The 57,671-nt window shown below is 67.5% G+C and carries 50 protein-coding genes and 1 tRNA gene (2 of these 51 only partly in view); 22 read left to right on the forward strand and 29 right to left on the reverse strand.

Annotation, left to right across the window (positions count from 1 at the left end):
• From otsB to HUN07_RS14785, 3 genes are all read left to right on the forward strand, one after another.
• Positions 1-3,152: the 3' portion of a trehalose-phosphatase gene (otsB, locus tag HUN07_RS14775; protein WP_174910543.1), read on the forward strand. It extends 544 nt beyond the left edge of the window; 3,152 of the gene's 3,696 nt are visible here — the last part of the coding sequence; the start codon falls outside the window, past its left edge; it ends in the stop codon at positions 3,150-3,152.
• Between the two features lie 132 nt (positions 3,153-3,284).
• A complete protein-coding gene (locus HUN07_RS14780; RefSeq protein ID WP_174910546.1) occupies positions 3,285-4,127 on the forward strand; it encodes a DoxX family protein in 843 nt (280 codons plus the stop codon).
• Positions 4,128-4,175: 48 nt separating this feature from the next.
• Entirely contained in the window at positions 4,176-4,454 is a 279-nt protein-coding gene (locus HUN07_RS14785; RefSeq protein ID WP_174910548.1) for a DUF7218 family protein, read from the forward strand.
• Between the two features lie 25 nt (positions 4,455-4,479).
• Here the strand turns inward: HUN07_RS14785 and HUN07_RS14790 are convergent, their stop codons facing one another.
• Together HUN07_RS14790 and HUN07_RS14795 are read right to left on the reverse strand one after the other, a co-directional pair.
• Positions 4,480-4,638 carry a hypothetical protein gene (locus HUN07_RS14790; RefSeq protein WP_174910551.1) on the reverse strand — a complete coding sequence of 53 codons (159 nt, stop codon included), beginning with the start codon at positions 4,636-4,638 and terminating at the stop codon, positions 4,480-4,482.
• Positions 4,635-6,086: an NAD-dependent succinate-semialdehyde dehydrogenase gene (locus tag HUN07_RS14795; RefSeq protein ID WP_174910554.1), complete on the reverse strand. Its 1,452-nt coding sequence runs from the start codon at positions 6,084-6,086 to the stop codon at positions 4,635-4,637. The genes HUN07_RS14790 and HUN07_RS14795 overlap by 4 nt, the downstream gene beginning before the upstream one ends.
• Positions 6,087-6,318: 232 nt before the next feature.
• On the opposite strand from HUN07_RS14795, the gene HUN07_RS14800 reads away from it, so the two are divergent.
• Both HUN07_RS14800 and HUN07_RS14805 read left to right on the forward strand, forming a co-directional pair.
• A complete protein-coding gene (locus HUN07_RS14800) occupies positions 6,319-8,544 on the forward strand; it encodes a HelD family protein (RefSeq protein ID WP_174914745.1) in 2,226 nt (741 codons plus the stop codon).
• 119 nt (positions 8,545-8,663) lie between these two features.
• A complete protein-coding gene (locus tag HUN07_RS14805) occupies positions 8,664-9,092 on the forward strand; it encodes a DUF732 domain-containing protein (RefSeq protein ID WP_174910557.1) in 429 nt (142 codons plus the stop codon).
• A gap of 10 nt (positions 9,093-9,102) precedes the next feature.
• Here HUN07_RS14805 and HUN07_RS14810 read toward each other — a convergent pair whose 3' ends face one another.
• The 3 genes from HUN07_RS14810 to uvrB form a co-directional block, all read right to left on the reverse strand.
• A complete protein-coding gene (locus tag HUN07_RS14810) occupies positions 9,103-9,555 on the reverse strand; it encodes a universal stress protein (RefSeq protein WP_114722840.1) in 453 nt (150 codons plus the stop codon).
• 200 nt (positions 9,556-9,755) lie between these two features.
• A complete protein-coding gene (locus tag HUN07_RS14815) occupies positions 9,756-10,628 on the reverse strand; it encodes an SCO6745 family protein (protein WP_174910560.1) in 873 nt (290 codons plus the stop codon).
• 21 nt (positions 10,629-10,649) lie between these two features.
• A complete protein-coding gene (uvrB, locus tag HUN07_RS14820; protein WP_174910562.1) occupies positions 10,650-12,806 on the reverse strand; it encodes an excinuclease ABC subunit UvrB in 2,157 nt (718 codons plus the stop codon).
• Between the two features lie 191 nt (positions 12,807-12,997).
• Between uvrB and HUN07_RS14825 the strand changes: the two genes are divergently transcribed.
• Positions 12,998-13,504: a DUF402 domain-containing protein gene (locus HUN07_RS14825; RefSeq protein WP_254622999.1), complete on the forward strand. Its 507-nt coding sequence runs from the start codon at positions 12,998-13,000 to the stop codon at positions 13,502-13,504.
• Between the two features lie 10 nt (positions 13,505-13,514).
• Here HUN07_RS14825 and coaE read toward each other — a convergent pair whose 3' ends face one another.
• A complete protein-coding gene (coaE, locus tag HUN07_RS14830; RefSeq protein WP_217487222.1) occupies positions 13,515-14,738 on the reverse strand; it encodes a dephospho-CoA kinase in 1,224 nt (407 codons plus the stop codon).
• 129 nt (positions 14,739-14,867) lie between these two features.
• Here coaE and HUN07_RS14835 point away from each other — a divergent pair, with 129 nt between their 5' ends.
• Complete coding sequence (locus HUN07_RS14835) at positions 14,868-15,080, forward strand: hypothetical protein (protein ID WP_114722835.1); 213 nt, start codon at positions 14,868-14,870, stop codon at positions 15,078-15,080.
• A gap of 163 nt (positions 15,081-15,243) precedes the next feature.
• Here HUN07_RS14835 and rpsA read toward each other — a convergent pair whose 3' ends face one another.
• A complete protein-coding gene (gene rpsA / locus HUN07_RS14840; protein ID WP_013416161.1) occupies positions 15,244-16,716 on the reverse strand; it encodes a 30S ribosomal protein S1 in 1,473 nt (490 codons plus the stop codon).
• A gap of 289 nt (positions 16,717-17,005) precedes the next feature.
• Here rpsA and HUN07_RS14845 point away from each other — a divergent pair, with 289 nt between their 5' ends.
• Complete coding sequence (locus HUN07_RS14845; RefSeq protein WP_174910567.1) at positions 17,006-17,854, forward strand: class I SAM-dependent methyltransferase; 849 nt, start codon at positions 17,006-17,008, stop codon at positions 17,852-17,854.
• 9 nt (positions 17,855-17,863) lie between these two features.
• Here HUN07_RS14845 and HUN07_RS14850 read toward each other — a convergent pair whose 3' ends face one another.
• The 4 genes from HUN07_RS14850 to HUN07_RS14865 form a co-directional block, all read right to left on the reverse strand.
• Entirely contained in the window at positions 17,864-18,616 is a 753-nt protein-coding gene (locus HUN07_RS14850) for an amino acid ABC transporter ATP-binding protein (protein WP_174914748.1), read from the reverse strand.
• Positions 18,617-18,633: 17 nt separating this feature from the next.
• Positions 18,634-19,620 carry an amino acid ABC transporter permease gene (locus HUN07_RS14855; protein WP_254622517.1) on the reverse strand — a complete coding sequence of 329 codons (987 nt, stop codon included), beginning with the start codon at positions 19,618-19,620 and terminating at the stop codon, positions 18,634-18,636.
• Positions 19,621-19,640: 20 nt separating this feature from the next.
• Complete coding sequence (locus HUN07_RS14860; RefSeq protein ID WP_254623000.1) at positions 19,641-20,480, reverse strand: ABC transporter substrate-binding protein; 840 nt, start codon at positions 20,478-20,480, stop codon at positions 19,641-19,643.
• Between the two features lie 165 nt (positions 20,481-20,645).
• Positions 20,646-21,743, reverse strand: coding sequence for an isocitrate/isopropylmalate dehydrogenase family protein (locus tag HUN07_RS14865; RefSeq protein ID WP_174910575.1), 1,098 nt, complete (start codon positions 21,741-21,743; stop codon positions 20,646-20,648).
• Between the two features lie 19 nt (positions 21,744-21,762).
• Here HUN07_RS14865 and HUN07_RS14870 point away from each other — a divergent pair, with 19 nt between their 5' ends.
• Both HUN07_RS14870 and trxA read left to right on the forward strand, forming a co-directional pair.
• The gene (locus HUN07_RS14870; RefSeq protein WP_174910577.1) at positions 21,763-22,290 is read left to right on the forward strand and encodes a 2'-5' RNA ligase family protein; all 528 of its coding nucleotides are present in this window, start codon (positions 21,763-21,765) and stop codon (positions 22,288-22,290) included.
• A 123-nt stretch (positions 22,291-22,413) separates the two neighbouring features.
• Entirely contained in the window at positions 22,414-22,785 is a 372-nt protein-coding gene (gene trxA, locus HUN07_RS14875) for a thioredoxin (RefSeq protein ID WP_114722830.1), read from the forward strand.
• Positions 22,786-22,829: 44 nt separating this feature from the next.
• On the opposite strand, the gene polA is transcribed toward trxA, so the two are convergent.
• Both polA and HUN07_RS14885 read right to left on the reverse strand, forming a co-directional pair.
• Positions 22,830-25,568, reverse strand: a complete 2,739-nt coding sequence (gene polA / locus HUN07_RS14880) for a DNA polymerase I (protein ID WP_174910580.1) — start codon at positions 25,566-25,568, stop codon at positions 22,830-22,832.
• A gap of 81 nt (positions 25,569-25,649) precedes the next feature.
• Positions 25,650-26,270, reverse strand: a complete 621-nt coding sequence (locus HUN07_RS14885; RefSeq protein WP_114722828.1) for an ANTAR domain-containing response regulator — start codon at positions 26,268-26,270, stop codon at positions 25,650-25,652.
• Between the two features lie 109 nt (positions 26,271-26,379).
• Here HUN07_RS14885 and HUN07_RS14890 point away from each other — a divergent pair.
• Positions 26,380-26,456, forward strand: a tRNA-Leu gene (locus HUN07_RS14890).
• A gap of 162 nt (positions 26,457-26,618) precedes the next feature.
• Here the strand turns inward: HUN07_RS14890 and HUN07_RS14895 are convergent.
• Positions 26,619-27,542, reverse strand: a complete 924-nt coding sequence (locus HUN07_RS14895) for an AraC family transcriptional regulator (RefSeq protein WP_174910583.1) — start codon at positions 27,540-27,542, stop codon at positions 26,619-26,621.
• Between the two features lie 152 nt (positions 27,543-27,694).
• Here HUN07_RS14895 and HUN07_RS14900 point away from each other — a divergent pair, with 152 nt between their 5' ends.
• Positions 27,695-28,777 (forward strand): aldo/keto reductase, encoded by a 1,083-nt coding sequence (locus HUN07_RS14900; RefSeq protein WP_174910586.1) that lies wholly within the window; start codon positions 27,695-27,697, stop codon positions 28,775-28,777.
• A gap of 52 nt (positions 28,778-28,829) precedes the next feature.
• Here HUN07_RS14900 and HUN07_RS14905 read toward each other — a convergent pair whose 3' ends face one another.
• A complete protein-coding gene (locus tag HUN07_RS14905; protein ID WP_254622518.1) occupies positions 28,830-29,645 on the reverse strand; it encodes an alpha/beta fold hydrolase in 816 nt (271 codons plus the stop codon).
• Positions 29,646-30,077: 432 nt separating this feature from the next.
• Between HUN07_RS14905 and HUN07_RS14910 the strand changes: the two genes are divergently transcribed.
• From HUN07_RS14910 to HUN07_RS14930, 6 genes are all read left to right on the forward strand, one after another.
• Entirely contained in the window at positions 30,078-30,530 is a 453-nt protein-coding gene (locus HUN07_RS14910) for a Zn-ribbon domain-containing OB-fold protein (RefSeq protein WP_174910589.1), read from the forward strand.
• Entirely contained in the window at positions 30,527-31,723 is a 1,197-nt protein-coding gene (locus HUN07_RS14915; RefSeq protein ID WP_114722823.1) for a lipid-transfer protein, read from the forward strand. Before HUN07_RS14910 ends, HUN07_RS14915 begins: the two co-directional genes overlap by 4 nt.
• A 256-nt stretch (positions 31,724-31,979) precedes the next feature.
• The gene (locus tag HUN07_RS27000; protein ID WP_254622519.1) at positions 31,980-32,309 is read left to right on the forward strand and encodes a helix-turn-helix domain-containing protein; all 330 of its coding nucleotides are present in this window, start codon (positions 31,980-31,982) and stop codon (positions 32,307-32,309) included.
• Positions 32,306-33,148: an IS3 family transposase gene (locus HUN07_RS27005; protein ID WP_254622520.1), complete on the forward strand. Its 843-nt coding sequence runs from the start codon at positions 32,306-32,308 to the stop codon at positions 33,146-33,148. Before HUN07_RS27000 ends, HUN07_RS27005 begins: the two co-directional genes overlap by 4 nt.
• An 82-nt stretch (positions 33,149-33,230) precedes the next feature.
• A complete protein-coding gene (locus tag HUN07_RS14925) occupies positions 33,231-33,890 on the forward strand; it encodes a cysteine hydrolase family protein (protein WP_174910592.1) in 660 nt (219 codons plus the stop codon).
• 433 nt (positions 33,891-34,323) lie between these two features.
• A complete protein-coding gene (locus HUN07_RS14930; RefSeq protein ID WP_174910595.1) occupies positions 34,324-34,653 on the forward strand; it encodes a transglycosylase family protein in 330 nt (109 codons plus the stop codon).
• A gap of 100 nt (positions 34,654-34,753) precedes the next feature.
• Here HUN07_RS14930 and HUN07_RS14935 read toward each other — a convergent pair whose 3' ends face one another.
• The 13 genes from HUN07_RS14935 to HUN07_RS14995 all read right to left on the reverse strand — a co-directional run bounded on the left by HUN07_RS14935 (position 34,754) and on the right by HUN07_RS14995 (position 54,179).
• Positions 34,754-36,385, reverse strand: a complete 1,632-nt coding sequence (locus HUN07_RS14935) for an ABC-F family ATP-binding cassette domain-containing protein (RefSeq protein WP_174910598.1) — start codon at positions 36,383-36,385, stop codon at positions 34,754-34,756.
• A gap of 428 nt (positions 36,386-36,813) precedes the next feature.
• Positions 36,814-38,667, reverse strand: a complete 1,854-nt coding sequence (locus HUN07_RS14940) for an ABC transporter ATP-binding protein/permease (protein WP_174910600.1) — start codon at positions 38,665-38,667, stop codon at positions 36,814-36,816.
• A gap of 93 nt (positions 38,668-38,760) precedes the next feature.
• On the reverse strand, positions 38,761-39,663 hold the full coding sequence (locus tag HUN07_RS14945; protein WP_174910602.1) for an acyl-CoA thioesterase II: 903 nt from the start codon (positions 39,661-39,663) through the stop codon (positions 38,761-38,763).
• A 9-nt stretch (positions 39,664-39,672) separates the two neighbouring features.
• Positions 39,673-41,091: a pyruvate kinase gene (gene pyk / locus HUN07_RS14950; protein ID WP_174910605.1), complete on the reverse strand. Its 1,419-nt coding sequence runs from the start codon at positions 41,089-41,091 to the stop codon at positions 39,673-39,675.
• Positions 41,092-41,163: 72 nt separating this feature from the next.
• A complete protein-coding gene (locus tag HUN07_RS14955; RefSeq protein ID WP_174910608.1) occupies positions 41,164-42,669 on the reverse strand; it encodes a glutamate synthase subunit beta in 1,506 nt (501 codons plus the stop codon).
• Complete coding sequence (gene gltB / locus HUN07_RS14960) at positions 42,662-47,245, reverse strand: glutamate synthase large subunit (RefSeq protein ID WP_174910611.1); 4,584 nt, start codon at positions 47,243-47,245, stop codon at positions 42,662-42,664. Before gltB ends, HUN07_RS14955 begins: the two co-directional genes overlap by 8 nt.
• A gap of 268 nt (positions 47,246-47,513) precedes the next feature.
• Positions 47,514-47,783, reverse strand: a complete 270-nt coding sequence (locus tag HUN07_RS14965) for a hypothetical protein (RefSeq protein WP_441346773.1) — start codon at positions 47,781-47,783, stop codon at positions 47,514-47,516.
• A complete protein-coding gene (gene lgt / locus HUN07_RS14970) occupies positions 47,780-48,775 on the reverse strand; it encodes a prolipoprotein diacylglyceryl transferase (protein WP_254622521.1) in 996 nt (331 codons plus the stop codon). Before lgt ends, HUN07_RS14965 begins: the two co-directional genes overlap by 4 nt.
• A gap of 5 nt (positions 48,776-48,780) precedes the next feature.
• Positions 48,781-49,584: a tryptophan synthase subunit alpha gene (gene trpA / locus HUN07_RS14975; protein WP_114722815.1), complete on the reverse strand. Its 804-nt coding sequence runs from the start codon at positions 49,582-49,584 to the stop codon at positions 48,781-48,783.
• Positions 49,581-50,900, reverse strand: a complete 1,320-nt coding sequence (gene trpB / locus HUN07_RS14980; protein ID WP_114722814.1) for a tryptophan synthase subunit beta — start codon at positions 50,898-50,900, stop codon at positions 49,581-49,583. Before trpB ends, trpA begins: the two co-directional genes overlap by 4 nt.
• Before the next feature lie 61 nt (positions 50,901-50,961).
• On the reverse strand, positions 50,962-51,771 hold the full coding sequence (trpC, locus tag HUN07_RS14985; RefSeq protein ID WP_174910614.1) for an indole-3-glycerol phosphate synthase TrpC: 810 nt from the start codon (positions 51,769-51,771) through the stop codon (positions 50,962-50,964).
• A gap of 79 nt (positions 51,772-51,850) precedes the next feature.
• Positions 51,851-52,585 carry a TIGR02234 family membrane protein gene (locus HUN07_RS14990; protein ID WP_174910617.1) on the reverse strand — a complete coding sequence of 245 codons (735 nt, stop codon included), beginning with the start codon at positions 52,583-52,585 and terminating at the stop codon, positions 51,851-51,853.
• Complete coding sequence (locus HUN07_RS14995; protein ID WP_174910620.1) at positions 52,578-54,179, reverse strand: anthranilate synthase component I; 1,602 nt, start codon at positions 54,177-54,179, stop codon at positions 52,578-52,580. The genes HUN07_RS14990 and HUN07_RS14995 overlap by 8 nt, the downstream gene beginning before the upstream one ends.
• 58 nt (positions 54,180-54,237) lie before the next feature.
• On the opposite strand from HUN07_RS14995, the gene HUN07_RS15000 reads away from it, so the two are divergent.
• Complete coding sequence (locus HUN07_RS15000) at positions 54,238-54,696, forward strand: peroxiredoxin (RefSeq protein WP_174910623.1); 459 nt, start codon at positions 54,238-54,240, stop codon at positions 54,694-54,696.
• Between the two features lie 6 nt (positions 54,697-54,702).
• Here the strand turns inward: HUN07_RS15000 and HUN07_RS15005 are convergent, their stop codons facing one another.
• Positions 54,703-55,470: a dioxygenase family protein gene (locus HUN07_RS15005; RefSeq protein WP_114722881.1), complete on the reverse strand. Its 768-nt coding sequence runs from the start codon at positions 55,468-55,470 to the stop codon at positions 54,703-54,705.
• Between the two features lie 150 nt (positions 55,471-55,620).
• Between HUN07_RS15005 and HUN07_RS15010 the strand changes: the two genes are divergently transcribed.
• The 3 genes from HUN07_RS15010 to HUN07_RS15020 form a co-directional block, all read left to right on the forward strand.
• Positions 55,621-56,115 carry a MarR family winged helix-turn-helix transcriptional regulator gene (locus HUN07_RS15010; protein ID WP_114722880.1) on the forward strand — a complete coding sequence of 165 codons (495 nt, stop codon included), beginning with the start codon at positions 55,621-55,623 and terminating at the stop codon, positions 56,113-56,115.
• A 25-nt stretch (positions 56,116-56,140) separates the two neighbouring features.
• Positions 56,141-56,929, forward strand: a complete 789-nt coding sequence (locus HUN07_RS15015; RefSeq protein WP_174910625.1) for a helix-turn-helix transcriptional regulator — start codon at positions 56,141-56,143, stop codon at positions 56,927-56,929.
• Between the two features lie 73 nt (positions 56,930-57,002).
• Positions 57,003-57,671, forward strand: the 5' portion of a protein-coding gene (locus tag HUN07_RS15020; protein WP_174910628.1) for a transglutaminase-like domain-containing protein. Its footprint extends 69 nt past the window's final position; the window shows 669 of its 738 coding nt (coding positions 1-669); the start codon lies at positions 57,003-57,005; the stop codon falls past the right edge of the window.

Below are 57,671 nucleotides of genomic sequence, written 5' to 3' on the forward strand. Positions count from 1 at the left end.
TGCGGACCCGGCGCCCAGCCGTATTTCTCGACTTCGACGGCACCCTGGCACCCATCGTGAATGATCCCGCGGCGGCTGTCCCGGTCGCGGGGATGACGACGGAACTCACCAGGTTGGCACGCTATTGCCCGCTTGCAGTGATCAGCGGCCGCGACCTGTCCGACATCCAGGCGCGGGTCGGTGTGCCGGGAATCTGGTACGCGGGCAGCCACGGGTTCGAGCTCACCGGACCAGATGGACAGTACTACCGGAACGAGGCGGCCTCGGCAGCTGTCGCCGACCTCGAGCGGGTCGCCGAAGCTCTGCGCAAACGCATCGGTGCCGTTCCCGGAATTCTTGTGGAACACAAACGTTTCGGTGTGGCGGTGCACCACCGAAACGTCGAGTCCGACCGGGTAGAAGAGGTCGTCGCCGCGGTACACGAGGTCGCGGCCAGCGAAAGCCGCCTCCGAATCTCGAACGGACGCATGGTGACCGAGCTCCAGCCCGATGTCGACTGGGACAAGGGGCAGGCCCTCCTCTGGGTGCTCGAGCACATCGAGGGCGCAACGGAGCTGCTACCGGTGTTCGTCGGCGACGACCTCACCGACGAAGACGCATTCGACGCCGTAGCCGATACCGGGGTCGGGATCGTGGTCCGCCACGGCGAGCACGGGGATCGGCGGTCGGCGGCGCAGTTCTCGGTGGACAGCCCGGAGGAGGTACGCGAACTACTGCAACGACTGGCGGACCTGCTGGGCAGCGATCCATCGACGACGCCGCCACCAGGAGACCCGTGGACGGTGTTCTTCGAGGGGTACGACCCATCCACCGAGAAGCTGCGCGAGGTCATGTGCGCCGTCGGCAACGGATACTTCGCGACCCGAGGGTGTGCACCCGAAACCGCCGCCGGCGTCGTGCACTATCCGGGCACCTACGCTGCGGGAGTCTTCAACCGTCTGCGGGACGACATCGGGGGAAACCTGATCGAGAACGAGAGCATGGTGAACCTGCCGAACTGGCTCCCCGTGACGTTCCGGATCGAGGATGGGCAGTGGTTCGACATCGACACATCCGACCTGCTCGAGTATCGCCAGTACCTCGATCTGCGCCGTGCGGTTCTGACCCGGAGGTTCCGATTCCGGGACGAGGCCGGCCGGGTCACGTCCGTCGTCCAGCGGCGATTCGTCGCCATGCACTTCCCGCACGCGTGTGCGCTCGAGACGACGATCGTGCCCGAGAACTGGTCCGGCCGAATCGAATTCCGATCGGCTCTGGACGGAGCAGTCCAGAACACCCTCGTCGAGCGCTATCGGCGTCTCGACGGCAAGCACCTGACACCGATGCACGCCACCGCCGTCTCGGACGACACGGTGCTGTTGGTGGTGCAGACCAATAAATCGCGGATACCGGTGGCGATGGCGGCCAGGAGCACGGTGTGGCGCGATCACGAGCGCGTCGAGTCCGTGTCGCGCCGCCTCGACGTCGACGGTCGAATCGGGCACGACATCGCCGTCGAAGCCGCATCGGGTGAGCCGGTGACGCTGGAGAAGATGGTGACGGTCTTCACCGGCCACGATCATGCGACGTCCGAACCGGGGGACGCCGCCATCCGCTGGCTCGACCGTCTCCCCCGATTCGACGCAGTGCTCGACGGCCACGTCATGGCCTGGGCGCACCTGTGGGACAGCGTGGGTATCGAGCTCGAGGGCCACGGTCACGCTCTGCGGATCGTCCGGCTTCACCTTCTCCAGATGCTGCAGACAGTCTCCCCCAACACTGCAGACCTGGACGCCGGCGTGCCTGCGCGCGGGCTCCATGGAGAGGCGTACCGGGGTCACATCTTCTGGGATGAACTTTTCGTTTTTCCGGTGCTCAACCTGCGCCTACCGACTTTGACCCGGTCGCTGCTCCGCTACCGCCACCGGCGTCTGAGGGAGGCAAGGAGGGCGGCGATCGAGGCAGGCCGAACAGGCGCCATGTTCCCGTGGCAGTCGGGCAGCGACGGCCGTGAGGAGAGTCAGCAGCTACACCTCAACCCGATCTCCGGTCGCTGGATCCCAGACCCGAGCCGACGCCAGCACCACGTCGGAATCGCCATTGCCTACAACGTGTGGCAGTACTACCAAGTCACCGGCGACCTGGAGTTTCTCATCGCTTTCGGCGCCGAGATGCTGATGGAGATCGCCCGCTTCTACGCCGGGCTCGCGTCGTACGACGGGGCACGCGGCCGGTACACGATCCGCGGCGTCATCGGCCCCGACGAGTTCCACTCCGGCTACCCGGGGGCGCCCTTCGACGGTGTGGACAACAACGCGTACACCAACGTCATGTCGGTCTGGGTACTTCTGCGAGCTATCGAGGCACTCGAGTTGCTCCCGTTGCAGATCCGGTCGGATCTGATGCAAGCCCTGGGACTGCACACACAGGAGATCGCCCGTTGGAAGGAGGTCAGTCGCAGAATGTTCGTCCCCTTCCACGACGGAGTCATCAGCCAGTTCGAGGGGTACGGCCAGCTGGCCGAACTGGATTGGGAACGCTACCGCCGGCGCTACCCTGACATCCAGCGCCTCGACCGCATCCTCGAGGCGGAGGGCGACGACGTCAACTGCTATCGCGCTTCCAAGCAGGCCGACGTCCTCATGCTGTTCTACCTGCTGTCCGCCGACGAGCTACGCGAGCTGCTCGAAGGACTTGGATACGAGTTCCCCGGCGAGAACATCCCCCGGACCATCGACTACTACCTGACGCGCACGACGCACGGCTCGACGCTGAGCAGCGTCGTCCACTCGTGGGTGTTGGCTCGAGCGAATCGGAGCCAGGCAATGGAGTTCTTCGACCGAGTACTCAAATCGGATATCGCGGACATCCAGGGTGGTACTACGTCGGAGGGTATCCACCTCGCCGCGATGGCCGGCAGTGTCGATCTGGTCCAACGCTGCTTCTCCGGGCTGGAGACCCGCGGTGATCGACTCGTGTTCTCCCCGCTCTGGCCCGAATCCCTCGGCACACTGGAGTTTCCCGTCTTCTACCGCGGGCACCGTCTGCTGGTGCAAATCAGTGGGCGACGGGTGCAGGTCAGCGCTGGGGCCGGCACCCAGCCTGCGATCGAGATCGAGTGCCGCGGCCGGGTGGCGGAACTTCATCCAGGATCCACTGTCACATTGAGTTGAGCCCGCACGCTGGAGAACCCGGTAAACAGGTGCTCGGCGACAACCGAACCCGCCCGGCGGCCGCCGACTTTCCATGCCGGATGGGAGCAGTCTGGATACGGTGGAAGTCGAACCTAGGTTGGGAGGCCGTCCATGATCGTTCGCCGAATTGCCCGCCCGTTACTGTCCACCGTGTTCATCGCCGGTGGAATCGATTCCCTGCGAAGCCCGGCACCGAAAGCGCAGGCCGCCGGCCCGTTTCTGGAGAAGAGTGTCGAGACGTTGCCGGCCGCGGTGACCCAGCGGGTCCCGTCCGACCCTGAAACCCTCGTGAAGATCAACGCCGCGGTCCAGATCGGTGCCGGCGCGATGCTGGCGCTCGGCAAGGCGCCACGTGCGTCGTCGCTCGTCCTCGCCGGAACACTGGTCCCGACGACGCTCGCCGGACACGACTTCTGGAACGTCGACGATCCGCAGCAGCGCGCGATGCAACGCATGCAGTTCTTCAAGAACATGACGATGCTCGGTGGGCTACTGATCGCGGCCGTCGACACCGAGGGCAAACCGTCGCTCGGGTGGCGCGGACGTCGGGCGGCCCGAAAGGCGCAGGCCAAGGTCGCTGACGCCGTCTCGACCAACGGCGAGACCGACCACGCCCTGGCCGTCGTGTCGGACCGAGCGCGGACCGCGGCAGAACAGGCCGGCGAACGCAGCGGTGAACTGCTCGACGCCGCCCGTCAGCGCGGCGCGGTGCTTGCACACCTCGCCAGGGAGCGTGGCACCGAACTCACCGAGGTCGCCCGTGAACGGGGGCCCGTGCTCGCCGAGTTGGCCAAGGAGCGCGGCACCGAGTTCGCCCAGCTTGCCCGCGAGCGCGGCACCGAGTGGGCCGCGACGGCCAGCGAGCAGGGTGAGGTTCTGAGCCGGCGGGCACGGAAGCAGGCCGAGCGGGCACTTGCCACCGCGCGGGCGAAGGCCGCCGAACTCCAGGACTGACCCAGCACACCGGCTCGGAAACTCACACCGTCAAGCGAGGTGATGACGATGCCCACGAATCGCGCGAACGATTCGGACCCGCATCTGAAGGACCCGGAGCTGTACGAAAAGCTCAGGGACGAATGCGAATCCAAGGAGAAGGCAGCGCGGATCTCCAACGCCAGCGCGAACGAGGGCAGGTCCTCGGTGGGCCACAAAGGTGGCAAGGCCGAGAACTACGAGGACCGCACCGTCGACGAGTTGCGGGAGCGTGCCAAGGAACTCGGAATCACCGGATACTCGTCGATGAACAAGTCCGAACTGATCTCCGAGCTCCGCAACCACTGACGCCCGCAAGTACCGGGAAGCGAACTCACGTCGGATGGGCGGTGAGAAGGTCGTCGCGCAGGTCCTTGTCCAACGTGACACGGACGAGCGCCGACGCCGGCGGCGCCGCCTGACCGCCCGGCGCGAGCTCGCCCAGCCGCGCCACATCCGCGGGTTCGACGGCCTCCCGATCCGAGCCGGTCACCCGCGCGGGCCATTCTCCGCCGGCGCCGTGCGGATCAGCTTCCGATTTGCGAACTCGAACAATCCGAGGTCGCCCAACTCCCGCCCGAATCCGGAACTCTTGACGCCGCCGAACGGCAGTTCCGGTTCGGTCGAAGTGGGGCGGTTGATCCACACCATGCCGCTGCCGATCCGGTCCGCGACCGCGCGGGCGCGATCAGGATCCGATCCGAAGACGGCGCCACCGAGCCCGTATCGGGTCGAGTTGGCGAGTTCCACGGCCTCGTCCTCGTCGGCCACGCGATAGACCACTGCGACCGGACCGAACAACTCCTCCTCGAAGGCACGCATTCCGCGCGTCACATCTGTGAGCACCGTCGCCTCGACGAAGGCTCCCTGTCCGTCCGGTCCACGGTTCTCGGGGCGGCCGCCACCCGCCGCGACGGTGGCCCCCTTGTCCAGGGCGTCGTCGATCTGCTCGAGCAGTGTCTGTGCCGCGTCCTCCGACGACAGCGGCGCCAGCGTGGTCCCCGGGTCCGACGGATCCCCGACCACGAGGTCATCGAAACGCCGGGCCAGTCCGGCCACGAAATCGTCGCAGATCGCGTCCGGGACGATGAACCGCTTCGCCGAGACACAGCTCTGACCGGCGTTGAGGATCCGGGCGGCCGCCGCGGCGTCCAAGGTGCCGCCGAGGTCGTCGGCGTCGAGGACGACGAACGGGTCGCTGCCACCGAGTTCGAGGACACACTTCTTGAGGTGCCGTCCGGCGATCTCCCCCAGCGACGCCCCCGCAGCCTCGCTGCCAGTGAGCGAAGCACCCTGCACCGCCGGGTGCGCGATCACACGTTCCACGTCCGAGACGTTCAGGTAGAGGTTGGTGTAGACGCCCTCGGGTGCACCGGCGTCGGAGAACAACCGCTCGAGTTCGTGAGCGGTCTGCGCGCACGAACTGGCGTGCTTGAGCAGCACCACGTTGCCGAGGAGCAGATTGGGGGCCGCGAACCGCGCGACCTGGTAGAGCGGAAAGTTCCAGGGCTCGATTCCGAGGAGCACCCCGATCGGCTCGTTCACCACCTCCGCCGTGCCGTCCGCGACGTCGATGCTGCGCGACCGGAGGAAGCCCGGACCACGCTGCGCGTAGTAGCCGACGATGTCCGCCGCGATGTCCACCTCGGCACGGCTTTCTTCGATCAGTTTGCCCATCTCCCGGGTGACGAGTCCGGCCAGTTCGTCCTTTCGTTCGCGCATCAGCTCGGCGGCACGGGTCAGGACCTGCGCTCGTCGTTCGACCGGCAGCGCGCGCCACCCGTCGAAGGCGTCGGCCGCCCGGTCGACGACCGCGTCCACCTGTTCACCGGCCAGATACGGGTACTCGGCAATCGTCCGGCCGGTGTACGGGTCGACGGTGTGGAACGGCCCTGCACCGGGCCCGGATGTGCCGGTGTGCTGCGTGCTCGTCGAGGTCATGGCCTCTCCTTCTGTTCGACAGCTACGACAGCAGTACCCCCGAACACGGTCCGCTAAGCCTCGAGCACAGACGGGCGCGACACCGGCCCGATCTCACCTGGGATTCTGCGGCGGACGAGCGGGCGCACTAGACTGCTTGGGCGCTTTTCTGCCGTTCCCGAACCTAGGAGACCTCTTGTCGGACGAGGCCCGTGTGCACCCCGAACTCGAACACGAGCAGGGGTACGTGACGATGCTCTACGAACGTCTCGACGGTCTCCGCGAATACGCGTCGAACCGCCTCGGCCGGGTTCTCCTCGAGACCGGCGGGACACCGCAGGCTCGCAGCGAACGCGAATCGTTCACCCAGATGTACACCGAGGACATCGCCCGCTACGACGCCGCCGAGAACGGTCTGTGTTTCGGTCGCATCGACGTCGACGACGAGCCGCGGTATGTGGGTCGCGTCGGCATCCTCGACGAGGCCGACGACTACGAGACCCTGCTGCTCGACTGGCGTGCTCCCCTCGCGCGTCCCTTCTATCTCGCCACTCCGGCGGCGCCCGAGGGGGTGACGCGGCGACGACACATCCGCAGCCGCAGCCGGACCGTCACCTCCATCAACGACGAGTACCTCGACCTCGCCGCCGCCGAGGCGAACGGTGACGGCGCGGGGGCCGGTGGTGTCGCCGGCGAGAGCGCGCTGTTGTCCGCGCTCAACGCCGCGCGGACCGGCCAGATGCACGACATCGTCGAGACCATCCAGAGCGAGCAGGACGCCATCATCCGGTCGACCCACAAGAGTGTGCTCGTGGTTCAGGGTGGTCCGGGAACCGGCAAGACCGCGGTGGCGCTGCACCGGGCCGCGTACCTGCTCTACACCTATCGGCAGCAACTCGAGAAGGCCGGTGTCCTCATCATCGGTCCCAACGCCACGTTCCTCGACTACATCAGCCAGGTGCTGCCGTCGCTCGGCGAAACCGGCGTACTGCTCTCGACGATCGGCGACCTGTACCCCGGCGTCCGGGCCACCCGAGAGGATTCGCTCGATGCGGGCACGCTCAAGGGCTCGCTCGCGATGATCGACGTGCTGAAGAAGGCGGTTCGCGACCGCCAGGAGGTTCCGACGGCGCCGATCGAACTACGCTTCGATACCTACCCGATCACGCTGGACCGCAAGATCGTCACCCGCGCCCGCGGACGGGCCCGGTCGTCGAGGCGCCCGCACAACCTGGCGCGTCCGATCTTCGTGTCCGCGGCCATCGAGGCACTCGCCGATCAGCTCGGGGCCACCCTCGGCGCCAACATCGTCGACGGCGGCAACCTGCTCAGTCGCGACGACATCGCCGACATGCGGGACGAGATGCGTGAGGACCCGTCGATCATGTCGGCGCTCGACGGACTGTGGCCCGACCTGACGCCGCAACAGGTGCTGACGGACCTGCTCCGCTCCCCCGAGCGGTTGGCGTCGGCGGCACCCGAGCTCACCGAAGACGAGCGGGCGGTCCTCCTCCGCACCGAGGGCATCGGGTTCAGCGACGCAGACGCTCCGCTTCTCGACGAGCTGGCCGAACTGCTCGGTGTCGACGACGCCGCGGAACGCGAACGCGCGCAGCGACGCTGGCGGGCGCAGATCGCCGATGCACAGGGTGCGCTGGACATCCTCACCGGCTCCGCGCCGCAGGACCTCGAGGATGATCTGGACCCCGAGATCCTCATGGCCTACGACCTCATCGACGCCAGCCAGCTCGCGGAACGCCAGGATCGCGGCCATCACCAGACCACGGCCGAGCGCGCCGCCGGCGACCGGACCTGGACGTACGGACACGTCATCGTCGACGAGGCGCAGGAATTGTCGGAGATGGCGTGGCGAATGCTCATGCGGCGCATCCCGAATCGGTGGATGACCCTCGTCGGAGACACCGCACAGACCGGCGATCCGGCGGGCAGCTCGTCGTGGCAGGACGTCCTGGGCCCCTATGTGGCGCAGCGCTGGAAACTGACCGAACTCACCGTCAACTACCGCACGCCCGCCGAGATCATGGAACTGGCCCACCGGGTACTCGAGGAGATCGACCCGAGCCAGACCGTGCCGCGGTCGGTGCGCGAATCGGGGTTCGCCCCGTGGGCCGAAGAGGTTGACGAATCCGATCTCGTCGATGCGGTGCGACGCCGTGTCGCCGAGGAGACCGGACCCGGACTGACGGCGGTCCTCGCCGGACACCGCTTGGTCGAGGAGCTCGCCGACCTGCGGTCGGATTCGGTCAGCGTCCTCACGGTCAAGGACGCGAAGGGGCTCGAGTTCGACGCGGTCCTCATCGTCGAGCCCGAGGATCTGCTGGACGAATCGCCGCGCGGACTGAACGACCTCTACGTCGCACTGACGCGTGCGACGCAACGACTCGGCATCGTGCACGCACGGCCTCTGCCGGCCGTCCTGGGCCCCCTCGACGCGTCGATCGTCATCTCCGGAAGCTGATCGTCGAACCGGCTCTCCCCGACGGAACCGAAGCGGTACGGTGCCTAGGGCGCCGAGCCGCTCGGCGCCGTCGATGCAACGGCGGATCCCATCAGACGGCCCAGTAGACGGGAAGAATCGTGTCCACTCCGACCTCGCTCCGACGCGGTCTGCGCTCGGTGATGGCAGGTGTGATCGGAGCCGTCGGGATCGTATCCTCGGTCACCGCATGTGGGGCGCCGGCAGCCTCCGACAGCGCAGCGGCGGCAACGGAAACGGTCACGACCACACCGGCGTCGGAACCCGCGACGACCGCTTCCGACGCCCGCACGGCCCGCTATGCGCGAGCGGTCCTCGCTGGCGGGTTTCCGCCGGTGGTCCCGGATCCGACGCTGTTCGCCGTCGGCGAGGGGGTGTGCCGGCAGCTGGCCGCCGGCACACCCGACTCGGTGGTCCTCGAACAGCTCCGCCCGGTGAGCGACTATGCCGCCAGCCTCTCCGGCGGTGCGCTGACCGGCGAGAGCGCCGCGCAACTGCTGCTGAGCGCCGCTCGCACCGACTTCTGCTGAACGCGGCCGATCAGCGCACGGTGTGCACGATCAGGACGTCCGACGTCGACTTGCGTGCGGCGTCGGACGGCACCGATCCGAGCAGGCGACCGGTGATGGTGTTGAGTCCGCGGTTGCCGACCACGAGAAGGTCTGCCTCGACCTCGTCGACGAGCGCGAGCAACGAGTCGACCGGCGCACCGACGACCGCGCGTTCGACGATCTTCTTCGCGCCGGCCGCGACGGCCCGCTCGCGCGCGGTTCGCAGAATCTCGTAGGTGGGCGCCGATCCAGTCACCTGGTAGGCGTCCTCACGCAACGTGTCCTGCGCCGCCTCCGTGTCCTTCGGATCGGCCGGGTAGTACGCGCACGCGATCACCAACTCCGCATCGGCAGCGCCCGCGAGAGCCGCAGCCTTGTCGACAGCACGAAACGACGAATCCGATCCATCGGTTCCGACGACGACGGTCCGGTAGGCGGTCATTCATTCCTCCATGTGTGCAGTTGATCGAGGACGGTGGCTGCAGTGCCCTGTTCGACCGAGATCACCGTTCGCTGCGCTGACACTAGCCGTATCGACGCAGAACCAGGTGGAATTGCGGCACAACATGCTTCATCCCACGGTGGACGATCCACCCCTGGAACTCATTTCACCACGGGCGCCGTCGACCACGCACCATCCGGTCAGCGCGGCTCGCCGTAGCGCGGACCGAACAGGGTGTCAGGGAAGAGCCCGGACTCTCGGACGGTTCGTCGCCACGGCGCCGCGAGCTCGGCCAGCCGTGCCGCGCCGTCCTCGCCCAGGTGGGTCCACGGCGCCGAGGCCAGTTCGTCGGTGAGGTCCTCGACCACCTCACGTAGTTCTCGCCCGTCCTCCGTCAATCCGCCACGCTCGTCGAGCAGTTCGCGATCGCGCAGGCTCGACGCGGCGGCGTCCCACTGGCCTTGCGACCATCCGCGCCGGTTCTGGGCGAACTTCTTCTGGAATCCGATGCCGGTGGCGGTATGCGTGATCAGCGCGTCGAGGCCCCCGAGTCCGGCGGTCTGCAGTGCCGCCACGTGGCCGTCGCCGCGGTACTCGCGTAGCAACGTCAGTGCGTGCCACAGGACGAGGTGGGGCGTGTCGGGCCATTCGAGGGCCGCGTAGCCCGCGTACAGGGGCCGTCCGTCGACGCCCGGGATCCCCTGCGCCGCAATGGCTGCCAGCTGGGCCGCCTCCGACATCTCCGGCGATGCGGTGACCGCTTCTCCGAAGATCCTCCGGTAGGCGGCATCGACGCCGCGGTACCGCGCGTCGGTGATCTCCTCCGGTGCGGCGAGGGTCCAGGCCCGGGGGACGGCGTCACCGATGAGTTCGGGGTTGAAGTTGTAGAAGGTCGCGGCCACGACTCCGGCACCCACCGCCCCCATCGGTGCCGCGCGGCCCGCGAAGTAGGTCATTCGGCCGGATTCGAGCCCGACTCCGACGAGTTCCTGCTCCACCTCGGGGGTGAAGTAGGCGAGCGAGTGCAGCAGTTCGAGTGAGCGGGCGGTGCGTCCGGCGGCATGTGCGTCCATGACCGAGAACGTTAGTGGGCGTTATTTCAGGCCGGCCGCGTCCATCCCCCGCAGTTCCTTCTTGAGGTCGGCAATCTCGTCGCGCAGACGTCCCGCGAGTTCGAACTGCAGGTCCCGCGCCGCATTCATCATCTGGTCCGTCAATTCCTTGACCAGGTCGGCCAGCTCGGCCCGCGGCATCGACTTCACGTCTCGGCCCTCGTACACCCCGGCGCTGACCGCGCGGCCCGCCTCACCCTGAGCGCGTCGGCCACGGCTGACGTTGCGGCCCGAACCACCGATCTCGACCTCGGTGTCCTCGGCCTCCTCGTAGACCTGGTCGAGGATGTCCGCGATCTTCTTGCGGAGCGGCTGCGGGTCGACGCCCTTCTCGAGGTTGTAGGCGACCTGCTTCTCGCGGCGGCGTTCGGTCTCCTCGATGGCCCGCTGCATCGAATCGGTGATCTTGTCCGCATACATGTGCACCTGGCCGGACACGTTGCGCGCGGCACGGCCGATGGTCTGGATGAGGCTCGTGGTGCTGCGCAGGAACCCTTCCTTGTCGGCGTCGAGGATCGCGACGAGCGAGACCTCGGGCAGATCGAGACCCTCACGTAGGAGGTTGATGCCGACCAGGACGTCGTACTCTCCGAGCCGCAGTTGCCGCAGCAACTCGACCCGCCGCAACGTGTCGATGTCCGAGTGCAGGTACCGCACCCGGATGCCGAGCTCGAGCAGATAGTCGGTCAGGTCCTCGGCCATCTTCTTGGTCAGCGTCGTGACCAGCACCCGCTCGTCCCGCTCGGTGCGTTCCCGGATCTCGTGGACGAGGTCGTCGATCTGTCCCTTCGTCGGCTTCACGACCACCTCGGGATCAACAAGGCCGGTGGGCCGGATCACCTGTTCGACGAATTCGCCGCCCGCTCGACCCAGCTCGTACGGTCCGGGGGTGGCCGACAGGTACACCGTCTGGCCGATCCGATCCGCAAACTCCTCCCAGGTGAGGGGCCGGTTGTCGACGGCGGACGGGAGGCGGAAGCCGAACTCGACCAGGTTGCGCTTGCGGGACATGTCGCCCTCGTACATCGCGCCGATCTGCGGGACCGTCACATGCGACTCGTCGATGACGAGGAGGAAGTCCTCCGGGAAGTAGTCGATCAGTGTCGCGGGCGCGGAGCCCGCGGGCCGGTTGTCGATGTGCCGCGAGTAGTTCTCGATGCCGGAGCAAAATCCGACCTGCTTGATCATCTCCAGGTCGTACTGGGTCCGCATCCGGAGCCGCTGCGCCTCGAGCAGCTTGCCGCGGTTCTCCAGGTCCGCGAGCCGCTCCTCGAGCTCGGCCTCGATGCTCTGGACGGCATGCTCCATCCGCTCCGGACCGGCCACGTAGTGCGTTGCCGGGAAGATGCGCACGGTGTCGACCTGCCGCACGACGTCACCGGTGAGTGGGTGCAGGTAGTAGAGCGCCTCCACGTCGTCGCCGAAGAACTCGATCCGCACCGCCAGTTCCTCGTAGGACGGGATGATCTCGACGGTGTCGCCCCGCACCCGGAAGGATCCGCGGGTGAACGCCATGTCGTTGCGGTTGTACTGGACATCGACCAACAGGCGCAGCAGGGCGTCGCGGTCGACCTCGACGCCGACCTCGAGCTCGATCGACCGATCGAGGTACGACTGCGGGGTGCCGAGGCCGTAGATACACGACACCGACGCCACCACCACGACGTCGCGCCGGGACAGCAGGCTGGACGTGGCGGAGTGGCGCAGCCGTTCGACGTCGTCGTTGATGGACGAGTCCTTCTCGATGTAGGTGTCCGTCTGCGCGATGTACGCCTCGGGCTGGTAGTAGTCGTAGTACGAGACGAAGTACTCGACCGCGTTGTTGGGCAGCATTTCCCGCAGTTCGTTGGCGAGCTGCGCCGCTAGCGTCTTGTTGGGCGCCATCAGCAGGGTGGGGCGCTGCAGCTTCTCGATCAACCACGCCGTGGTGGCCGACTTGCCGGTGCCTGTGGCGCCGAGCAGCACCACATCCTTCTCCCCCGCGCGCAGTCTGCGCTCGAGTTCCGCGATGGCCTCCGGCTGGTCACCGGCCGGCTCGTACTCGCTGACTACCTCGAACCTCGCGTCGGATCGTTCTATCTCGCTGACCGGCCGAAACTCGGAATGCGCGACGACGGGGTGCTCGGATGCAAACGCCATGCGTCCAGGGTATGCGCCGCTTCCGACAAGTTCTGATAACGCCTCGGCGCTCCCCCACCGATCGCCGCTGCCGGACCACCCGATTGCCTGTAATTTCTTGCTGTATGGAGAACGTCGAACAGAGCACGGCCCGAGCCCACTCGGCCGCCCCCGCCGCACCGTCAGGTCCCGTGTTCGTACCGGCGCTCGACATGGTTCCCGCACACCGCCCGAAGATCGAGCACTTCAACATCGCCGAGCGCACCAACACCGACCCCAAGGGATTCGTCCGCCCCGTCGAGCACTACCGACTCGAGCCCTGGGGGCTCTACATGGCGCGGACGGCGGATCACCCCACCTTCCACTACCTGGAGTCATGGCTGATTCCGGATCTGGGGATCAGGGCGTCGATCTTCCATTTCCACCCATATCACCAGCGTGATCAGGACCGCTACATCGACATCGGCGATTTCACGTCCGGCCCGGACGTGTGGAAGTCGGAGGACCACTATCTGGACCTCGTCGTCCGCACCGGCCGGGAAACCGAACTCCTCGACGTCGACGAATTGATCTCGGCCACCGCGCACGGTCTGATCTCGACCGGCACCGCCGACCGCGCCGTCCAGAAGGCCATGCGCGCGGTCGACGGGATCGCCGCCCACGGGCACGACATGGACGCGTGGCTGGCGTCGAAGGGGATGCCGGTCTCGTGGCGCTGACGCGGCCCGGTCAGCCCCGTTCCGACCAACCGCTCCGCTCGGCCCACTCGCAGGCCCGCTGGTAGCCGAGATCGAACCACGGCGCGAGCGCCGCGGCATAGGTCACGGTGGCCTCGCCCGTGTGCGCGTCGGCGGCGGCCCAGCGGACCGCAACCCTCTTGGCCTCGAGGAATTCGGCCCGAGCAGCGGCGTCGGCGCGCAGCCAGTCGCGCAGCAGGAGCGCGAAGCGCTGGCCCGGCCAGCCGTCGACGCGCAGGCTGATCTCCACGGGCCTGCCGGGATCGGCGCCGCCGTGGGTGCGCTTGTCCCACAGCGCCGGGTCGGCCTCGCCGCCGACGCCGTACGCCGGCTTCGGCTCGTCGCGATTCGCATCGACGATGGGCGGAAAACCGGCCGCAGCGAGTGGTTCGGCCAGCGCATCCGCGGTGGCGAGATCGGGAACGGTGATCTGCACGTCGATCAGATCGCGCGCATCCAGACCCGGGACCGCGGTGGAGCCCACATGGTCGATGCGCACCGCACGATCGCCGCACACCGCTCGCAGTCGCGCGACCAGGCGCTCGCCCTGCGCCGCCCACTCCGGATCGGCTGGCCGCACGATCGGCGGCACCGCCACCACCGTCCGCGTGCGCACGTTCGCCTCGAACGGCGCCAGACGGTCCGCGTACAGCGCGCGAACCTGCGCGTCGATCAGTTCCGGGGCGCCGCTGTTGTCGAGCCAGACATCGGCGGCCGCACGACGCTGATCGTCGGTCGCCTGCGCCGCGATCCGGGCGCGCGCATCCGCCTCCGGCATGCCGCGCAACTCGACGAGCCGGCGCACGCGCTCGACCTCGTCGACGTACACGATGACGACCAGGTTGAACGCCGGTCCCATCCGCCCCTCGACGAGCAGCGGGATGTCCTGCACGACGATGCCGTCGGCGGGCGCGCCGTCGACGAGTTCCGCGGTGCGGGCACCGATACGAGGATGCAGGATCGAGTTCAAGAGCAGTCGCGACTCGTCACTGCCGAACGCCCGCTCAGCCAACACCGGGCGGTTCAGCGAGCCGTCCGGGTGCAGGACGCCGTCGCCGAAGGCGTCGACGAGGGCCGCGAGCCCCGGGGTTCCCGGTTCGACGACCTCCCGCGCGATCAGGTCCGCGTCGACGATCACCGCACCCAACTCCGCGAGGACCTTCGACACGGTCGATTTACCGGCTCCGATGCCTCCGGTGAGGCCCACTCTCAACACGCCGACCAGTGTCGCACTAAACACGCCGAAGATCATCAAGCGGCCAAATGTCGTGGTTCCACGACCTGGTCGGATAGCCTTCAATCAGCCGTCCGACCAGCCGATTCGCGATCCGAGTAGGAGAAGCTCATGCGCAGCAATCCCACCCGTCCCGGTCGGCACCGTCTTGGCATGGACAACGGCGTCCACGCCATCCTCATCCCCGAGGTGGCCACTGCACTCGCGGAACACCGCCGCAACTGGTTCACCAGTGTGCTCACGCCCGCCCGCCACAGCTTCGCCTCGATCCGGAAGCGCACGGCGACCATGCCGACCCGATGGGTGCCTGCCGCGGCGAACTGACCGCCCGCGTACGACACACACTGTGGCCCGATCCGACTCGGATCGGGCCACAGTCGTATGCCCGGACGCACCCAGCGCGGGAACACCGCATACACGAAAGACCCCGGCCCTGTGGGGCCGGGGTCTTTCGGTAGATCAAGCCTGAGTGATCAGGCCGCTGTCATCAGGCGTTGCCCGACAGCTTCTCGCGCAGCGCGGCGAGCTGTGCATCGCTGGCCAGCGAGCCACCAGCGGACTCGGTGGACGCAGCAGCACCCTCGTCGGAGCCCGACTCGGAGGAGTAGTTGGTGCCGGAAGCGCCGGCAGCAGCCTCGGCAGCCTCGTCGGCAGCCATCTTCTCCATCTGAGCGGTGTGCATCTTGTGGCGACGCTCAGCCTCGGCGTAGCGGGACTCCCACTCCTCACGCTGCTTGTCGAAGCCCTCGAGCCATTCGTTGGTCTCGGGATCGAAGCCCTCGGGGAAGATGTAATTGCCCTGCTCGTCGTACGAGTCGGCCATGCCGTACTTGGACGGATCGAACTCGGCGTTGTAATCCTCGTTCGCCTGCTTCAGCGACAGCGAGATGCGGCGACGCTCCAGGTCGATGTCGATGACCTTGACGAGCGCATCGTCGCCGACGCCGACAACCTGGTCCGGAACCTCCACGTGGCGCTCGGCCAGCTCGGAGATGTGCACCAGGCCCTCGATGCCCTCCTCGACGCGAACGAACGCGCCGAACGGAACCAGCTTGGTGACCTTGCCGGGCACGATCTGGCCGATGGCGTGGGTGCGGGCGAACTGACGCCACGGATCTTCCTGGGTCGCCTTCAGCGACAGGGAGACGCGCTCGCGGTCCAGGTCGACGTCGAGAACCTCGACGGTGACCTCGTTGCCGACCTCGACAACCTCGGACGGGTGGTCGATGTGCTTCCAGGACAGCTCGGAGACGTGAACCAGGCCGTCGACGCCACCCAGGTCCACGAAGGCACCGAAGTTGACGATGGAGGACACGACGCCCTTGCGGACCTGGCCCTTCTGGAGCTGGTGCAGGAACTCGCTGCGGACCTCGGACTGGGTCTGCTCGAGCCATGCGCGACGCGACAGGACCACGTTGTTGCGGTTCTTGTCGAGCTCGATGATCTTGGCCTCGATCTCCTTGCCGACGTACGGCTGCAGATCGCGGACACGACGCATCTCGACGAGCGACGCGGGCAGGAAGCCACGGAGACCGATGTCGAGGATGAGGCCACCCTTGACGACCTCGATGACGGTGCCCTTGACGGCCTCGTCCTTCTCCTTGAGCTCCTCGATGGTGCCCCAGGCACGCTCGTACTGAGCGCGCTTCTTCGACAGGATCAGTCGACCTTCCTTGTCCTCCTTGGTGAGGACCAGGGCTTCGACCTCATCGCCCACGGAGACGACCTCATTGGGGTCGACGTCGTGCTTGATGGAGAGCTCGCGGGAAGGGATGACACCTTCGGTCTTGTAACCGATGTCGAGCAGGACCTCGTCGCGGTCGACCTTGACGATGGTGCCTTCGACGATGTCGCCATCGTTGAAGTACTTGATCGTTGCGTCGATGGCGGCGAGGAAGTCCTCGGCGGAGCCGATGTCGTTGACGGCTACCTGCGGCGAGGTCACGGTGTTGGAGGGCATGTGTTGAGTTGCTCCGGACGGGTTGATAGTCGGTTGATGGTGTTCTGTCAGACAGGTGGACCGGCATGCCGTAGATTCCGGCGAGCGCCGAAATCGACCCGACTTCCAGTCCCCCACGAGGCTCCTGCGCCAACCCGTCCCGTCAATCCTGCAACCGGCCGGGCGTGCGCCGAAGACACTCGCGAGCAACAGGGTACGCGACCTCGAGCTAGCTGGGCAAACTCTCACATCACCCGGCCGATTCACCTGGCGGTTCGGCGCGGAGAGCCGGTCTCTACCCTTGATACCCATGTCCGACGATCGCCATGCCGCCGCAATTTCCACTCTCGGTACCAGCGGAGTGAGCCGCACCCGGATCGGCACCGAGGCCAGTGAACGCGCGAGCCGCGCGTGGTGGGACGCCGACGCCGACGACTACCACCGCACCCACGGCGAGTTCCTCGGTGTCGACTCCGCTGCCGGTGAGTTCATGTGGTGTCCGGAGGGCCTGCACGAAGGCGATGTGCACCTGCTCGGCGACGTGGCCGGCAAGCGGATCCTCGAGGTCGGCTGCGGCTCGGCGCCGTGCTCGCGTTGGCTGGCCGGCCAGGGCGCGGACGTCGTCGGGCTCGACATCTCGATGGGCATGCTCGCGCGCGGCGTCGCCGCGATGGAACAGGGTGGCCCGTCCGTTCCGCTGATCCAGGCGGGCGCCGAGTCCCTGCCGTTCCGTGACGCCACTTTCGACATCGCGTGCTCTGCGTTCGGTGCGGTGCCGTTCGTCGCGGACTCGGCGCGGGTGATGTCCGAGGTGGCGCGGGTGTTGCGTCCGGGCGGTCTGTGGGTGTTCGCGGTGAACCACCCGATCCGCTGGATCTTCCCCGACGATCCGGGTCCGCGCGGGCTCACCGCCGCGCTTCCCTACTTCGATCGCACACCGTATGTGGAGGTCGACGACGAGGGCGTGCCCACGTACGTCGAGCATCACCGCACGATCGGCGACCGGGTCCGCGAGGCCGTGGCCGCCGGACTCGCGGTACGCGACATCGTCGAACCCGAGTGGCCCGAGTGGCTCGACCGGGAGTGGGGCCAGTGGAGCCCCCTGCGCGGCCAACTGTTCCCCGGCACGGCGATCTTCGTCACCCGCAAACCGAACTGAGGGCCCCGCTCACAGCAGCTTGGACAGGAACGCCTTGGTCCGTTCCTGTTGCGGGTTCGCCAGCAGCCGCCTCGGATCGCCCGCCTCGACCACCACCCCGCCGTCCATGAACACCAACTGGTCGGCGACCTCGCGGGCGAACCCCATCTCGTGGGTGACGACGACCATCGTCATGCCGTCGTTCGCGAGCTGCTTCATAACCCCGAGCACCTCACCTACGAGTTCGGGATCGAGGGCCGACGTGGGCTCGTCGAACAGCATGAGCTTGGGGTCCATCGCGAGCGCCCGCGCGATGGCGACGCGCTGCTGCTGCCCGCCCGACAGCTGCGCCGGGTACGCGTCCGCCTTCTCCGCGAGCCCCACCTGGTCGAGCAGGTCGCGAGCGCGTTGGATCGCCTTGGCCCGAGGCACCCTCTTCACCTGCATGGGCGCCTCGATGATGTTCTCGAGGGCGGTGCGGTGCGGAAACAGGTTGAAGTGCTGGAACACCATCCCGATGTCACGGCGCTGGCGGGAGGCCGCACGGGCGCTCAGTTCGTACAGTTTGTCGCCGCGTTCGGAGTACCCGACCAGCTCGCCGTCGACGTACAGCCGGCCGGCGTTGACCCGTTCGAGATGGTTGATGCAGCGCAGGAACGTGGACTTGCCGGAACCGGACGGGCCGATCAGACACAGGACCTGTCCGCGTTCGATCTCGAGGGAGACACCGCGCAGCACCTGCAGGGCGCCGAAGTTCTTGCAGACACGGTCGGCCTGCACCATCGGGGTGGTCGTCGATGTCATTTACGCTCGCCTCCCGGGGTGTCCGGCAGCGTGTCCGCGTCCGGCGTGACCGTCACCGGGCGCCCCTGCGCGTCGGCGAGAGCCTGCAACTGCCGCGCGGTGAGCGTGCGGGACGCACCCTTCGAGTAGTACCGCTCGAGATAGAACTGGCCGATCATCAGAATGCTGGTGATCGCGAGGTACCACGTCGCGGCCACCAGGAGCAGCGGAATCGGGTGGAAGTTCGCGCCCGAGATGTCCCGGCTCCGTCCGTACAGTTCGAGGCTGTAGGGAATTGCCGTGACCAGCGAGGTGGTCTTGAGCATGCTGATCAACTCGTTGCCCGTGGGCGGGATGATGACCCGCATCGCCTGCGGGAGGACCGTGCGGCGCATCGTCTGCGACCACGTCATACCCAGTGCAACCGAGGCTTCCGTCTGACCCTCACTCACCGAACTGATTCCGGCGCGGACGATCTCGGCCATATATGCGGCCTCGTTGAGTGCCAGGCCGATCACTGCGAAGAGGAACGCCGCGCTGAGGTCCTGCAGGTCGATGTGGGCGAACTGATGCACGAACGGAATGCCGAGATCGATCGTCTTGTAGATCGACGGAAAGAGTCCCCAGAACACCAGTTGGACGTAGACGGGGGTGCCGCGGAAGATCCACAGGTACACCCACGCTGCAGTGCGCAGCACGGGATTCGGCGAGAGCCGCATCACCGCGAGGATCACGCCGAGCCCAATCGCGATTGCCATCGCCAGCACGGTGAGCTGGATCGTCTTCCACGCGGCTGCGCTGATTCGCTTGTCGAACAGATACTGGCCGTACACATCCCATTCGAAGGCAGCGTTGGTGGCGGCGCCGTATACGAACAACCCGAACAATCCCAGCACGACCACCGCAGCGATCCACCGGCCTGGGTGGCGCAACGCGACAGACTTGATCGGTTCCGGTTCGGCTCCCACGCCCCTCGCCGACATGTGATTCTCGTTGCCCGACATCGCTCCTCGCCTCTCCGCCATCAGCTGGTGGCCCCGTTGACGACCGACGTCTCGATCAGACCGGCCCCGACGCCCCACGCGTCCGCGATCTTCGCGTACTGACCGCCGTCGATGAGGTACTGCATCGCCTGCTGCAGGACCGGGCCGAGGGGCGAGCCTTTCGCGACCACCCAGCCGTACGGAGCGGAATCGAACAGTTCGCCGGCCGGCACGATCCGGCCGTCGCTTCGCTTGATCGCGTACGCCGTCACCGGCGAGTCGGCCGACAGCGCGTCGACTCGGCCCAGGATCAGCGCGTTGGCGACGTCGTCCTGGCTGTCGTACTTGACCTTCTCGAGGGGGGGCTTGCCGGCGGCGACACACGCCTCGCTCTTGGCCGGCACCTCCTCGATGTCCTCGATCGTGGTGGTCTGCACACCGACACGCAGGCCGCAGGCATTGTTCGGGTCGATGTCGTCACCGGGGCGCTGAGCCCACTGGACGCCCGCGCTGTAGTAGGTGACGAAGTCGACGGACTGCTCGCGCTCCAGTGTGTCCGTGAACGACGACATCCCGATGTTGAACGTTCCGGCCTGCACGGCTGGGATGATCTTGTCGAAGTCCGCCTGCTTGTAGTCGACCGTGAGCCCGAGCACCTGGCCGACGGCGTTCATGAGGTCGACGTCGAAACCCACGATGCGTCCGTCCTCGTCCTTGAATTCGTTGGGTGCATACGGCACATTGACGCCGACGACGAGGCGCCCGGACGCCGCGATCGGCGACGGCAACTGGTCTGCGATCGATTCCACGCGTTGTATGTCGACCCCGGACACCACGGGCACCAGACCCTCGTTGTTGGTCACGCACCCCGTGGCGGTCATCGCGACCACCGCGAGCAGCGCACCGATCACCCACCGGATCGACCGAGTTCGCCGACCGCGGGTGGCAGCAGCCACTGGTCCGAACATCGGTCATTCCTCCCATCTCCGGCCGTTGGACCCCGAAACCCTACTGGCTCGATACCCCCGGGCGGAAGTTGATCATGGTCATCGCCGAATCACCCGAGCGATCACCGATTCCGTGAACTCACTCGTCGACGCCAGCCCACCCAGATCCGCCGTGGCCACGCCCGCTTCCACGGTGCGTTCGACGGCGTTGCGGATCCTCGCCGACGCGGCGGACAAGCCCTTGTCGTGTCCGGTCGATGCCAGCCAGTCGAGGAGCATCGCCGCGGACAGGAACAAGGCGGTCGGGTTCGCACGGTTGCGGCCGGCGATGTCCGGGGCGGCTCCGTGTGCGGCCTGCGCCATGGCCTTCGATCCGGACGCGTTGATCGACGCCGCTGTGCCGAGCGATCCCGCCAACTCCGCGGCCAGGTCCGACAGGATGTCCCCGAACATGTTCTCGGTGACGATGACGTCGTACTCCTCGCCGCAGCGCACCAGATACGCGGCCATCGCATCGACGTGCTCGTCGTCTACCCGGACGTCCGGATAGTGCTCGCCCACCTCCCGGCAGACGTCCCGGAACAGGCCGGTGGTGGTCGAGAGCACGTTGGCCTTGTGTACCACCGTGACTCGCTTGCGTCGGCGGCGCGCGAGATCGAAGGCGGCGTGCGCGATCCGTTCGCACGCCTGCCGGGTGACCACCGCGACCGCCATCGCGACGTCCGGGGTGGGCATGAACTCGCCGCTGCCGGCGAACATGTTCCGGTCGGCGTAGAAGCCTTCGGTGTTCTCCCGGACGATGACGAGATCCATGTGTGGCGACACCGCTCGCACACCTGGCAGTGCGCGCGACGGTCGGATGTTCGCGTAGAGGTCGAACCGTTTGCGGATCATCCCGCCGGGGGTCAACTGCATCTGGAACGGATCGGGATACGACGCGCTGTCGTGCGGGCCGAGGATCCACGAATCGAGGTCGGCGAGCGCGACGAGGGTGCTCTCGGGTGTCGGCGACCCGTGGGTGGCGATCGCGTCGTGGCCGATCGGGAGCGGCACCCACTCCACCTCGGCAAGCCCCACCGCAGCCACTGCAGCGTCGACGACGTCCCGGGTGGCCGGCACGATTTCGCGTCCGATTCCGTCGCCCTGCAACAGACCGATCCGCGGTTTCGGCAAATCTCCTGTACGCGCGCTCCCCATCAGGCAATCATTACTCACGATGGTCCAGTCCGTGGAGTTGCTTCTCGACCGGGATATCGACGCGACCGTACGAGCCGAATGGCGTCGACTGTCGTCGGCACGTCTGCCGAGCCAGGACCGCATCACCGCCGAATCCAATCGGCCGCACATCACGCTCGGCGTCGCGCACCATGTTCCCCCCGACGTCGAGGTCGCACTGGTTCGCGAGCTGCCGTCGGCCCCGCTGTCCCTGCGCCTGGGCGGTGTCGTGGTGTTCGGTGGGCGCCGGCTCACCCTCGCCCGACTGGTGGTGCCCACCACCGAGCTACTGACCCTTCAGCGGATCGTCTACGAACTGATGGTCGACTGCGAGGGCGTGCCGTCGCACATCGTTCCGGGCGAGTGGACCCCGCACGTGACGCTGTCGCGCCGGATCCAGGCCACGGATCTCGGCACTGCGATCGTGGTGACGAGGGCCGGAGCCCGTGACGTCGTCGGCCGGTCGGACGGCATCAGGCGGTGGGATTCGGATGCCAAACGTGAGTGGCTGATCACACGGCGCCCCTGATGCGACGCCGCATGCGATCTCGCGCTCTCCGCATACGGAAGAATTCGCGGGACGGGAGCGTTGAACGGGCCAACGGACCGATCATCCTGACGACTCCCCGACGACTTCCCCGAAAGGACCCCTGTGGCTACCCAGACTCTGACCCAGCAGAACTTCAAGCAGATCGTCGACGACAACGACATCGTCCTCGTCGACTTCTGGGCTTCGTGGTGCGGACCGTGCCGCTCCTTCGCCCCCACCTTCGAGGCCTCCTCGGAGCAGCACGCGGACGTCGTCCACGGCAAGGTCGACACCGAGGCGGAGCAGGAATTCGCTGCTGGTGCGGGGATCCGTTCGATCCCGACCATCATGGCGTTCCGCGAGGGTGTGCTGGTGTTCAACCAGGCAGGCGCGCTGCCCCCAGCCGCGCTCGAAGACCTGATCACCCAGGTCAAGGCCCTCGATATGGACGAGGTCCGCAAGCAGATCGCCGCTCAGGCGCCGTCCGGTAACTGACCGACGCCTGACGCAGCAACCTCTGGGACGCCGACCGGCTCACGTCAGTGCGCCGCGGCGTCCCAGCTTCGTCCGGTGCCGACCGACACCTCGAGCGGCACAGACAGTTCGATGGCCGAGGCCATCTTCTCCCGCACCAACTGCTCCACGCGCTCGCGCTCGCCCGTGGCGACCTCGAGGACGAGTTCGTCGTGCACCTGCAGCAGCATCCGCGACGCGAGCCCGGCGTCCTGCAGCGAACGCTGGACGTCGATCATCGCCACCTTGATGATGTCGGCGGCCGTGCCCTGGATCGGCGCGTTGAGTGCGGCCCGCTCGGCCACCTCACGGCGCTGACGGTTGTCGCTGTTGAGATCGGGCAGGTAACGCCGACGCCCGAACAGCGTCTCGGTGTAGCCGACCTTGCGGGCCTGCTCGACCACCTCGTGCAGGTAGTCGCGCACGCCACCGAACCGCGCGAAGTACGCGTCCATCTGCTGCTTGGCCTCGTCGGTGGAGATCTTGAGCTGCGCGGCGAGGCCGAAGGCGCTCAAACCGTACGCCAGCCCGTACGACATCGCCTTGACCCGTCGACGCAGTTCCGGCGTGACCTCCTCGATGGGCACACCGAACGCCCGGGAGCCGACGAAACTGTGCAGGTCCTCCCCCGTGTTGAATGCCTCGATCAGGCTCTCGTCGCGCGACAGGTGCGCCATGATGCGCATCTCGATCTGGCTGTAGTCGGCGGTGAGCAGTGTCTCGAAGCCGTCGCCGACGACGAAGCCGTCGCGGATCTGCCGTCCCGCGTCGGTCCGGACGGGGATGTTCTGCAGGTTGGGTTCCGTCGACGACAGTCGACCGGTCGCGGCCACGGTCTGGTTGAACGTGGTGTGGATCCGACCGTCGTCCGCGACCGTCTTGAGCAGTCCGTCGACGGTGACCTTGAGCCGCGTCGCGTCCCGGTGCGCGAGCAGGTGCTCGAGGAACGGGTGCTGGGTCTTCTCGAACAGCGACTGCAGCGCGTCGGCGTCGGTGGTGTAGCCGGTCTTGGTCTTCTTGGTCTTCGGCATCTCGAGCTCGTCGAAGAGCACCACCTGGAGCTGCTTGGGCGAGCCCAGGTTGATCTGCTTGCCGATCACCTCGTACGCCGCGTCGGCCGCCTCCGCGACCCGGGCCGCGAACGTGCTCTGCAGGTCGTGCAGGTGACCGGAGTCGACGGCGATGCCCGTCGCCTCCAGCTGCGCCAGCACCGCGAGCAGCGGCAGCTCCATGTCGGCCAGCAGTCCCGTGCCCTCGATGTCCGCGAGTTCGGTGTCCAACGCCGCGGCCAGGTCGACCACCGCGCGAGCACGGAGAATCTCGCCTTCGGCCTGTTCGGCATCCGCTGCCTCTTCGTCGTCGAGCAGCGAAAGCTGTTGCTGCCCCGACTCTTCCACGCGAAGCTCCCGCTTGAGGTAGCGCAGGGACAGGTCGTCGAGGTTGAAGCTGCGCTGCCCGGGACGAACCAGGTAGGCGGCGAGTGCGGTGTCACTGGTCAGTCCGGCAAGGGTCCAGCCGCGCCCCCACAGGGCGTGCATCGCCCGCTTCGCCTCGTGCAGCGCCTTGGGCTGCGCCGGGTCCGCCAGCCATGCCACGAGCGCCGCCTCGTCCTCGGGCGTCACCGTGGCGGCCGGGATGTAGGCGCCCTCACCGTCGGACGCCGCGATCGCGATCGCGGTGACGTCTCCGCCGTAGGGGGTTCCCGCGCCGACGACGGACAGCCCGTGCCGCTCGCCGGTCGACGCGTGGTCCGCGATCCAGCCGGCCACCTCACCGGGTGTCAGGGCGCGCCCGCGCACCTCGAAGCCCTCCTCGGCCTCCGGTTCCGCGGACGACAGGGTCGCGAAGAGTCGGTCGCGCAACACCTTGAACTCGAGGTCGTCGAACAGCGCATGGATGCGTTCGCGGTCCCACGGCGCCAGCGACAACTGGTCCGGCGTGTACGGCAGCGCCACGTCGCGCACCATCTCGGTGAGCTGGCGGTTGAGGACGACGCTGGGCAGGTTCGCCCGCAGCGACTCGCCCACCTTGCCCTTCACCTGGTCCACCTGGTTGACGAGGTTCTCGAACGATCCGTACTCGCGGATCCACTTGGCGGCGGTCTTCTCGCCTACCCCGGGGATACCGGGGAGGTTGTCACTCGGGTCGCCGCGCAGCGCCGCGTAGTCCGGGTACTGCTGCGGTGTGAGCCCGTACTTGTCCTCGACCGCCTCGGGGGTGAAGCGGGTGAGGTCCGAGACGCCCTTGCGCGGGTAGAGGACGGTGACGTCGTCGGTCACCAGCTGCAGCGCATCCCGGTCGCCGGTCACGACCAGCACCCGGTAGCCGAGCGCGGTGGCCTGCGTCGTGAGCGTCGCGATGATGTCGTCGGCCTCGTAGCCCTCGATCGCCATCACGGGAATGCCCATCGCGCCGAGGACGTCCTTGGTGACCTCGACCTGGCCCTTGAACTCGTCCGGGGTCTTGCTGCGGTTCGCCTTGTACTCGGGGAACGCCTCCGCGCGGAAGGTCTGCCGGGAGACGTCGAATGCGGCCGCAACGTGCGTCGGCTGCTCGTCGCGCAGCAGATTGATCAGCATCGACGTGAACCCGTAGACCGCGTTGGTGGTCTGGCCGCTCTGCGTCTTGAAGTTCTCGGCGGGTAGCGCGAAGAAGGCGCGGTAGGCGAGCGAGTGCCCGTCGAGCAACAGCAGCGTCGGCCGCTCCGAGCCGGACGCGTCAGGAGTAGCAGAGACGGTGGACGAGGACGTGGATGCGGGGCTCACGGTTGACCAGTCTAGGGAGCCGGACCGACAGCCACGCCCTTCCTCCCCGCGCGTCGCCCGATGCGCGGGGTCACAGCGGGCTCAATCGCCCGCGGCGTCGGCTCCCAGCGTGTCGACGACCACCTCGGCCACGGCCTTCATCGTCGTCCGACGATCCATGGCCGCGCGCTGGATCCATTTGAATGCCTCGGGCTCGGAGAGCCCCTGTGACTGCATCAGCATGCCCTTGGCGCGCTCGATGACCTTGCGGGTCTCGAGCCGGTCCGAGAGGTTGGCAACCTCGCGTTCGAGCAACGAGATCTCCGTGAATCGGCTCGCCGCCAACTCGACCGCCGGCACCAGGTCCGCCTTCGAGAACGGCTTGACGAGGTACGCCATCGCGCCCGCATCGCGCGCCCGCTCGACCAACTCCCGCTGACTGAATGCGGTCAGGATCACAACGGGGGCAATTCGTTTGGCGGCGATCTCCGATGCCGCATCGATCCCGTCGCGGCGCGGCATCTTCACGTCCATGATCACCAGATCCGGCCGCAACTCCTCTGCCAACTCGACTGCACGCTGACCGTCGCCGGCCTCACCGACGACGTCGTAGCCCTCTTCGCGAAGCATCTCGACCAGGTCGAGCCTGATCAACGCCTCGTCTTCCGCCACCACCACACGCCGCGGCTGTCGTTCGGTGGCCTGCGTGGCGGGAGCGTTCATAGTCACCAATCTCCTCCAGTCGGCGCCCACGGATCGGGGCGCGAACGATTCGAGGGTACCGGTGGTTTGACTGGGGCCCGTGATCTTCTAGAGTAGGAACCCGCAAGACGCCCTCGTATCCCAATTGGCAGAGGAAACGGATTCAAAACCCGTGCAGTGTGAGTTCGAGTCTCACCGAGGGCACCAAGATCGTGCGCTGCGAGTGCTGCGCACCAGCTTCACATCCCGGACCCGGTCATCGACCGGCCCGGGGCCAACCAGACCGGTATATCGTTCGGTCATCGTCGCGGAATGCCGAGGGGCACAAGGACCGACGTGATGTCCGTGCAGAGGGTGCTCGACGGCGACTCAGAACAGTGAACCGGGGCGAGAGAACTCGGCGTTCGTACGCAGGCCTTCGGCATGCTGCCCGGGCGAGGCACCGAACTGTCGGCGGTACTCACGATTGAACTGCGAGGGGCTGTCGTAGCCGACGACATGCCCGACTCCTGCGACGTCACCGGGGTGCGCGACAAGCATCGAGCGGGCCTGCTGCAGCCGAATCCGTTTCTGGAACTGCAAGGGGCTCATGGACGTGACTGCCCGGAAGTGTCGGTGAAACGTCGATGCACTCATATTCGACAGCCGCGCGAGGTCGTCGATCCGCATCGGCTCGGCGTAGTTGTCACGGATCCAGCGGATTGCGCGGCTGATGTGCGACACATCGCTGTCGGCCAGCCTGATCTGGCGGAGCGTGTCCCCGTACGGACCGGCGAGGAGCCGCCACAGGATCTCTCGCTCGATCAGCGGGGCGAGCACGGGCACGTCCGCGGGATGATCGAGTAGTCGCAGCATCCGGGCAACCGCGTCGAGCAGATCGGCATCCGTCTCGCCGGTTGTGATCGCCGGCTGGCCGCCCGCGCCGCGGGACCACCGTTCGGTGGGGGCCTGTAGTACCAGTGCGGCGACGGCTTCCGGGCGCAGCACCAACCCCATGGCCAACGACGGCGCGCCTTCGTCGATGTCGATGTAGTGGCCGGTGACGGGCAAGTCGGCGGTGACGACCAGGCATTCCCCCGCCCGGTATTCGTAGACGTGGCCGCCGAGCAGGAGTCGCTTTCCGCCCTGGGCCATGACCACCAGCAGCGGCTCGGTCAGCGAATATTCCGGCGTGGCCGAGTCGACGGTCACCGTCGACGGCAACAGCCCGTCGATCGGCGTCCGCATATACGGCCTCGCGTGGGCCGCGATGCGGCCACGGATCTCGTCCAGTAGGTCGGCTGTCGTACGCACAGTTCACGTAAGCATCCGCGCCGCGGTCCGGCAATCCGATCGGGGCGTTGTCGAGAGGATCGTGCAACGCCGCTCGTGAATCGGTCTACCCCCCTCCCAGCGCTTCGCGTTTCGATGGGAATGCACGTTCCGACACGGACAAGGAGCAGATCATGGGGCTCGATCAGTACGTCACTCTGGGCCGATCGGGGCTGCGGGTCAGCCCGTTCGCCCTCGGTGCGATGACCTTCGGCGAGGACGCCGGCGGCGCCGGCTGCAGCGTCGAGGAATCCGAGAAGATCCTCGCCACCTACCTGGACCTCGGCGGGAACTTCATCGACACCGCCAACTTCTACACCAACGGCCACTCGGAGAAGATTCTCGGGGACTTCTTCGCCCACCAGCGCGGTCGCCGTGAGCGCGTGGTGCTGGCATCGAAGTTCTTCGCGAACCTCTTCCCCGGCGACCCGAACGGCGGCGGCGCGGGGCGCGCGTCGATCATCGCCCAGCTCGACGAGACCCTTCGCCGTCTCCGCACCGACTATCTCGACCTGTACTGGTTGCACAATTGGGACCGCCACACACCGATCGAGGAAACCCTGCGCACCCTCGACGACCTGGTCCGCGCCGGCAAGACCCGCTACATCGGGTTCTCCAACAACCCGGCCTGGGTGACCGCTCGGGCCCAGACCACGGCACTGTTGCGGGGGTGGACCCCGTTGATCGCGCTGGAGGTCGAGTACTCGCTGCTGGCCCGCACGGTCGAGGGCGAAGTCGCACCCCTCGCCCTCGATCAGGGCATGGCACTGGTGCCGTGGAGCCCGCTCCGGAACGGGTTCCTGTCCGGCAAGTATCGACGCGGCACCGAGGTCACCGACTCCGCCCGCGCCGCGTTCGTCGGCGGGCCCAGCGACGCCGAGTTCGTGGTGATCGACGCCGTCGCCGCGATCGCCGACGACCTCGGCACCACCTCGGCGGCCGTGGCACTGGCCTGGTTGCGGGCCCGGTCCGGGACCGTCGTCCCGATCCTCGGCGCCCGGCGAGTGGAACACCTCACGAACAACGTCGCCGGCCTGGAGGTGCCCCTCGGCCCCGACCACCTCCGCATGCTCGACGAAGTGTCGGCCCCGACCCTGAACTACCCGGCGCCGATGAACGGTGACACGCGGGCAATGCTCCAGTTCGCGGGCACCACCGTGGACGGCGAATCGTCCACCGTGTACCCACCGCTGCTGCAGAGCGATGTCCGGTACTGACCGGGCTGACGGAGGGCCGACCGATACCGACCCTGTGCCCCGCACGACCGGGTCACGCCGACTCGGCCAGGGAGTCGAGAATGGCCCGGTAGTGCAGGTGCGCCATGAAATGGCCGCCGGTCCCGATGTTCAGGGTGGACTTGGGGATTCGGGTGGCCAGTTCCGTCGGCCATTCCTTGGGGATGAGCCGGTCCGCGTCGCCCCACCACACGTCGACCGGCACCTGGAGTTCCTCCGGCGAGAACCCCCACGGGCGCGCCCACGCCCGGTAGTCCTCGACCACGCCGGCAGGGATGCGCAGCCCTTCACCGGCCATTGCGGCGAACGCCTGCAGTTCGCCGTGGACGACCTCAGCGTCGGCGGGCGCGAGGGTCCGGGCGGAGATCCGCGCGAACTGTTTGGGCATGGACCATGCCAGCACCGACAGGGAGCGGAACCACGCGGCGGCCAGTGACGGACATCGTTGGGACATCCGGGTGCACCATCGATCCATCGGCGTCAAGCGCGCGAAGGTGCCGTCCTCGGTCAGCGGCAGTGCGCCCGCGACTATCGCCACCCGGTTGATTCGCGACGCCAATGCGTATCCGAGTGCCGCTGCGTACTGACCACCCATCGACCAGCCGAGCACCGCCATCCGTTCGATCCCGAGGTGGTCGGCCAACTCCTCCACGTCCGCGGCCCAGTCGAGGACTGTGCGTCCGGGGCTGGGATCCGAGAGGCCGATCCCGGGCCGATCCGGTGAGATGAGCCGGATCCCGGCGGCCTCGGCGACGGGCGCGGCCCCTCGTATGTCGAGGCGGCACGACAGTCCACCGTGGGCACTGACCACGACGAAGCCGTCTGCGGGTCCGTAGTCGGCGAATCCCATCGACCGACCATCTCGCAGACTGATCACCCGATCCTCAGGCCTGACAGTCACTCTGGGCACAGCGCACCTCCGACGAGTCGGAATCACGATAACGGTCGGTTGCCCAACAGTGACGGACTTCGACACTGCGAGTTCGCGGCCGTGTCGGCCCAGGCCAGGCGGCTGCCGAGCCGGCTTGCTCCGACACGCCCGGAGCTGGTGTCGCTTTTGGTCGTTTGTTCGGATTCGATCGGTCGATCCGCGCTTCCCGAGTCCCACTGGACGGACGCGGCCCCGGGATCCGACCGTCCCACGCACCGCCGATCCGGGCCGCCGTCCGGTGGATGGGACGGCACATCGGGAATCAGTTAACTCATGCCATACTGCAACCCGTTCCAACGCCGGTCGCCGACCAGACCGGCCGATCAGGCTCGACAAGCAGATGAGGTTTGCATGAGCGACACCGCCACACCGGCCGTAGAGGGCTGGTTCACCACCGGGCCGGAGCCGGCCCTGATCGGCACCAAGTGCCGGTCCTGCGGCACGATCTCGTTCCCGCGGGAGACCACGTTCTGCAAGAACCCGGCCTGCTCCGGCGAGGAGTTCGACGATGTCGAGCTGTCGCGCCGCGGCATGGTGTGGTCGTACACCGATGCGCAGTACAAGCCGCCGGCCCCGTACATCGCGAACACCGATCCGTACGTGCCGTTCGCGCTCGCAGCGGTCGAGCTGCCCGAGGGCCTCGTCGTGCTCGGCCAGGTGGCCGACGGCTACGGCGTCGCGGACCTCAAGGTGGGCAACCCCGTCGAACTGGTCATCGAGACCCTCTACACCGACGAGACGGGCGACCGTAGCATCTGGCGCTGGAAGCCGGTCGCTGCAGCAGAGAACGGGGTACAGGCATGAGCACCAACAATGATGTGGCCGTCCTCGGCGTCGGTATGCACGCGTGGGGCAAGTGGGGCCACTCGTTCGTCAAGTACGGTGTCGCCGCCGCCCGCGCGGCCCTCGCCGACTCGGGCGTGGACTGGCAGGACGTCGACCTCATCGTCGGCGGCGAGACGGTCCGCAACGGCTACGGCGGCTATGTCGCCGGCGCCACCTTCGCGCAGGCCCTCGGATGGAACGGCGCCCGCGTCGCGACGTCGTACGCCGCATGCGCCACCGGCGCTCAGGCACTCGACACCGCCCGCGCCCGGATCCTGGCCGGACTCTCCGACGTCGCACTGGTCGTTGGCGCCGACACGACGCCCAAGGGCTTCCTGGCTCCGGTCGCCGGCGAGCGCTGGGACGATCCGGACTGGCTCCGCTTCCGCCTGATGGGCATGACCAACCCGGCGTACTTCGCGCTCAATGCGCGTCGGCGCATCGACCTGTACGGCGCCACCCCCGAGGACTTCGCCGCCGTCAAGGTCAAGAACGCCAAGCACGGCCTGAACAACCCGAACGCGCGCTACCGCAAGGAAGTTTCGGCGGCCGACGTGCTGGCCTCGCCGGTGGTCGCGGACCCGTTGCACCTGCTCGACATCTGCGCCACGTCCGACGGCGGCGCCGCCATCATCCTGACGTCCATGGAGTACGCCCGCAAGAAGGGCATCGTGGATCCCGTTCGGATCAAGGCAATTTCGACCGTCACGCCGACGTTCCCGCAGACGATCATGGACATGCCGAACTTCTCCACCGAGTCGGCGTCCGCGGTGCCCGCACCCGAGCGCACGTTCAAGGAGTCGATCGGCGACGCGGCCTACGAGGAGGCCGGCATCTCCCCCGAGGACGTCGACGTCGCCGAGGTCTACGACCTCGCCACGTCGGTCGAGCTCGACTGGATCGAGGACCTGGGACTGTGCAAGCGCGGCGAGGCCGAGCACCTGTTGCGTGCCGGTGACACCACGATCGGTGGCCGCATCCCGGTCAACCCGTCCGGTGGTCTCGCCTGCTTCGGCGAAGCCGTTCCGGCACAGGCACTCGCGCAGGTCTGCGAGCTCACCTGGCAGCTCCGCGGCCAGGCCGAGGGCCGCCAGGTGGAGGGTGCTCGCGTGGGTATCACCGCCAATCAGGGCCTGTTCGGGCACGGCTCGTCGGTGATCGTCTCCGTCTGACGGACATTCAGCGACATCGAGCGCCCCTCTCCCACTGAACTGACCCCCGGGAGTTGGACTGAGAAATCAGTTCAGACTCCCGGGGGTCAGTGTTTTGGATAGACGAAGTTCGCTGACGCAAGAGCAGCGCATCGCAGCAGTAGTGTTGTTCGAGAAAGGTGCGGCTTCGAGGGCCGTAGCGACGTCGTTGGAGGTGCCCCGCGATCCGATTCGTAGGTTGCACCAGCGGTGGCGGGTCCGAGGCAGAGGAGTGCTGGTGTCGAAGAGGGCAACGCCTGCTGTGTATCCGTTCGAACTGAAACTGGACCTTGTGCAGCGGTTCCTCGCGGGCGAGACACTCGCGGAGCTGGCGGAGGAAGGCGGGTTGTCTTCGCCTGTCCTGCTGCGTAGGTGGGTTCGGGAGTATCGCGCTCACGGCGAAGATGCGTTGCGGCCGAAGCCGAAGGGGCGACCAGCCAAGAGCACGGTCACGGGCGAGGAGACGGAGCTGGACCGTCTTCGCCGTGAGGTCGAGTATCTCCGGGCGGAGAACGCGTACCTGGGAAAATTGCGGGCCTTGATGGAGGAGAAACGACGGACAAGGTGAATGCCGTCGTTGCCCTCAAGGCCGTCCATTCCCTCACCACGTTGCTGAAGATCGCCGGTCTTGCGCGGTCGACGTTCTTCTACCACCAAGCCAGGCTGTCCGAGCCGGACAAGCACGCGGAGCTCAAGACCGCGATCCGGCAGATCTTCGACCGGCACGGCGGCCGCTACGGGCATCGCCGCATCCACCAGCGGCTGCGCCGCGAGGACTGGGTTCTGTCGAAGAAGACCGTCCTGAAGCTGATGAACACACTCGGGCTGCGTTGCGCGATCCGTCGCAAACGCTATGTCTCGTTCAAGGGCGAGCCCGGCAAGATCGCCCCGAACTTGTTGAGGCGCGACTTCACGACCACGGGGACGAACCAGAAGTGGGTCACCGACGTGACGGAGTTTCGTGTCGGCGAGCAGAAGGTCTACCTCTCGACGGTGATGGATCTGTTCGATCGGCAGATCATCGGTCACGCGCACGGAACTTCCCCGAATCTCGCGTTGACGAACACGTCGCTGCGCCGGGCGTTGAAGACCAGGCACCGAGGGCAGAAGCCGATTGTCCACTCCGATCAAGGATTCCAGTATCAGCATGTTTCCTGGCGGCGACTGCTGAAGGGGCGTGCGATCCAGTCGATGTCGCGCAAGGGCAACTGCCTCGACAACGCGGTCATGGAGAGCTTCTTCGGGCATTTGAAGGACGAGCTCTACTGCAACACCACGTTCCTCACTGTCGACACTCTCACCGTCGCGATCGATGACTACATCGCATGGTTCAACACCGAACGAAGCCACTCAACGCTGAAGGGCCTGAGCCCGGTTGAATACCGGGCTCAGGCCCTTGCCGCATAGCCCCGTTACGATCTCACTTGGCCAGTCCAACTCCCGGGGGTCAGTTCACCGGGAGAGGGGCGCTTTCGCTATGTTCGACGGCATGACGGATGCGGCAGGCTCGCTCGACGATCATGTTCGCCCACATCTCGATTCGTCCGCGCTCGTGGTGATCGACATGCAGAACGACTTCATGGACGAGGGGCCGCTTCCGGTTCCCGGAACCGCAGCCTTGCTCCCCGTGCTCACCCGGATCGTCGACGCGTACCGCCGCGCCGGGCGCCCGATCGTGCATGTCGTCCGGATCTATGACGGCGATGACGTCGACCTCGTGCGCCGGACGGCCATCACCCGTGACGACGCGCCGCTCGTGCGGCCGGGCACGACAGGCTCGCAGGTGGTCGACGGTCTCCTGCCCGTCGGCGCGCCGCCACTCGATCCGAAACTCCTTGTCGAGGGCGGGTTCCAGCCGGTAGGCCCGTCCGAGACCGTGATGTGGAAGCCGCGCTGGAGCGCATTCCATCGGACCCGGCTGGACGAGCACCTGGCCGGACTCGGCGTCGACACCGTCGTCGTCGCCGGCTGCAATTTCCCGAACTGCCCGCGGGCCACGCTGTTCGACGCGAGCGCCCGCGACTACCGGACCGTTCTCGCCTCCGGCGCGACGTCACAGGTCACACTGGATCGCCTCGCCGATGCCCGGTCCATCGGAGTCGTCGTAATGCCCGCCGCAGCCATCGCCGCCGCTTTCCATGCGACGTGAACAGGTCTTTTTCGCCGAAACTGCACGGTTGCGCAATTCGTAACCGGCGCACCGTTTCTGGTCGCGTGAGCATTTCGCACCACCCTGGATGTGCCTGACATCACAGCCCAGCAGTGACCCTCATCACTGTTTGGACTCGAGTCCAACCCCGGAAACCGGGCTGTTTCGCCCGCCGACCTCCCGATACGACCGACCACACAGCGCCATCATGGACGGCCGTACCGAAAAACCGACGGGTGACGCCGAAACCGATCCGTCCTAGCGTCGTCAACGGCTCGACACGAACGAGCAACCGCCGTCCCGCTTCTCGTCATCTCTGCCCCCGCGGGACCGGATTCGAAGACCTTCCAGGGCAGAAGCGAGGGAATCGCTTCCGGCGCCCACCGACGGGCCCCCGGAACCCTCGCCATCCACCACGGAGAGGACATCAACTATGGCTGGCATCACCGTCAAACGCGCACTCGGCACCGTCGCCGCCACCACGGCACTTATCGCCGCACCACTCGCAATGAGCACCGGCACGGCCAACGCCGCCTCCGGCGACTGGGAAGCCGTCGCCCAGTGCGAGAGCGGCGGCGACTGGGGCGCGGACACCGGCAACGGCTACTACGGCGGCCTGCAGTTCAGCGCCGGGACCTGGAACGCCAACGGCGGCTCCGGCCTGCCCCACCACAATTCGCGTGAGGAGCAGATCCGGGTTGCCGAGAGCGTTCTGGCGAACCAGGGCAGTGGTGCGTGGCCGTCGTGCGGCCAATTCCTCTGAGCCTGAATACGCTCGCCGAGGAGGCGCTCTTCGTGCCGGATTTCCGGCACGAAGAGCGCCTCCTGCGTTCACCAGAGTCGATTCCGTTCGGCCATCGGATTCACGCTTCGCTGGGACCCGCCGGCGAGGCGATGACGAGTTCACGGAAAGAGCCGCTGCGGTCGAGTTCGAGCACCCTGTCGAGTTCGAGACGCTCGAGGAACGCGGTGTCGTGACTGACCACCAGAACGGCACCCCGATAGTCGCGCAGCGCATCGACCAGTTGGTCGACGCTGCGGATGTCGAGGTTGTTGGTCGGCTCGTCGAGGACCAGAATCTGCGCCGGCGGATCTGCCAGGAGAAGCTTCGCGAGCGACACACGGAAGCGCTCTCCACCCGAAAGGGTGGATACCGGGCGGTCCACGCTGTCACCTCGAAGAAGCAAGCGGGCCAGTTGATTACGGATAGCACCCGACGACATGGTCGGCGCCGCCGCACGGACGTTGTCGAGGGCGCCGGCCTCGTCGTCGAGCCCGTCGAGACGTTGTGGGAGGTACCCCACTCGGTCAGTGAACAAGGTCCCGCTCGGACGACCCGGTGCCGCTGGCCGTCCGTAGACCAGCCCCTCGATCAGGGTCGTCTTGCCGACACCGTTGGGTCCGGTGACCGCGAGCCGTTCCGGGCCCTGCACCTGGACAGTACGATTCGTTCCGCGAAGTTCGGCGATCCGCCGGCTGCGCGGAACGTCGGGATCCGGCAGTCCCAGATGAATATGTTCGTCGGCCCGAACGCGTGCGGCGGCCGCATCGACTGCCGCCTTGGCGGCCTGCACTTTCGCGTCGAGCCCGGTGCGCATGGCACCGGCCGATGCTTGTGCCTTGCTCGCGCGATTTCCCGCCAGGATCTTCGGGATGCCCCCGCTCTGCTGGGTTGTCCGAGCGGTCCGCTCCCGGCGCGCCAGCTTCGTCTCGGCCTCGACGCGTTGCCGCTTCTCGACTTTGAGTGCTTGTTCCGCCGATCGGGCTGCCTGAACCGCCGCTGCCTGCTCGCGGCCGAGATGCTCGCGCCACGCGCTGTAGGGCCCGCCGAAGACGCCTACCCGACCGGCGTGGAGTTCGGCGGTGTCGTCCATACGTTCCAACAGGTTCACGTCGTGGCTGACGACGACGAGCGCTCCCGGCCAGGTGTCGACCAGCTCTGCGAGTTTTACGCGAGTCGACATGTCGAGGTTGTTGGTGGGCTCATCGAGCAACGTGATCGGTGTGTGCCGAAGGCGCAGCCCGGTGATTGCGACGAGCATGGCCTCGCCACCGGATATCTGTCCGACTCGTCGGTCGAGATCAGCGGCGGAGAAGCCGATCTCACCGAGCGCCTCAGCGGCGCGGGTCTCGATGTCCCAGTCGTCGCCGATCGCCTCGAAGTGAACATCGTCGACCTCCCCGGCCTCGATCGCACGGAGCGCCGCCAGCTTGTCGGCGATTCCGAGGAGCGCGGCCAGTCGCGTCTGCCGGTCGAGCGTCAGGGTTTGCGGCAGATAGCCGACATCGCCCGACGTCGTGATCTGTCCCGACGTGGGTGTGAGCACTCCGGCGATCAGCTTCAGCAGTGTCGACTTCCCTGCTCCGTTGTCGCCGACCAGTCCGGTGCGACCGGAACCGATGGTGCCGAAGAGTCCTGCGAGCGCGACTGTTCCGTCAGGCCACTCGAACGTGAGGTCCCGAAAGGTGATCGCGGGTTTGACGGACGTTGACATGTTCTGTCTCCTTGTGTGCAAGGCAATCCGATCGGCGCGGCGGCCCGCCGGATCTGCGTCTACTCCACAGACCCGAGGCGGACGAACACGACCGAGCAGGTATCACCGCGCGGCTGACTGACTCTGGTGGTGAGCGCCGCGGAACCCGTCGGCTCGGTGCGCGTCTTGGGCACACCGAACGGGCGGAGCGGGCGATCGCGGATCCGAACCACAGGCCGAGGACCGACACCAGATGGTCCGGCACGAAGAATGGCCGACTCGTGCGCGTAGATGCGCAGCGCACACAAAGTTGGCCGCCGATGGTTCGGCGGCTAGAGTCTGTCGACCTCGATAAGCACGATCGGACCGTATCACCCGCCGGGAGTCGTCACCGCACTGCCCTCGGCCGTTCACCGCCGCAACAGCCAGGTCAGCGTCGACCGATCGGGTCAGTTCACCGTCACCGCCGACAAGCGCCAGGGACCGTCGCCGAGCAGTTCCAGCTGGCGGGTGTGGTGCTGGTCGACGGTGCTGCGGTGGCTGACGCTGACGAGCATGCAGTCCGGCACCCGCTCCCGGATCAGGTGGTACAGCGCGAACTCGAGGCCCTCGTCGACCGCCGACGTCGCCTCGTCGAGGAACGCGGCCTGCGGGCGGATCAACACGATTCGGGCGAAGGCGATGCGCTGTTGCTCGCCGGGTGACAGGATCTTCGCCCAGTCCGCCTCCTCGTCCAGACGGCCGACGAGGTTGCCGAGTTGGACGGACTGCAGGGCCTCGACGATCCGCGCGTCGCCCAGGTCGTCCGGAGTCGCCGGATAGGCGACGGCACTGCGCAGGTCCCCGAGCGGGAGATACGGCAACTGGGACAGGAACAGCGCTCCCTGTCCGATCGGGCGGCGCACCCGGCCGTCGACGAACGGCCACATCTCGGCGAGGGCACGCAGCAGCGTCGTCTTGCCGCTGCCCGACGGCCCCTTCACGAGCAACGCCTCGCCCGGTTCGAGGTGCACGTCCAGGTCGTCGATCAACGGTCGTCCGTCGGGTGTGCGGACCGACACCTGGTCCAGTTCCACCGAACCGTCGTGTCCCTCCGTGCGAATGGCCGGGAGTTGCCGGGACTTCTCGTCGGCGTCGAGCAGTCCGTTGAGCCGGATCAGGCTCGCCCGATAGCCGGCGAACACGTCGTACGACTGACGGAAGAACGACAGGGCGTCCGACACCTGGCCGAACGCCTGTGTGCTCTGGGTGATATCGCCGAGGGTGATGGTGCCGGCGAAGAACCGCGGCGCCTGGATGACGATCGGGAACACGACCGAGACCTGGCTGACGCCCAGGTTGAACCCGTTGAATTTCAGTGTCCGGAAAACGATCTGCCACGCGTTGACGATCACCCCGGCAAACCTGCCGAGCAGTCCGCGCTTCTCTACGCCCTCTCCGCGGTAGAAGGCGACGTTCTCGGCGCTGTCGCGCAGACGCACCAGGGCGTAACGGAAGTTCGCCGTCAACCGCTCCTTCAGGAAGCTCAGCGCGATCAACGGCCGGCCGATCCAGAAGGCGATCACGGTGGCGGTCAGGATGTATACGTAGACGAGCACGACCATGGCCCGGGGAATCTCGACCCCGAGGATCTCCATCGGACCGGACAGGTCCCACAGGATCCCGGTGAAGGACACCACCGTCACCACCGAACTGACCAGCCCCATCGACAGGGTCTGCGTGGTGTTCGCCACCTCGGTGATGTCGGCCTCGATCCGCTGGTCCGGATTGTCGATGGATTTGTCGATGAACCTGCCGCGGTAGTAGGCGCGGCCGCCCAGCCAGTCGGTGGTGACCCGATCGGTGAGCCAGGTGCGCCACAGGATCTCGAGTGCCTGCCCCACGTACTGGGCCAGCAGCGTCCGCACGACGTGCACGGTTGCGAGCACCGTGAACACCACGATCGATCGCCAGAACATCGATTTCGCGCCGTCGAGCATGGCCGCATCGCCGGCCTCGAGACCCTGCGCAATCAACTGCAGCGAGGTGTACATCTCGTTGCTCTGGTACGAGAGCAACACCATCACCCGGACTCCCAGGATCGTCAGGAACAGCAACGCCACGATCAGCGACCACGGTCGCCAGCTGTCCCGAGTCGAGAAGTAGCCTCCGGTGATTCGCCAGAATTGCCGACCCCACCTGGTGTGCCGCGCGAGCAAGGCGCCGATCACCACGAAGCAGACCAGGCCGATAGCGAACGCCTTCGAGGTCCACAGCAAACTGGCCACGACTTCGTTGTTCCAGTCGATCGATTCGTTTCGCATGAGGCTCCCCCATCAGGGATGGCGTGCCGTGAATCGAGAACCAGAATTCTATCCGCCCCCGCGATGACCGAGGAGGCTCATGACCGAACCGGCTCAGCGCCGGGCCGGAAAGTGCCGAATGACGCCTTCCTGCACGACAGTTGCAATCAACTGCCCGTCGCTCGCGAAGAACCGACCGGTCGCCAGACCTCGCGAACCGGCCGCAACCGGCGATTCGGTCGCATACAGCGCCCACTGGTCGAAGCGGAACGGGCGATGGAACCAGATCGAATGGTTGACCGTCGCGGCGACGATGCGGTCCAGACCCCACGACAGTCCGTGGGTGGTGAGAATCGAGTCCAGCACCGTGGTGTCCGACGAGTACGCCAGCGCCGCGGTGTGCGCCCACGACTCGTCAGGCAACTCCCCGTCGGCCCGCATCCACACCCGGTTGTGGTTGAGTCGCTCGCCGGTGCCCTTGAGCACCCACGTCGGGTCGTTGGCGTAGCGCATCTCCATCGGCTTGAGCGCATCGACGAACATCCGAAGCCGGTCCTCGTACCCGACGAGGTGTTCCCCGATCGACGGCAGGGACTCCGGACCGGCGACGTCGGGGATGTCGACGCTGTGCTCGAGGCCCTTGCCCCAGTCCTGGAACGCGGCGAACATCGAGAACAGCACGTTGCCGTCCTGGTACGCGGTGACCTGACGGTTCGCGAACGCCCTCCCGTCGCGATGTCGGTCGACGCGGTACTCGATCGGCGCCTTGACGTCACCACCGCGGATGAAGTGGGCGTTGATCGCGTGGATCGGACGGTCTCCCTCGACCGTCCGCCCAGCCGCGACCAACGCCTGCGACACCAACTGGCCACCGAACGTGCGGCTGCCGACCTGCGCGGGATGCCGACCGAGGTAGGTGTCCTCGCCGATCTGCTCGAGATCCAGCAACGCCAACAGCGTCTCCAGATCGGCCGATCTCGTCGGACGTACCCCTGCCCCCGCGTCGGTCACCCGCATTGCCCCCTTCTAGTGGTCTTCCTCCCCGATCCGGTGCACGTGGATCAGGTTGGTCGAGCCTACTGTGCCGGGCGGCGAGCCGGCGACGATGACCACGAGGTCACCCTTGTTGTAGCGACCGAGTGAGAGCAGCGCGTGGTCGACCTGCGTGAACATCTGATCGGTCGAGGCGACCGCCTCGACGATGAACGTCTCGGTGCCCCACGACAGCGCCAACTGGCGGCGCACCGCTTCGAGCGGTGTGAACGCCAGCAGCGGAAGCGGCGAGTGCAGGCGCGCCAACCGGCGGACCGTGTCACCGGACTGCGTGAACGCCACCAGCGCCTTCGCATCGAGACGCTCACCGATGTCACGGGCACCGTAGGAGATGACACCGCGCTTGGTGCGGGGCACATGCGTGAGCGGCGGGACGCGCGCCGGATCGGTCTCGACGGCCTCGAGGATCCGGGCCATCGTCTGCACCGTCTCCATCACGTACTTGCCGACCGACGTCTCGCCCGAGAGCATCACCGCGTCCGCGCCGTCGAGCACCGCATTCGCGACATCCGACGCCTCGGCGCGAGTGGGCCGCGAGTTCTCGATCATGGATTCGAGCATCTGTGTGGCGACGATCACCGGCTTCGCGTTCTCACGCGCGATCTGGATGGCGCGCTTCTGCACCAGCGGAACCTGCTCGAGCGGCAGTTCGACGCCCAGGTCGCCGCGGGCAACCATGACGGCATCGAACGCCAGCACGACGGCCTCGAGGTTCTCGATCGCCTCGGGCTTCTCGAGCTTCGCGATGACCGGGACGCGGCGGCCGACCCGATCCATCACGGCGTGTACCAGCTCGACATCGGCCGGCGAGCGCACGAACGACAGCGCGATGAAGTCGACGCCCAGCGACAGCGCGAACTCGAGATCCTCGATGTCCTTCTCGGACATTGCCGGCACCGACACGTTCATGCCGGGCAGCGACACGCCCTTGTTGTTGCTGACCGGGCCGCCCTCGGTGACACGGCAGACGACGTCGTCGACCTCGACGGCCTCGACCACCAGGCCGACCTTGCCGTCGTCGACGAGTAACCGGTCTCCGGGCTGCGCGTCCTGCGCGAGCTGCTTGTACGTCGTCGAGACACGGTCGTGCGTGCCCTCGCAGTCCTCGACCGTGATCCGGATCTGTTCCCCAGTCGCCCAGTACGTCTTGCCCTCGACGAACCGGCCGAGGCGGATCTTCGGTCCCTGCAGGTCGGCGAGGATGCCGACCGCGCGTCCCGTTGCTTCGGACGCCTCACGCACCCGTCGGTAGTTGTCCTCATGATCGGAATGTTCGCCGTGGCTGAAGTTCAGTCGCGCTACGTCCATCCCGCTCTCGACGAGTTCACGTACGCGGTCGCCGGTAGCAGTCGCAGGGCCAAGTGTGCAGACAATCTTCGTGCGTCGGGTCACGAGCAAAGCCTAGTCAATGCGAGGAACGAACTCTATTCGGCAGGAGAACGCCCCGTGACGTCCAGATGAGCGTCAGACGACGGTCAGCGGGAGCGCAGTCGGATGCACGGGAGCGGGCAGCTCCGAACTCCCGGTCAGATAGGCGTCGACGCCCCGTGCTGCGGACCGCCCCTCCGCGATGGCCCACACCACCAGCGAGGCCCCCCGGTGCGCGTCGCCGCACACGAACACACCGGGCGTCGCGGTCTGCCAATCGGATCCACACGAGAGCGAACCCCGCCGGTTGGTACCGAGGTCGAGATCGTCGAGCAACGGGCCGTATTCGGCACCCTCGAAGCCGATCGCGAAAAGCGCTAGGTCGCAAGGAAGTTCGATCACCTCACCGACCGGACGAATCACCCTCTGCCCCGATTCGTCGCGCCCCAGCCGTACCTCCGCCAGGATCATCGACCGCACGCGCCCGTCGGCGTCACCGAGGAATCGCTGAACCGCGACCTCGTACCGGCGCACACCGCCTTCCGCGTGCGCCGGGGACGTGCGCAGCACCATCGGCCATGCCGGCCACGGCGTGGAGGATTCGTCCCGTTCGGTCGGTAGGGCCGGGTGATAGTCGAGCTGGGTGACCGACAGCGCGCCCTGCCGGTGCGCGGTCCCGAGGCAGTCGGCTCCGGTGTCACCACCACCGATGATCACCACGTGCTTGCCACGCGCGCTGATCGGCGTCGGCCCGTCACCCTCGCACTCATGGTTGGAGGCGACGAGATACTCCATCGCCAGGTGCACGCCGTCCAGCTCCCGGCCCACGACGTCGCGGTTGTCGCGCGCCTGCAGTGCGCCCGTCGCGAGCACGACCGCCTCGTACCGTTCCCGCAGCGCGGACACCGGCAAGTCGATACCCACCTCGACCTCGGTGACGAAATGCGTTCCCTCCACTCTCATCTGGGTCAGCCTCTGGTCCACCATCGCCTTCTCGAGCTTGAACTCGGGTATCCCGTACCGCAGCAGCCCGCCGAGTCGGTCGTCGCGCTCGTACACGGTCACCTCGTGCCCGACACGAGTTAGTTGTTGCGCAGCAGCAAGTCCCGCGGGGCCCGAACCGACGACGGCGATATGTCGGCCGGTACCGATGGCCGACAGGACCGGCCCCACCGCACCCTTCTCCCAGGCGGCGTCGGCAATGGCCTGCTCGATCCGCTTGATCGTGACGCTGCCGGTGGTGTGGGTGTCGGCGAGCGAGAGGACGCACGCGGCCTCGCAGGGTGCCGGGCACACCCGTCCGGTGAACTCCGGGAAGTTGTTGGTCGCGTGCAACCGGTCTGCCGCCGCACCCCAGCGACCTCGGCGAACCAGGTCGTTCCACTCGGGAATCAAGTTCCCCAGGGGGCACCCGGCACTCCCGGAGTGACAGAACGGGATCCCGCAGTCCATGCACCGACTGGCCTGCTCGGACACCTCCCGGGCACGCTCCTCGGCCGACTGCGACTCGTACACCTCGCGCCAGTCGTGGACACGTTCTTCCACCGGACGCTTGCGCGCCTCCTGCTTGGTGACGTGTAGGAAACCCTGTGGATCAGCCACGTGCCGCCTCCATGATCGCGGTATCGACGTCCAGCCCCTCGGCCCGCGCCATCCGGGTCGCCTCGAGCACCCGCTGGTAGTCGACGGGCATCACCTTGGTGAACAGCGCCGACCGCCGTGGCCAGTCCGCCAGCACCGACGCCGCCACCGCGGAACCCGTCCACCGCAGATGCTGCTCCACCACCACCCGCAGCCATTGGAGATCGTCACCGTTCGGCGCCTGCAACGTCACCATCGCCGGGTTGATCTTCGACAGATCAGCGTCCAGGACGAAGGCGATCCCGCCCGACATGCCCGCGGCGAGGTTCCGGCCGATCGGCCCGAGCACCACGACCCGGCCCCCGGTCATGTACTCGCACGCGTGATCGCCGACACCCTCGGCGACCGCCACCGCACCCGAGTTCCGCACACAGAACCGCTCGCCCACCCGCCCCCGCAGGTACGCCTCACCCGCCGTCGCCCCGTAGAGGAGCGTGTTGCCCGCGATCACCTGGGTCTCCGGCAGGAACAGCACGTCGTCCGCGGGCCGAATCACGACGCGACCACCCGAGAGCCCCTTGCCGACATAGTCGTTGGCGTCGCCGACGAGGTCGATCGTGATTCCCGGCGGCAGGAACGCACCCAACGATTGACCGGCGGATCCCTCCAACTGGACCCGGATGGTGTCGTCGGGCAGACCGGCAGCACCGTAGCGTCGGGTGACCTCCGACCCCAGAAGCGTCCCGACCGTCCGGTTGACGTTGCGAACCGGCAGCTCCAACCGCACCGGTAGCGCATCCTCGAGGGCACCCTCGGCCAACTGGATGAGCGTGCGGTCCAGCGCGAGGTCGAGTCCGTGGTCCTGCGCACGCATGCACCGCCGTTGGGGAATGCCGACACCGGGCAGCGACTCGGTCGTGGCGAAGATCGGGCTCAGGTCCAGTCCCCGGCTCTTCCAGTGCGCCACCCCGACCGCGGTCTCGAGGATCTCCGGATGCCCCACCGCCTCGTCGACACTGCGGAAGCCCAACTCGGCGAGGTACCGGCGCACGCCCTCGGCCACGAATCGGAAGAAGTCCTCGACGAATTCGGGTTTGCCGGTGAACCGCTTGCGCAACTCGGGATTCTGCGTCGCCACCCCCACCGGGCAGGTGTCGAGGTGGCACACCCGCATCATGATGCAGCCCGCCGCGATCAGCGGCGCCGTGGAGAATCCGTACTCCTCCGCGCCGAGCAGCATCGCCACCACGACGTCCCGCGCGGTGCGCAGGCCGCCGTCGCACTGCATCGTGATCCGGTCACGTAATCCGTTGAGCACCAGCGTCTGCTGCGCATCGGCGAGCCCGATCTCCCACGGCAGCCCGGCGTGTTCGAGCGACGTCAGCGGGGACGCACCGGTACCGCCGTCGTGACCGGAGATCAGTACGACGTCGGCGTGCGCCTTGCTGACACCGGCGGCAACCGTGCCGACCCCGACGGAGCTGACCAGCTTGACATGCACACGAGCCTGCTCGTTCGCGTTCTTCAGATCGTGGATCAGCTGGGCCAGGTCCTCGATCGAGTAGATGTCGTGGTGTGGCGGCGGCGAGATCAGCCCCACGCCGGGCGTCGAGTGCCGGGTCCGCGCGATCCACGGATACACCTTGTACGCGGGCAACTGCCCGCCCTCTCCCGGCTTGGCGCCCTGCGCCATCTTGATCTGGACGTCGGTCGCGTTGACGAGGTAGTCGCTGGTCACGCCGAATCGCCCGCTCGCGACCTGTTTGACGGCGCTCCGCCGCCGCGGGTCGTGCAGCCTGTCGACGTCCTCGCCGCCCTCCCCGGAATTCGACCGCCCGCCGATCCGGTTCATCGCGACGGCGATGGTCTCGTGCGCCTCCGCCGAGATCGAGCCATAGCTCATGGCGCCGGTGTTGAAGCGGGTGAAGATGGCCTCGGCCGGTTCGACCTCGTCGAGCGGGACGGGCGGTCGCAGTCCACGACGGAACTCGAACAGTCCGCGCAGGGTGCCGCCCTCCGCCGAGAGGCGGTCCACCTCCGCGCTGTACCGCTCGAACACGTCGGCCCGGCCCGTTCGGGTCGCGTGCTGCAGCAGGAACACCGTCTCCGGTGTGAACAGGTGCAGTTCGCCGTCGCGGCGGTACTGGTAGATGCCGCCCACGTCGAGCCGGCGGTGAACCTGCGCCGAGGGGCTCTCCGGGTACGCCTGCCGGTGCCGCAGCTCCACCTCCCGCGCGAGCACGTCCAGACCGACCCCACCGAGGCGGCTGACCGTGGCGGTGAAGTACTCGTCGACCACGTCGTGGGACAGACCGATCGCCTCGAAAACCTGTGCGGCGGTGTACGACCCGACGGTAGAGATCCCCATCTTCGACATCACCTTCAGGACGCCCTTGCCGAGTGCCGTGAGGTAGTTGCGCACTGCGACGGAGGATTCCACGCCGGTCAGTTCCCCCTCTGCCACGAGGTCCTCGATCGTCTCCATCGCGAGATAGGGGTTGACCGCCGCCGCGCCGAACCCGATCAGCAACGCGATGTGGTGTACCTCCCGGGCGTCGCCGGTCTCGACCACGAGCGCGACCTTGGTGCGTTCCTTGGTTCGCACCAGGTGGTGGTGGACCGCGGACACGGCAAGCAGCGACGGGATCGGTGCCCGGAGGTGATCGGAGTCGCGATCGGAGATCACCAGTGTCCGATAACCGTTCGCGATGGCGGCACTGGCCGCCGCCCGCAGGTCCTCGATCGCCTCGGCCATGCCCGCTCCGCCGCTGTCGGCGCTGTACAGCGCCCGCAGGACGGTCGCCGCGAACCCCGGGCAGTCGCCGTCGGCGTTGATGTCGATGATCTTGCCGAGTTCGTCGTTGTCGAGGACGGGCCACGACAGAACGAGCTGGCGACACGACGCCGCCGTCGGCTCGAGGAGGTTCTGCTCCGGGCCCATCACTCGCCGCAGCGACGTGACGATCTCCTCGCGGATAGCGTCCAGCGGCGGGTTGGTGACCTGCGCGAACATCTCGACGAAGTAGTCGTACAGCAGCCGCGGACGCTGCGAGAGCACCGCTACCGGAGTGTCGGTGCCCATCGATCCGAGAGGTTCTCCGCCCGACGTCGCCATCGGCGCGAGCAGAACACGTTCCTCTTCCTCTGTGTACCCGAACGCCTGCTGTCGCCGCACGACCGACTCGTGGTCGTGCGGGATACGCCCCCGGCTCGGGAGCGAGCGCAACTCGAGCAGGCCGGCGTGGAGCCACTCCCGGTAGGGCCGCTGGCCCGCGAGCTGTGACTTGATCTCGTCGTCGGGCACGATGCGGCCGCCGGCGGTGTCGACCAGGAACATCACCCCCGGCTCGAGTCGTCCCTTCGCGATCACATCCGACTGGGGTATCGGCAGCACCCCGCTCTCGCTGGCGAGCACGACGCGCCCGTCGGTGGTGTGCCACCACCGTCCCGGGCGGAGGCCGTTGCGGTCGAGCAGGGCGCCGACGACGGTGCCGTCGGTGAACGTAATGCAGGCGGGCCCGTCCCACGGCTCCATCAAGGACGCGTGGAACTGGTAGAAGGCGCGACGGTCGTCACTCATCGCGGTGTGGTTCTCCCACGCCTCCGGGATCATCATCGACACCGCATGCGGCAGCGACCGGCCACCCAGGTGCAGCAGCTCCAAGACCTCGTCGAACGACGCCGAATCGGACGCCTCGGGCGTGCAGATCGGGTACAGGCGTTCGAGATCACCCGGGATGCGATTGCTGCGCAGCATCGCCTCCCGCGCACGCATCCGGTTCCGGTTCCCGCGCACGGTGTTGATCTCCCCATTGTGCGCGACATACCGGAACGGGTGCGCCAGAGGCCAGGACGGAAACGTGTTGGTCGAGAACCGACTGTGCACGATGGCGATCGCGCTCGAAATGCGACGGTCCCGCAGATCGGAAAAGTACAACCCGAGCTGCTCCGTGGTCAGCATGCCCTTGAACGTCATCGTCCGACTCGACAGCGATGGGAAGTACACACCGGTCCCGGCCTGTTCGACCTCCGGCGTCACCAGCTCGGCACGCTTACGCAGCCCGTACACCCGCCGATCCAGCTCGAGCCCAGCGGGTCGGACGCCGTTCACCGGCGGCGCGGACACGAAGAGATACGTCATGTACGGCATGCAGGACCGGGCCGTCGCGCCGATGTCGGCCCCGATCGGGTCCACCCGGACGTCGTGCCAACCGAGGATCTCGACATCCTCGCGCTCGGCGATCGCCTCCACCCGACGTCGCGCTGCCGCGCGCAGGTCGGCCTCTATGGGGAGGAAGCAGATTCCGGCGGCGAACGTCGAGGATCCGTCCGGCGCCGGCGCAGGCAGCTCGAAATCGGACAGCTCACGCAGAAAGTCGCCGGGCAGCTGGATGAGAATCCCCGCTCCGTCGCCGCTGTTGACCTCTGTGCCCGCAGCACCACGATGCTCGAGGTTCTCGAGGGCGAGCAGCGCGTCGGCGATGATCGCGTGCGAACGGCGGCCCTCGACATCGGCGACCATCGCGACGCCGCACGAATCCGATTCGCGATCGGAAACGTAGAGGCCACCGGAATCTGGTTGCCGAGAAAACAGCACCGAACACCTCCACACCGGCCACGTACGTCCCGACCGCGACCACCTGTTCGCGCATCACGCACTTCTCGGGCGACTCCCTCATGGGGGTCGCCGACTACGGGTGCTGACTGCGTTGATCGGGGTCCACCGGCATTGCTGTCGACCCGTGAAGGTTGCCGAGTTCCACACCCGGCCGGGTCAGTTTACCGCGCCATCGCCACCCGAAGCGATGCCGAAAAAGCCACACCGCCCGTGCCGATATCGGCACGGGCGGTGTGGTTCGAGTACGTCAGGTCCGGTCGGACTCGGTCGGCTCGAGATCGCCGGGCGGGGGCGGATAGCTCGGCCCGGCTCCCCACCCCGGGCCGTTACCGACCCCGGAGAAGGTGTCCCAGCCCGGTCCGGCCGCTCCGCTTCCGGACGGCGGAACCGCCGAGGTGCCCGACGTCGACTCCGTCATGGAGGCGTCGGCTGTCGCGTCGTAATCGAAAGGCGCGCCGAACTCCGGCGGCGAAGTGGGTTCGACCAACCCGTCGTCGAACTCGGTGGGTTCAGTCATTTCTTCTCCCTTCCGCTGTCGGTGCTGTCGCTGTCGCTGCGGTCGCGGTCGGTGTGATCGGGACTCGTGACGGAGTCCTCATCGACTGCGGGCGCCGCGGCTCCGACCGTTCGGTCGGTGCGACTGCTGCGCGGTTGCAGATCCTCCGGATTCTCACGCCCCTTCTTCGCCAGAACGAAGTAGGCGACGGCGCCTGCGAACACGAGGGCCGACGTGAACGAGTTCACCCGGATGCCCAGGATCTCGGACGCGTGATCCGACCGCATCAGCTCGATCCAGAAACGGCCCGCGCAGTATCCCGCCACGTAGAGCGCGAACAGCCGGCCGTGACCGATCTTGAACCTGCGGTCCACCACGACTAGCAGCACGACGATCAGCAGGTTCCAGACCAGTTCGTAGAGGAACGTCGGGTGAACCACCTGCATCACGACGCCGTTGGATGCACCGTTGAGCGTGTCGACCCGTCCCGCGGCATCCGTGCGCTCGTAGATCTCGAGACCCCACGGGACCGTCGTCTCGCGGCCGTACAGCTCCTGGTTGAACCAGTTGCCGAGTCGGCCGATGGCCTGCGCCAGGATTATGCCGGGCGCGATCGCGTCGCCCAGCGCCGGCAGCGGGATGCCCCGGCGTCGGCAACCGATCCACGCACCGACGGCGCCGAGGGCCACGGCACCCCAGATGCCGAGGCCGCCCTGCCAGATCTTCAGCGCGTCGACGGGGTTCCCGCCGGCACCGAAGTACGTCGGCCAGTCCGTCATGACGTGGTAGAGCCGGCCACCGATCAAACCGAACGGCACCGCCCAGACGGCGATGTCGAGGACCGTGCCCTTCTCACCGCCGCGCGCCACCCATCGCCGGTCGCCCCACACGATCGCCACGACGATGCCGACGATGATGCAGAGCGCGTAGGCACGCAGGGCCAGCGGTCCGACGTACCACACCCCCTGCGGTGGGCTGGGGATGTACGCGAGAAATTGCGTCGAAGTCGCCATCGAAGTCACTGGGCCACGGTAGCCGAGCGCACGCCCTCCGCGAGTTCCGTGGTGAGGGCGCGGACCGCACCCAGGCCCTGCTCCACCGCGGAGACGATGGCGGATCCGACGATGACCGCGTCCGCGTACGCCGCGATCTCGGCGGCCTGCGCGCCCGACCGGACGCCGAGGCCGACACCGACCGGGATGTCCGAGTGGGCACGGATCCGGGCGGTGAGTTCCGGCGCCATCGACGACACCGCGTCACGCGCACCGGTCACGCCCATCGTCGACGCCGCGTAGATGAACCCGCTGCTCGCCTCTAGGGTCATCGCCAGCCGCTCCTCGGTAGAGGACGGCGCAACGAGGAAGATCCGGTCCAGGTGATGCTCCTCGGAGGCCTCCATCCACTCACCGGCCTCCTCGGGGATCAGGTTCGGGGTGATCAACCCGAGGCCACCCGCGTTCGCGAGGTCGCGCGAGAACCGGTCGACGCCGTACTGGAGTACCGGGTTCCAGTACGTCATGACGACCGCGTTGCCGCCCACCGACGCAATCTGCTCGACCACGGTGAACACGTCACGCACGCGCACTCCGTTGCGCAGCGCGGTCTCGGCAGCCGACTGGATGGTCGGGCCGTCCATCACCGGATCGGAGTACGCGATGCCGACCTCGATGATGTCGCAGCCGGCGTCCACCATCGTCTTGTAGACGTCGATCGACGCGGCGACGTCCGGGTAACCGGCCGGCAGGTAGCCGACGAGCGCGGCGCGGTTCTCCTCGCGACATTTCGCGAACGTGGGCGCCAGGCGTGAATCTCGCTGGTTCACTTGGCCGTACCTTCCTTGCTCGAATCGGCGGCGTCGGCAGCGGTGTCCTTGTCGAACAGGCCGAACCACTGCGCCGCGGTGTCCATGTCCTTGTCGCCGCGGCCGGACAGGCTCACGACGATGATCGCCCCGTCGCCCAGTTCACGACCCAGCTTCAGCGCGCCCGCCACCGCGTGCGCCGACTCGATCGCCGGGATGATGCCCTCGCGTCGCGAGAGCAGCAGCAGCGCGTCCATCGCCTCGGCGTCGGTGATCGGCTCGTACGACGCCCGACCGGTGTCCTTGAGGTAGGCGTGCTCGGGTCCGACACCCGGGTAGTCGAGGCCGGCCGAGATCGAATGCGACTCGATGGTCTGGCCGTCCTCGTCCTGCAGCAGGTACGAGTACGCGCCCTGGAAGGCGCCCGGGGTGCCGCCGGCGAAGGTGGCTGCATGCCGACCGGTCTCGACGCCGTCGCCGGCGGCCTCGTAGCCGACCAGCTTGACCGCCGGATCGTCGATGAACGCATGGAAGATGCCGATCGCGTTCGAGCCACCGCCGACACACGCCACGACGGCGTCCGGCAGCCTGCCCGTCAGCGTCTGCACCTGTGCGCGCGCCTCGAGACCGACGATGCGCTGGAAGTCGCGCACGATCATCGGGAAGGGGTGCGGACCGGCCGCGGTGCCGAAGCAGTAGTAGGTCCGATCAGCGTTGGTGACCCAGTCGCGCAACGCCTCGTTGATCGCGTCCTTCAGCGTCGCCGATCCGGTCTCGACCGACACGACCTCGGCGCCGAGCAGACGCATCCGGGCCACGTTGAGCGCCTGCCGGGCGGTGTCGACGGCACCCATGTAGACGATGCACTCGAGACCGAGCAGCGCACACGCGGTCGCCGTCGCCACACCGTGCTGGCCGGCACCGGTCTCCGCGATGATCCGGGTCTTACCCATGCGCTTGGCAAGCAGTACCTGCCCGAGCACATTGTTGATCTTGTGAGATCCGGTGTGGTTCAGATCTTCCCGCTTGAGCACGATGCGGGCCCCACCGGCGAACTCGCGCAGCCGAGTGGCCTCGAAGACCGGGGACGGGCGACCGGTGTAGTCGCGCTGCAGCCGATCCAGCTCGTCCAGGAACGAGTCGTCCCCGCGGGCCTTGTCGTACTCGGCGGTGACCTCCTCGATCACCGCCATCAGCGCCTCGGGGACATGACGTCCGCCGTACACACCCCAGTGGCCGCCGGGATCGGGCTCGTGGGTGGAGCGCTCGGTCAGACCGGCGCTGGCGGGGGGCAGATTCCCGCCCTTGGAGACGAGGGCCTCATTGCGTGAACTCACGTCCCCAGTCTGCCCCAACCCCGACGAGAACGAGTGGTCGGGTCCGCTGGCGGCCGACGACTCAGCGAGCCGGCTTGGGGCACGACGGGTGCGCGCCCGCCGTGACCAGATCGGAAACAGCGGTCCTCGGGTCGCCGCTGGTCACCAGACCTTCGCCGACGAGGACCGCGTCCGCGCCGGCACCCGCGTACGCCAGCAGGTCGGCGGTGCCGCGGACGCCGGACTCGGCGATCTTGACGACATTCGTGGGCAGGCCCGGAGCGATCCGCCCGAACGTGTCCATGTCGACCTCGAGGGTCTTGAGATTGCGCGCGTTGACGCCGATGACGCTGGCGCCGGCCTCGAGTGCGCGGTCCGCCTCGGCCTCGGTGTGGACCTCGACCAGCGCGGTCATCCCGAGCGACTCGGTGCGGTCGAGCAGCGACGCGAGCACATGCTGCTCGAGGGCCGCGACAATCAGCAGGATGACGTCCGCGCCGTGCGCACGCGCCTCGTGGATCTGGTAGGGGCCGACAATGAAGTCCTTGCGCAGGATCGGGATGTTCACGGCCCGGCGAACAGCGTCGAGGTCCGCGAGCGAACCATGGAAGCGACGCTCCTCGGTGAGCACGCTGATCATCCGCGCCCCACCGGCCTCGTACGCAGACGCGAGCACGGCAGGATCCGGGATGTCGGCGAGTGCACCCTTCGACGGGCTAGCGCGCTTCACCTCCGCGATGACGCCGATGCCCGGGGCGCGCAGGGCCGCGGCGGCATCCAGCGCGGGAGGCGCTGCGGCAGCGGCAGCCTTGACGGCGGCCAGGTCGAGAACGGCTTCGCGGGCGGCGACATCGGCGCGCACCCCGTCGAGAATCGAGTCGAGAACGGTCATCGTGGCTCGAGTCCTTTCCGGCATGTCAACCGATGTGTGAGGTACCTCATCGGATCTTGACTCAGCCTAGAGGTCGGGGTTATTCGGTCTCCCGGCGGGTACCCGACTGGCCGGTGTCCTTGCTCACATCCGTCGCCGAAGGGCTTGACTCACCAGCACCGGCAGCCCTGTCACCGTCGTCGACGGTGGGGTCCTCGCCGGCATCGAGCGCATCCCAGAGCATGCGCTGCGTCTGCGGCTCGTCCGTCTTGTCGACGGCGCCGCGCTTGGCGGCAGCGTCGCGGCGGGCCGCCGGGCTGTCGTACTTGGACGAGAGTCCGCCCGTCGCAGCCGGTTTCCGGATGAGCGCGAAGGCTGCCGCCAGTGCGACCACCGAGCCCACCAGCACCAGCACCGCGGGCAGGGCGGTGACCTCGGTCGCCGTCACCTGCGTGGCGACCCGCTCGAATCCGGCAATGTCCGCAGCCTTCTCGTCGGACGCACCACGGGTCAGCAGGCCGATCGCGGGAATCGCGGCGACCACCGCGACGACCGCGACCAGCAGGCCCAGCACCCGCACGAGCCACCCGCGCACCGCGAACGCGGCCGCGATCGCCGCGACCAGCGCGAGCGCCAGCGGTGTGGTCGCGGCGGCCCACGTGCCGCCGTCGAGGTTCGTCACGCGATCCTCGCCCAGCCCGTCGGACGACGTCACCGTCACCCACGTCATCCGCGACGAGCCCCACAGGCACGCCGCTGCCACCGCGAGCAGCAGCGCCGCCACCCCGGTCGCGCGGCGGCCGGAGTTCCGGCCGCCGGACTCGTTCTCACTCACCGGTGTTCACCTCCGAACGGTCCCCGAAGGACCGCAACGTCTGTGCCGCGGCGATCGCGCTCAGGACCGCCATCGCCTTGTTCCTTGCCTCGGTGTCCTCGTAGACGGGGTCCGAGTCGGCCACCACGCCGGCGCCCGCCTGGACGTACGCGGTGCCGTCCTTGATCAACGCGGTGCGGATCGCGATCGCGGTGTCCGCATCGCCCGCGAAGTCCAGGTATCCGACGATGCCACCGTAGATTCCGCGGCGGGTCGGCTCGAGCTCGTCGATCAGTTCCATCGCCCGAACCTTGGGCGCACCCGACAGCGTGCCGGCCGGGAAGCAGGCGGTCACCGCGTCCAGCGCGTGCTTGCCCTCCGCCAGACGTCCGGTCACGGTCGACACCAGGTGCATCACGTGGCTGTAGCGCTCGATGTGGCGGTAGTCGTGAACCTTCACCGTGCCCGGCTCGCACACCCGGCCCAGGTCGTTGCGGCCGAGGTCCACGAGCATCAGATGCTCGGAGTTCTCCTTCTCGTCCGCGAGCAGGTCCTTCTCGAGCAGGATGTCGTCCTCCTCGGTGGCGCCGCGCCACCGCGTGCCCGCGATCGGGTGGGTGGTCGCCACACCCTCACTCACGGTGACGAGCGCCTCGGGGCTCGACCCGACGATCGAGAACGCGGTGTTCCCGTCCGCGCCGGGTACCTGCAGCAGATACATGTACGGGCTCGGGTTCGAGGCCCGCAGCATCCGGTAGACGTCGATCGGCTCTGCAGCGCAATCCATCTCGAAGCGCTGCGAGAGAACCACCTGAAAGGCCTCGCCGGCCTCGATCTCACCGATCAGCCGGCGGACGTCGATACCGAAGCTCTCGGTAGTGCGCTGGCGACGGTAGTCGGGCTGTGGGCGGGCGAACGTCGAGACCGTCGAGTGAGCCGGCGCGGCGAGCGCAGCGGTCATCCGGTCCAGTCGCGCGACGGCGTCGTCGTACGCGGCGTCCACGCGCTCGTCGGAACCGTCCCAGTTGACGGCATTGGCGATGAGGGTGATCGCGCCCTCGTGGTGGTCGACCGCGGCCAGGTCGGTGGCGAGCAGCATCACCATCTCGGGAATCTGCAGGTCGTCGACGGCATGACTGGGCAGGCGCTCGAGCCGGCGGACGGCGTCGTAGCCGAGGAATCCGACCATTCCGCCGGTCAGTGGCGGCAGATCGGGCAGACGCTCGGTGCGCAGCAGTTCGAGGGTCCGCCCCAGCGCCTCCAGTGGGTCACCGCCCGACGGAGCGCCCACCGGGACGTTGCCGAACCAGGCGGCCTCGCCGTCCTGCACGGTCAACGCCGCGGGACTGCCCGCGCCGATGAACGACCAGCGCGACCACGACCGGCCGTTCTCCGCCGACTCGAGCAGGAAGGTGCCCGGCCGGCTGCCGGCCAACTTGGTGTAGGCCGACAGCGGAGTCTCGGCATCCGCCAACACCTTTCGGATGACGGGAACCACACGATGCTCCGCCGCGAGAGCCCGGAACTGCTCACGAGTGGTGGTTGAATCGTGCCGGGGCGCCTCGCCGGGAACTGCCGAGGTAGCTGCTGGGATGGTGGTGGACTCGCCGCGCATGCACCCATCATCCCAGGAACGTCGATTCCGCCCGCGCCCGCGGGTAGCGTCGGCGCACATGAAGCCCGGTGAGCTCGCGCCCGAATTCGACTTGCCCGACCAGGACGGCACACGTCGGACGCTGACGTCGCTGCTCGCCGGCGGACCGCTCGTGCTGTTCTTCTACCCGGCCGCATCGACACCCGTGTGCACCGCCGAGGCCTGCCACTTCCGGGATCTGTCCGCCGACTTCGCCGCCGCGGGGGCCGTCGTGGCCGGCATCAGCCGGGACACCGTCGACAAGCAGGCGAGCTTCTCCCGCGCGCAGTCGTTCGGTTACCCGCTGCTCGCCGACGTCGACGGCACCGTCGCCGAGCGGTTCGGCGTCAAGCGCGGACTGCTCGGCAAGATCACGCCGGTCAAGCGGACCACGTTCGTCATCGACACCGACCGCACGGTACTCGAGGTGATCGCGAGCGAGGTGCGGCCGAACCTGCACGCCGACCGGGCGCTCGAGCTCGTCCGCAGCCGGGCCTGACGCCCGTCAGGCCACCTGGATCGACCGCTTCGCCAGGCCCATCCAGAAGCCGTCGATGATCTGTTGCGGCGTCTGCTCCGGGTCGTTCGATGCACCCAGGGTGACGAACAGCGGAGCGAAGTGCTCGATCGTCGGGTGCGCATACGGCATTCCGGGCGCCTGGGCGCGGAAGTCGATCAGGGCGTCGACGTCGCCGGCTGCCAACCGCTCCCCCGCCCACGCGTCGAACTCGGCCGACCAGCCCGGGGCCGTCGCCTCCGGCGAGGGGTCCCGCAGGAACGGCAGCCCGTGCGTCGTGAAGCCGGAACCGACGATCAGCACACCCTGCTCGCGCAGCGGGCGCAGACGCCGCCCGAGTTCGAGCAGTCGTTGCGGGTCGAGGGTCGGCATCGAGATCTGCAGGACTGGCACGTCCGCGTCCGGATACATGACCGTCAGCGGCACGTACGCGCCGTGATCGAGGCCGCGATCCGGCTGGTGGTAGACCGGTTCGTTGTCCGGCATGAGCGCGGCGACCTGGCGGGCCAGTTCCGGCGCACCGGGCGAGGCGTAGGTCACCTCATAGAACCGGCGCGGGAATCCGCCGAAGTCGTAGACGAGCGGCGTTCCGGTCTCGATTGCGCCGATGGTGAGCGGCGCCGATTCCCAGTGGGCCGAGACGACGAGGATCGCCGTGGGACGCGGCAGGTCGGACGACCACTGCGTGAGCTCGCGGACCCACCGCTCACTGTCGACCAGCGGGGGCGCGCCGTGGCTGAGGAAGATCGCAGGCATGACGGTCACATGAACTCCTTTGTTGAAGCTTCAAGTTAACATGTGACTGAACGCGCCCGGTCGTCTGCTATTCCCCGACCAGCGGGCCGCGGCGGACGTTTGACACGCTGGTACCCGAACACCGACTTTCAGCGATCGGAGAACGACCCGATGGGCGCGCAGGACAACACCGAGACCACGTGGCTCACCGGAGCCCAGCAGGACGCCTGGCGAACCCTCGTCTCCCTCGTCACGAGACTGCCCGCAGCGCTGGACACCCAACTGCAGCGTGACTCCGACCTGACGCATTTCGAGTACTTCGTCCTCGCCGTGCTGTCGGAGGCACCGGACCGGCGGCTGCGACTGTCGGAACTGGCGCAGCAGGCCAACGCCTCGCTCTCGCGCCTCTCGCACGTCGTCACGCGATTGGAGAAGCGGGGCTGGGCGCGCCGCGAAACCGTCACCGGCACGCGGGGCGCGTTCGCGGTCCTGACCGACGAGGGTTACGCGAAGGTGGTCGAGGCCGCGCCCGGACACGTCGACACCGTGCAGGCGCTGGTGTTCGAGGGACTCGATTCCGCCCAGGTGGCCCAGTTGTCGTCGCTGGGCAAGGCGCTCGTCGATCAACTCGACAAGGGCATCGCCGCGGGCACCGGCAAGGCCTAGGGCAGGCCACACGACGCTCGCGGCCATGTCGATGAACAAGACGGCGCCTGCGCACCTCCCGTGGGGCGGCCTGCTCACGTTGACGCCCGGGGCGGTTCTCTACCGTGGTGCCGGCGGTGACGCCGATCTGCACGCGCACCACGCCGTTCAGGTGATGATCTCCCTGGACGAACCCTTCGTCCTCGAGTTCGAAGACGACCACCATCACACCGCCGCCGCGATCGTTCCGAGCGGTGCACCACACCGGCTCCACTGCACCTCGCGCCGCCTGCTCCTGATCCTCGTCGAGCCGTTCGGGCCGCGTGGTCGTGGCCTCGGCCTCATCGGTGAGCGAAGCCGCGGCCAGGAGTTCGAGGCCGTGCTCGAGCGCATCGCCACCGAGCACGCCGACGACGCGGACCCCGTGACCGCCGTCGACAGCCTGGTTCGGGCCATCACCCCGGAAACGCCACAGCGGCCCGCCCGGCTGTCCGAACCGGTGCGCGCGGCACTGCGGTACCTGGAGCAGACCCCCGGTATACAGCCCACGCTCGCGCGCGCGGCCGCCGAGGCGCACCTTTCCCCCTCGCGGTTGACCCACCTGTTCACGCTCGAAGTGGGCATCCCGTTCCGACGCTACGCACTGTGGGTCCGTCTGCGGACCGTGACCGAGCGAGTGACGTTCGGAGACAACCTGACTCAGGCCGCCGTGGCGGCCGGGTTCAGCGACTCCTCGCACCTCAGTCGGGTGTTCAAGAACAATTTCGGTCTGAGCCCGTCGGCCCTTCTGGGCATGACGGTCGACCGCGACGCGTGGCCGGAGGGCACCTCCTGACCGGGGGCGCTCGCGGGGAAAGTCAGCCGCAACGTTCAAGTCTTCCGATGCCCACTCCGCATACGTTCGGGTCATGGACGTTCGACTGCAACCCACCCCCCTCCTCGACTACGACCACCCTTCGATTCAGGCGCTGATCGCACAGCGCGGATGGCGCGATCTGCCCCACGGAATCCGCATCGGCGCGGTCTATGACTTCGTCAGGGACGAGATCGGCTTCGGGTACAACTCATCCGACGCACTGGCAGCCTCCGAGGTGCTCGCAGACGGCTACGGCCAGTGCAACACCAAAACCACGCTCTTGATGACCCTACTGCGGGCCGTCGACGTGCCCTGCCGGTTCCACGGGGCGACCATCGACAAGAGTCTGCAGAAGGGCGTCCTCGACGGAATTCTCTACCGTCTGGCGCCTCGGGACATCCTCCACAGTTGGGCGGAGGTCCGGTTCGAAGACCGGTGGGTCGAGCTGGAAGGCGTCATCCTGGATGCCGACTACCTGACCGGACTACGCGACACGGTCGCGTCGGGCGGCGCATTCCTCGGCTTCGGTGCAGGGACCGAGGACATCGGTGACCCGCCGGTCGCGTGGACCGGCACCGACACTGCGATTCAGAAGACCGGAGTGAACCGCGATCTCGGCACGTACGACAATCCGGACGCGTTCTACCGAAAGCACGGGACCAACCTCAGCGGAATCCGAAACCTGCTGTACCAGCGGGTTATCCGGCACGTAATGAACCGT

It is taken from the genome of Rhodococcus sp. W8901 (assembly GCF_013348805.1).
Taxonomy (GTDB): Bacteria; Actinomycetota; Actinomycetes; order Mycobacteriales; family Mycobacteriaceae; genus Prescottella.

What these genes read in the sequence shown, in the direction of transcription:
- HUN07_RS14810 (WP_114722840.1), bottom strand. Translation starts at nt 9,555, where the DNA reads ATGACCGCCTACCGGACCGTCGTCGTCGGAACCGATGGATCGGATTCG.
- HUN07_RS14860 (WP_254623000.1), bottom strand. Translation starts at nt 20,480, where the DNA reads ATGACCGCCACGGGGTGCGTGACCAACAACGAGGGTCTGGTGCCCGTG.
- HUN07_RS14850 (WP_174914748.1), bottom strand. Translation starts at nt 18,616, where the DNA reads ATGGTGCAGGCCGACCGTGTCTGCAAGAACTTCGGCGCCCTGCAGGTG.
- HUN07_RS14825 (WP_254622999.1), top strand. Translation starts at nt 12,998, where the DNA reads ATGGTTCCCGCACACCGCCCGAAGATCGAGCACTTCAACATCGCCGAG.
- HUN07_RS14945 (WP_174910602.1), bottom strand. Translation starts at nt 39,663, where the DNA reads ATGCGGGTGACCGACGCGGGGGCAGGGGTACGTCCGACGAGATCGGCC.
- lgt (WP_254622521.1), bottom strand. Translation starts at nt 48,775, where the DNA reads ATGGCGACTTCGACGCAATTTCTCGCGTACATCCCCAGCCCACCGCAG.
- HUN07_RS14795 (WP_174910554.1), bottom strand. Translation starts at nt 6,086, where the DNA reads ATGACCTCGACGAGCACGCAGCACACCGGCACATCCGGGCCCGGTGCA.
- HUN07_RS15000 (WP_174910623.1), top strand. Translation starts at nt 54,238, where the DNA reads ATGAAGCCCGGTGAGCTCGCGCCCGAATTCGACTTGCCCGACCAGGAC.
- HUN07_RS15015 (WP_174910625.1), top strand. Translation starts at nt 56,141, where the DNA reads ATGTCGATGAACAAGACGGCGCCTGCGCACCTCCCGTGGGGCGGCCTG.
- HUN07_RS14965 (WP_441346773.1), bottom strand. Translation starts at nt 47,783, where the DNA reads ATGACTGAACCCACCGAGTTCGACGACGGGTTGGTCGAACCCACTTCG.
- HUN07_RS14780 (WP_174910546.1), top strand. Translation starts at nt 3,285, where the DNA reads ATGATCGTTCGCCGAATTGCCCGCCCGTTACTGTCCACCGTGTTCATC.
- HUN07_RS14995 (WP_174910620.1), bottom strand. Translation starts at nt 54,179, where the DNA reads ATGCGCGGCGAGTCCACCACCATCCCAGCAGCTACCTCGGCAGTTCCC.
- HUN07_RS14940 (WP_174910600.1), bottom strand. Translation starts at nt 38,667, where the DNA reads ATGCGAAACGAATCGATCGACTGGAACAACGAAGTCGTGGCCAGTTTG.
- trpC (WP_174910614.1), bottom strand. Translation starts at nt 51,771, where the DNA reads ATGACCGTTCTCGACTCGATTCTCGACGGGGTGCGCGCCGATGTCGCC.
- HUN07_RS15005 (WP_114722881.1), bottom strand. Translation starts at nt 55,470, where the DNA reads ATGCCTGCGATCTTCCTCAGCCACGGCGCGCCCCCGCTGGTCGACAGT.
- HUN07_RS14885 (WP_114722828.1), bottom strand. Translation starts at nt 26,270, where the DNA reads ATGAACGCTCCCGCCACGCAGGCCACCGAACGACAGCCGCGGCGTGTG.
- HUN07_RS14930 (WP_174910595.1), top strand. Translation starts at nt 34,324, where the DNA reads ATGGCTGGCATCACCGTCAAACGCGCACTCGGCACCGTCGCCGCCACC.
- HUN07_RS14800 (WP_174914745.1), top strand. Translation starts at nt 6,319, where the DNA reads ATGCTCTACGAACGTCTCGACGGTCTCCGCGAATACGCGTCGAACCGC.
- HUN07_RS14905 (WP_254622518.1), bottom strand. Translation starts at nt 29,645, where the DNA reads ATGGGATTCGCCGACTACGGACCCGCAGACGGCTTCGTCGTGGTCAGT.
- HUN07_RS14910 (WP_174910589.1), top strand. Translation starts at nt 30,078, where the DNA reads ATGAGCGACACCGCCACACCGGCCGTAGAGGGCTGGTTCACCACCGGG.
- HUN07_RS14915 (WP_114722823.1), top strand. Translation starts at nt 30,527, where the DNA reads ATGAGCACCAACAATGATGTGGCCGTCCTCGGCGTCGGTATGCACGCG.
- HUN07_RS14935 (WP_174910598.1), bottom strand. Translation starts at nt 36,385, where the DNA reads ATGTCAACGTCCGTCAAACCCGCGATCACCTTTCGGGACCTCACGTTC.
- HUN07_RS14870 (WP_174910577.1), top strand. Translation starts at nt 21,763, where the DNA reads ATGGTCCAGTCCGTGGAGTTGCTTCTCGACCGGGATATCGACGCGACC.
- HUN07_RS14835 (WP_114722835.1), top strand. Translation starts at nt 14,868, where the DNA reads ATGCGCAGCAATCCCACCCGTCCCGGTCGGCACCGTCTTGGCATGGAC.
- HUN07_RS15010 (WP_114722880.1), top strand. Translation starts at nt 55,621, where the DNA reads ATGGGCGCGCAGGACAACACCGAGACCACGTGGCTCACCGGAGCCCAG.
- rpsA (WP_013416161.1), bottom strand. Translation starts at nt 16,716, where the DNA reads ATGCCCTCCAACACCGTGACCTCGCCGCAGGTAGCCGTCAACGACATC.
- HUN07_RS14925 (WP_174910592.1), top strand. Translation starts at nt 33,231, where the DNA reads ATGACGGATGCGGCAGGCTCGCTCGACGATCATGTTCGCCCACATCTC.
- HUN07_RS14815 (WP_174910560.1), bottom strand. Translation starts at nt 10,628, where the DNA reads ATGGACGCACATGCCGCCGGACGCACCGCCCGCTCACTCGAACTGCTG.
- HUN07_RS14855 (WP_254622517.1), bottom strand. Translation starts at nt 19,620, where the DNA reads ATGTCGGGCAACGAGAATCACATGTCGGCGAGGGGCGTGGGAGCCGAA.
- HUN07_RS14865 (WP_174910575.1), bottom strand. Translation starts at nt 21,743, where the DNA reads ATGGGGAGCGCGCGTACAGGAGATTTGCCGAAACCGCGGATCGGTCTG.
- uvrB (WP_174910562.1), bottom strand. Translation starts at nt 12,806, where the DNA reads ATGGCGTTTGCATCCGAGCACCCCGTCGTCGCGCATTCCGAGTTTCGG.
- HUN07_RS14785 (WP_174910548.1), top strand. Translation starts at nt 4,176, where the DNA reads ATGCCCACGAATCGCGCGAACGATTCGGACCCGCATCTGAAGGACCCG.
- HUN07_RS14845 (WP_174910567.1), top strand. Translation starts at nt 17,006, where the DNA reads ATGTCCGACGATCGCCATGCCGCCGCAATTTCCACTCTCGGTACCAGC.
- HUN07_RS14900 (WP_174910586.1), top strand. Translation starts at nt 27,695, where the DNA reads ATGGGGCTCGATCAGTACGTCACTCTGGGCCGATCGGGGCTGCGGGTC.